Here is a 57,671-nt window from a genome sequence, read left to right as displayed (position 1 = left end):
AGGCGCCCTGCACCTCCATCACCCTGTTGCTGTTCCGGTTGATCAACCGGACGTAGCCGCCGGCCGAGTCGGCCAGCCGGAACTGCTGGTTGGTCCCGTTGCCGTCGGCCCACTGCACGATCGACGCGCCGTTGGCGGTCGAGAAGTTGTAGACGTCGAGCACCTTGCCCGAGTGGCGCGACCTGAGCCGGTAGTTGCCCCCACCGGAGTCCACGAACTGCCACTGCTGCCAGGCGCCGTCGTTGCGCGCCCACTGGGTGATGCGCGCGCCGTCGTTCGTCGCCTGGTTGTAGACGTCCAGCGCCTTGCCGCTGTTGCGGTTCACCAGCACGTACCAGGCACTGGTGTCCACCGTCGCGGCCGACGCGGGCGACGGGGCGACGGCCGCGGCCGCGCCGCCGACCACCACCGCCATCGCGGCGACCACGAGTCGCGACATCCACCCGCGCCGGCGTGGCGCGCCCCGGGGAACCCGACCGATGGAAAACATGATCCTCCTTCGCTGGCCTGAGGTGCCGGACGTTCCGGGCCGGCATCCGCATCGCCGGTCGACTCAATGGACCGTCAATGTGATCGCTAACAGCCTTCTCGCCAGGCCGCTGGGGCCAGCCGACCTCGACGGGAAGGCGTGGACCAGACCTGCTTGACGGAAGCATCGAACTCGATAGATGTTTAATGTTATCGATAACATGACCGTAGTCAAGCCGAAACATCCGGCAGCGCCTGGGCTGGCCACACGGGATCGGCGCGACGATCTGTGGCACCTCGGCAGCGCGGTGCGCGGCGTGTCGGGTCGCTCAGCTGCCAACGATCACGAGACACCGGCGACCGCGACAAGCGCGAAGCGCCCGCCCCCGAACCGGGGGCGGACGCTTCGCTGCAACTGGAGGCGGGGACTCACACGGGGCGACTCGGCTGTCCGGATGCCAGGGCGTCCAGGGCAGACGGACCCCCCGGGGCCAGCGCGCCGGAGTCGGTCAGGCCGGTGCGCCAGCCGCGCCCTCAGAAACCGCGGGCCAACCGGTAGTAGGCCTGGTTCCAGCGGATCTCGTCGGCGAAGCGGCGGGGCTGCGTGTCGGCGTCGATGACGACGAGTTCGGTCCGGCTCATCTCGGCCAGGTCGTGCAACTCCTCCACACCCACCGCCTGGGACAGCACGGTGTGATGCGGTGCGCCAGCGGTGATCCACGCCTCGGCCGAGCCCGGCAGGTCGGGTCGCGGCCGCCAGACGGCGCGGGCCACCGGCAGCCGGCGCAGCGGCTGGGGCGGAGCGACCACGTCGATCTCGTTGGCCACGAGCCGGAAACGCTCCCCCATGTCGGCCAGCCCCAGCACCACCGCCGGACCGGGCGCGGCGTCGAAGACGAGCCGGACCGGGTCCTCCCGCCCGCCGATGCTCAGCGGATGAATCTCCACGTTCGGCACGCCGGACGCGATGGTCGGACAGACCTCCAGCATGTGGGCACCGAGCACCAGTTCCTCGCCCGGGGTGAGGTCGTAGGTGTAGTCCTCCATGAACGACGTGCCGCCCTCTACCCCCACCGACATCGCCTTGAGGGTCCGGACCAGCACAGACGTCTTCCAGTCGCCCTCACCACCGAAGCCGTAGCCGTCGGCCATCAGCCGCTGCACGGCGATGCCCGGCAGCTGACGCAGACCACCGAGGTCCTCGAAGTTCGTGGTGAAGGCCCGGAAGCCGCCCGCGTCCAGGAAGGCGCGCATGCCGAGTTCCAGGCGCGCCGCGTAGCGCAGGGAGTCGTGCCGCTCACCCGAGGAGAGCAGCTCCGGCACGACGCGGTAGGTGTCCTCGTACTCCTTGACGAGCTCGTCCACCTGCGCGTCGGTGACCTCGCCGACCACCTCGACCAGGTCGTTGACGCCGTAGGTGTTGACCGAGACGCCGAAGCGCAGCTCCGCCTCGACCTTGTCGCCCTCGGTCACCGCCACGTCGCGCATGTTGTCGCCGAAGCGGGCCAGGCGCAACGACCGCATCGCCGACCAGCCGAGCGCGGCGCGGGCCCACGCACCGACCCGGGCGCTGACCCGCGGGTCGCTGACGTGCCCGGCCACCGTCTTGCGGGCGACACCGAGACGGGTCTGGATGTACCCGAACTCGCGGTCGCCGTGCGCGGCCTGGTTCAGGTTCATGAAGTCCATGTCGATGTCGTTCCACGGCAACAGGACATTGGCCTGGGTGTGCAGGTGCAGCAGCGGCGTCTGCAGCGCGTCCAGACCGGCGATCCACATCTTCGCCGGGGAGAAGGTGTGCATCCACGCGATGACCCCGACAGCGCCCTGGGCGGCGGCGTCCCGGCAGACCTGCAGGATCTCACCACTGTTGGTCAGGACGGGCTTCCAGACCACGCGGGCGGGTATCTGCGGCGAGTCGTCGAGCGCGGCCGCGATCTGGCGGGACTGCTCGGCGACCTGCCGGAGCGTCTCCTCGCCGTACATGCCTTGGCTGCCGGTGAGGAACCAGATCTCGGGTTCGATGTGTGGTGCCATGGGGTTGCCTTCCGCGAGAGGGGCGGTCACTTGTAACGGATTCCGATGAGGCGTTGGAGGAGGATGAACGCGAAGAGCAGGCCGCCGATCACGATCTTGGTCCACCAGGAGTTGAGACTCCCGTCGAAGGTGATGAGCGTTTGGATCACGCCCAGGACCAGGACGCCGAGCACCGTGCCGAAGACGTAACCCGAGCCGCCGGTGAGCACGGTGCCTCCGATGACGACGGCGGCGATGACGTCCAACTCCATGCCGACGGCGATCAGGGGCGCGCCGGACAGGGTGTAGAAGGACAGCAGGATCCCGCCGATCGCGGAACACAGACCGCTGATCGTGTAGACGGCGATCCGGGTACGCCCCACCGGCAGGCCCATCAGCAGGGCCGACTGGGGGTTGCCGCCGATCGCGTACACGTTGCGCCCCAGCCGGGTGTAGGCCAGCGTGTACGCGGCGACGAGGACCACGACGAAGGCGATCAGGACGCTGATCGAGACGAAGTTGCCCCGCGGGTCGCCGATCCGCTCCTGCGACATCCTGGTCCAGAACCCGTCGGTGATCGGGATGGACGAGCCGGAGATGAACGTGCACATCCCGCGGGCGAAGAACATCCCGGCGAGCGTCACGATGAACGGCTGGATCTCGAAGAAATGGATGGCGCAGCCCATCAGCAGGCCGAGCGTCGGACCGATGAGCAGGGCGATGACGAGCACCAGTGCCGCCGGCAGACCCTCCTGGAGCAGCCAGGCCGACACCATCGCCGTCATGGCGACGACCGACCCGACCGACAGGTCGATGCCGCCGGTCAGGATCACGAAGGTCATCCCGATCGCGACCACGAGCAGGAACCCGTTGTCGATGAAGACGTTGAAGATGACCTGCACGTTGGAGAACGCCGTGTACTGCGACACACCGATGCCGTACATGACCAGCAGCAGGGCGAGCGTGGCCAGGACCGGTATCTGCCGTCTCGGCAGCCGGAACCGGGCACGACCAGCGGTGAGCGATCCAGTGGTCATGCCGGCACCTGCTCCTTCGGCTTGTCGGCGATGGCGTTGGGCGTCGCGACGTTGCGCCGACGGCGGACGAACCGGGCCCGGAAGGCCGGCGCCTGGATGAGGCAGACGGCGATGACGACGACCGCTTTGAACAGCAGCGAGGTCTGCGGTGAGATGTCCATGGCGTACACCGTGGTGGTCAGGGTCTGGATGATCAGCGCGCCGATGATCGTGCCGCTGAGGAAGAACCGGCCGCCCGCGAGGGACGTGCCGCCGATGACGACCGCGAGGATGGCGTCCAGCTCCACCCAGAGGCCGACGGCGTTCCCGTCGGCACTGGACACGTTGGCCGTCATCATGAAGCCCGCGATCGCGGCGCACGCGGCGCTGAGCACGTACGCCAGGAAGATGACCCGGCCGGAGCGGATGCCGGCCAGCCGGCTCGCCTCGGCGTTACCGCCCACCGATTCGACGATCATCCCGAGCGCGGTACGGCGGGTGAACGCGGCGACCAGCAGGGCCGCGGCGAGGGCGATGAAGATGGCCAGTGGCAGGGTCAACAGGTGACCCAGCCCGATCGCCCGAAACGGCTCCGAGTTGATGGTGATGATCTGGCCCTGGGTGATCAGCTGGGCGAGGCCCCGGCCGGCCACCATCAGGATCAGGGTGGCGATGATCGGTTGGATCCCGATCACGGCCACCAGCACCCCGTTCCACGCGCCGAGCACCAGCGCGACCCCCAACGCCATCGCGAGGGCGGTCAGCACCACGGCGAGGCTGTTCTGGTCGGACTGCTTGCTGATGTACATGCAGGCGATCGCACCACTGATCGCGCACACCGAGCCGACCGACAGGTCGATGCCGCCGGTCGAGATGACCAGGGTCATGCCCAGCGCGACGAGGATCAGCGGCGCGCTCAGCCGCAGGATGTCGATCGGCGAGCCGTACAGGTGCCCGTCCTTGAGTTCGATCGACAGGAATCCGGGCCGGTAGATCGTGTTCGCGGCGAGCATGACAACCAGCACGGCCGCGGGCCAGAACAGCCGGTGACCGGTCACCGCCCGGTAGCGGCCCATGGTGGCGTTCATCGGTCTGCCTCCTCCCGGTGGGACCCACTGGCGATGGTCTGCATGATGCGGTCGGCGTCGAGGCTGTCGTCGTTGGCGAGCTGCGCGACCATCTGCCGGTCCCGCATGACGGCCACCTTGTGGCTGAGCCGCAGCACCTCCTCCAGCTCGGCGGAGATGAACAGCACCGCCATGCCGCCGTCGGACAACTGGGTCACGAGCTTCTGGATCTCGGTCTTCGCGCCGATGTCGATGCCCCGGGTCGGTTCGTCGAGGATCAACAGTCGCGGCTCGGTGATCAGCCAGCGGGCCAGGAGCACCTTCTGCTGGTTGCCGCCGGAGAGGTTGCGTACCGGCACCTCCGGGTCCGCGGGCCGGATGTTGAGTGCCTTGACGTACTTGTCGACCAGCTCGTCCTGGCGGCGGCGCGGGATGGGCCGCAGCCAGCCGCGGGCCGCCTGCATGGCGAGGATCATGTTCTCCCGGACCGACAGGTCGGCGACGATGCCCTCCGCGCGGCGGTTCTCCGAACAGAAGCCGACGCCGTGGTCGATGGCCTGGGCGGGGGTACGCAGACTGCTCGCCGTACCGTCCACCGCGACCTGACCGCCGTCGGTCCGGTCCGCGCCGAACAGCAGCCGCGCGACCTCGGTACGCCCCGAGCCCAGCAGGCCGGCCAGGCCCACCACCTCGCCGGCGTGGATGGTGAGGCTGAACGGCTCGACCGCACCGGCCCGACCGACGTTCGACACCGCCACCAGGGGGGTGCCCTCCTCCAGCGCGGCCAGATCCCGGCGGGAGTGCTCCTCGATGCCCTCCAGGACGTCGAGTTCCTTGCCGATCATCTTCTCGACCAGGGAGAGTTGGGGCAGCTCGGTGGTCAGGTACTCGCCGACGAGGCCGCCGTTGCGCAACACGGTGATCCGGTCGGCGATCTCGTAGACCTGGTCGAGGAAGTGGGTCACGAACAGGATGGCGATACCCTCGTCGCGCAGCTGCCGCATGATGCGGAAGAGCTGCGCCACCTCGCCGGCGTCGAGGCTGGACGTCGGCTCGTCGAGGATCAGCACCCGGGCCTGGATGTCGATCGCGCGGGCGATCGCGACCATCTGCTGGATCGCCAGAGAGTAGGAGCCGAGCGGCGCGCTGACGTCGAGGTCGAGGTCGAGGCGGGCCAGCAGGGCGCGGGCCCGACGGCGAACCTCACCCCAGCGGACGGCGCCGAAGACCCGGGGTTCGCGGCCGATGAAGATGTTCTCCGCCACCGAGAGGTTGGTGCAGAGGTTGACCTCCTGGAAGACCGTGCTCACCCCGGCGGCGGTCGCCCGCATCGGCCCGCTGAACGACACCGGCTCGCCGTCGAGGGTGATCGTGCCCTCGTCGGTGTCGTAGACGCCGGTCAGCACCTTGATGAGGGTCGACTTGCCGGCGCCGTTCTCGCCCATCAGGGCGTGCACCTCGCCGGGGAAGAGCCGGAAGTTGACGTCGTGGAGTGCACGCACCCCGGGGAAGGACTTGCTGATCCCGGTCATCGTCAGGACCGGACGGCTATCCGTCATCCCATCAGACCTCTTCTGGGTTGTCGACACGGAAGGGCCGCTGCGCTCCCGTGCGCCCGCCCGGTCGTCCCAGCGGATCGTCCGGGCGGGCGGGTACGGGGATGGTCGCGGCCATGCCCGGTCCGTTGTGGGCAAGGGCGACGACGCGGCGGGGCCGCCACGCGTGCGCGGCGACCCCGGCGTCGATCAGTACTTACGGGTGGGCAGCGCTTCCTTGGCCTGCTCCTGGGTGAAGGTGGTCTCCTCGGTCTCGATCCGAGCAGGCACCTCCTCGCCGGCCTTGACCTTCTTGGCGAGGTCCATCAGCTGCGGGCCGAGCAGCGGGCTGCACTCCGCGATGAAGTTGAACTTGCCGTCGGCGAGGGCCTGCATACCGTCCTTGACCGCGTCGACCGTGATGATGGTGATGTCCTTGCCCGGCACCTTGCCGGCGGCGGTGATCGCCTCGAGCGCGCCGAGACCCATGTCGTCGTTGTGCGCGAACAGCACGTCGATCTTCGGGTTCGCCTTGAGGAACTGCTCCATGACCTGCTTGCCACCCGCCCGGGTGAAGTCACCCGGTTGGGAAGCGATGATCTTCAGGTTCGGGTTGACGGCGATCGCCTCGCCGAAGCCCTTCTTGCGGTCGTTCGCCGGCGCCGCGCCGGTGTTGCCCTGCAGCTCCACGATGTTCACCGGGCCCGAGGCGGTCTTCTTCTGCTCGACCAGCCACTCACCGGCGAGCCGGCCCTCCTTGACGAAGTCCGAGCCGAGGAACGTCTTGTAGAGGGTCTTGTCGGCCGAGTCGACCGAGCGGTCGGTCAGGATGACCGGGATGCCGGCGTCCTTGGCCTCCTTGAGCACGGTGTCCCAGCCGGACTCCACGACCGGCGAGAAGGCGATCACGTCGACCTTCTGCTGGATGTAGTTGCGGATCGCCTTGATCTGGTTTTCCTGCTTCTGCTGCGCGTCGTCGAACTTCAGCTCGATCCCCGCGGCGGCGGCCGACTCCTTGATCGAGGTGGTGTTCGCGGTACGCCACCCGCTCTCCGCACCGACCTGGGAGAAGCCCATCGTGATCTTGCCGTCGTCCTTGGACCCGCCGCCGGTGTCGCTGTTGCCGCAGGCCGCCACGCCGCCGACGAGCAACACGCTGGCGAGGATCGCGACAGCGCGCTGCGTTCGCATCTTTCTCATCAGTTCTCCTTGGCTGGGTGTGGTGGGTGACCGCGCCAACCGCCGAGGTGCGCATGCGGCGTACGCGGGTGGTGCGTGCTGGTGCGTCGGTGGTGCAGACCGACCGGTTCCGGGTGTCCGATGGACGTCAGGAACCCGCCGGTGCGACTGGTTGTTGGCCGTAGACGTTCTGGTAGCGGTGGTAGAGGGCGTCGATGTCGGCCTGCGCCATCTCGACGGGCTGCCCGAGGGCACGGGCCAGGTGCGCGGTACGGGCCACGTCCTCGCACATGACCGCGGCCTTGACCGCGGCGCGGGCGTCCCGGCCGATGGTGAAGACACCGTGGTTACGCATCAGCACCGCGGGCGAGCGGTGCCCGGCGAGCGTGGCGACGATGCCCTTGCCGATGTCGTCGCCGCCGATCAGGGCGAACGGGCCGATCGGGATCTCCCCACCGAACTCGTCGGCCTGTGCCGTGAGGTGGCAGGGAATCGACTCCCCGCACGCCGCCCAGGCGGTGGCGTACGAGCTGTGCGTGTGGACGACGCCGCCGACCTCCGGCATGGCCCGGTAGACGTAGGCGTGGGCCGCGGTGTCGCTGGACGGGGCGAAGTCCCCCTCGACGAGGACGCCGTCGAGGTCGCACACCACCATGGTGGCCGCCGTGAGGTCGTCATAGCTGACACCGCTCGGCTTGATCACCATGAGGTCCTGGCCGGGAACCCGCGCGGAGACGTTGCCGGACGTCCAGGCGACCAGGCTGTAGCGGGTCAGCTCGGCGTGCAGGCGTGCCACGGTCTCGCGCAGCTCGCGGATCTGTCGGGTCACCTCGGTGTTCACGCGACGACCTCCAGCGCGGTCTCGTGCCTGGTGGCGGCGGTCTCGACCGCCGCGTTACGGATCGCCCGGAGACGGAGCATGACGTCGTTGCCGCCGCGTCCGAAGTGGTCGTGCAGCGTCCGGTACTCCGCGTACAGGGCGTCGTAGGCACGCGCCCGGTCGGGATCCGGCCGGTAGACGGCCTCGTGCACCCGACCCATCGCCTGCGACGCCTCGTGGATCGAGGGGTACTCGCCGGCGGCGACGGCCGCGTGGATCGCCGAGCCCAGCGCCGGCCCCTGCGCGGAGCCGATGATGTTCAGCGGCCGCCTGGTCACGTCGGCGTAGATCTGCATCAGCAGCGCGTTGTTGGTGAGGCCGCCGGCGATCACCAGGTCGTTCACGGGGACGCCGGCGTCGACGAACGCCTCGATGATCATCCGAGTGCCGTACGCGGTGGACTCCAGCAGCGCCCGGTAGATGTCCTGCGGCCGGGTGGCCAGGGTCATTCCGACGATCATTCCGCTGAGGTCGTGGTTGACCAGCAGGGAACGGTTGCCGTTCCACCAGTCCAGCGCGATCAGGCCGTGCGCGCCGACCGGTTGGTCGGCGGCCAGCTCGGTGAGGCGTTCGTGCGAGGCGACACCGGCCGGGGCCGCCTGCTCGACGAACCAGCCGAAGATGTCGCCGACGCCGCTCTGCCCGGCCTCGTAACCCCACGCGCCCGGGCTGATGCCGCCGTCGACAACCCCGCACATCCCGGCCACCTCGGCGAGATCGGTGCCGTTGACCACGTGACAGGTCGAGGTGCCCATGATGGCGACGAGTCGGCCGGGTTGAACGGCCTGCGCGGACGCGGCGGTGACGTGCGCGTCGACGTTGCCGACGGCCACCGCGATCCCCTCCGGCAGGCCGGTCCACGCGGCCGCCTGGGCGGTGAGCGCGCCGGCTCGGGCACCGAGAGGTAGCAACGGGCCGTCCAGCTTGGACACGAAGTCGCCGAAGTCCGGGTTGAGCGCCGTGAGGAAGCCCTCGGAGGGATAGTGGCCGTCCTGCAGGATGCCCTTGTAGCCGGCCGTGCAGACGTTACGGGTCTCGGCGCCGCAGAGCTGCCACACGATCCAGTCGGCCGCCTCGACGAAGCGCTCGGCCCGGTGGTAGACCTCCGGATCCTCCTCCAGCATCTGCAGGCCCTTGGCGTACTGCCACTCGGCGGAGATCTTGCCGCCGTACCGGCCGATCCACGGCTCGGCCCGCTCGTGGGCGAGCGCGTTGATCCGGTCGGCGTGCGGCTGCGCGGCGTGGTGCTTCCACAGCTTCACCCAGGCGTGCGGCCGGTCGCGCAGCTCGGCGGTCTCGCACAGCGGGGTGCCGTCGGCGAGTGTCGGCAGCACCGTGCAGGCGGTGAAGTCGATGCCGATGCCGACCACCGCGGCGGGGTCCACCCCCGCGGCGGACACCGCCGCCGGGACGGCGTACCGCAGCACGTCGCGGTAGTCCTCCGGGTTCTGCAGGGCCCAGTCCGGGGGTAGTTGTCGACCTCCCGGGAGCGCCGTGCTGATGACTGCGTCGCCGTACTCGTGCACCGCGGTCCCCAACTCGGCACCATCACCGACACGGACCACCAGAGCTCGTCCGGACAGGGTGCCGTAGTCGACACCGACGACGTAGCGGTCGCCAGCTCCGTCCACACGGTTCATGTTCACCTCCACCGTTAACGGGGATAGTGTTAACGCTCACATCCAGACTCGTCAAGACATCTGCCCGCAACAGCTACGTAACGGAACGCCAAAGCAGGACCGACTCGGGCGCGTTGATATCGGACCGGTGCAAAAGCCGCAATCCTCGGAGCCGAGCGCCGATCCGCCGACCGACAAGATCCCCACACGGCCGACGGCCGGCCCGAGACCTCCCGGCAGGCAGGGCGACAGATCCGGGCCTCCGGACGGCTGCGAGCCGACGCTCCACTCACGATCGATCGACGTCCAGCGGCGATGTCAGCGATAACATCGCCGGGCGGCACGGCCCCCTGATCAGATCGACGTCATGGCCCTCGGTCGCCGCCGGCCCCACGGTCGAGCGCCCCGGGCGACGATGCGCGCGGCACGCCGCTCGACGCGCACAGTGTGTTATCGATAACATTCGACGTTTCGAGTATCTCGGCGCCGTCTTCCGGGGGTGCGGCGACTCCACGTCGACGGACAGGGCGACAGCCCGGCCCACCGGGGCCGGGCTGTCGTCGGGTGGGATCGCCCGCGAGGGCGTGGCGCGGATCAGGCCCGGGAGCGGTTGTACTGGGCCTTGGCCCAGAGGAAGCAGGCCACGGTGATGACGGCGCACCAGGCGACCGCGAGGATCGCGTTGGAGCCGATCCCGGTGCCGAACAACAGGCCGCGAAGGGTCTCCATGACGGGTGTGAACGGCTGGTAGTCGGCGAACCACCGCACCGGCGTCGGCATGGAGTCGGTGGGGACGAACCCGCTGCCGAGGAACGGCAGGAGCACCAGCGGCATCGGCAGGTTGCTCGCCGTCTCGACACTGTCGCTCACCAGGCCGAGGGCGACGGCCAACCAGGTGACCGCGAGAGTGATCATGGCGAGGACGCCGAACACGGCGAGCCACTCGACCGGGTTGGCGGTGGGGCGGAACCCGACCAGCAGTGCCACGCCGGTGACGGCCGCGAGACTGAGCACCGTCTGGATCACACTGCCCAGCACGTGGGCGGTGAGGACCGAGGGCCGGAAGATCGCCATGGTACGGAAACGAGCGATGATCCCCTCGGTCATGTCCATGGCGACCGAGATGGCGGTGCCCTGCGCCGCGCTGACCACCGTGATGAGCAGGATACCGGGGGTGACGTAGTTGGCGTAGTCGGCGCGGTCACCGGTCGGCCCGAGGCCCGCGCCGAGCGTTCCACCGAAGACGTAGACGAACAGCAGCAGCAGGATGACCGGGAGACCGACGAGCATGAGCGTCAACGACGGGTACCGCCGCATGTGCAGGAGGTTGCGCCGCAGCATCGTGCTCGAGTCGCGGACGGCGAGGGTGAGGGTGCTCATCGCGCCATGGCCCTTTCGTGGTCGGGTTGGCCGGTCAGGGTGAGGAAGACGTCGTCGAGGTCGGGGGTGTGCACGGCGAGGCCGGCGACGCTGATCGAGGCACGGTCGAGCTGGTCGAGCAGGGATCGCAGCGACCCGACCCCACCGTCGCTCGGCACCTGGAGGGTGAGCGCCGCGTCGTCGCGGGTGGACGCGGTGAGGGCGCGCGCCGCGGCGTCGAGCCCCGCCTGGTCGGCGAACTGGAGCACGACGTGGCCGCCGGGGATGAGCCGCTTGAGCTCACGCGGGGTGCCCTCGGCGATGAGCCGGCCGTGGTCGAGGAACGCGACCCGATCGGCGAGCTGGTCGGCCTCCTCCAGGTACTGGGTCGTGAGCAGGATGGTGACACCGCCGGCGACGAGGTCGCGGATGATCTGCCACATGGCGCGGCGGCTGCGCGGGTCGAGGCCGGTGGTCGGCTCGTCGAGGAAGATGACGCGGGGTTCGCCGACCAGCGTCATCGCGAGGTCGAGCCGTCGACGCATGCCACCGGAGTACGTCGACACCGGCTTGCCCGCCACCTCCACGAGGTCGAACTGGGTGAGCAGGTCGTCGGTGCGCCGCCGTCCGGCCGCCCGGTCCAGGTGACACAGGTCGGCCATGAGGCGCAGATTCTCCCGCCCGGTGAGCAGGTTGTCGACGGCGGAGAACTGGCCGGTGACGCCGATCAGGGCGCGTACCGCGTCGGCCTCCCGGCTCAGGTCGTGAGCGGCGATGCGGGCCTCGCCGCCGTCGGCGTTGATCAGGGTGGACAGGATCCGCACGATGGTGGTCTTGCCGGCGCCGTTGGGGCCGAGCAGCGCGAATATCGTTCCCTCGGCGATCTCCAGGTCGATGCCGTCGAGCACCACCTTGTCGCCGTAGGACTTTCGCAGCCCGCTCGCGGTGATCGCGGGTCGTAGGGGTCGGGCCATGATTCCTCGATTCGTGGACGAGCGGAGGGACTGCGGATCAGGCGCGGCGGATCATGATGTCGCCGTAGGAGGTGTTCGCCCGGACCTCGACCGTCTCGTCGGTCTGCGCCGGGCTGTCGGTGGTCTCGAGCGCGTTGTGCACCCGGCCGTGCCGGGAGCTGACGTCGAGCCAGGCCGCGGTGCCGCGCCGGACGCCGACCTCGATCGCGCCGTACGAGGTCTGCAACTCGATCGACCCCCGCACGACCTGACCCAGCCGGACGTTGCCGTAGGCGGTGCGGGCGTTCACCGAGGTCATCGGTGCGTCGACGGTGATGTCGCCGTAGGCGGTGTTGATCCGCACGTCCCCGCCGCTCTGGCCGATCCAGCAGTCACCCGAGGAGTTCTTGATCTCGGCGGTGCCGTCGACGGCACCGATGCGCACCTTGCCGGAGGACGCCTTCACCCGGGCGGAACCGGCGACGCGTTCCACCGCGATCTCGCCGTGGCTGCTGTCGATGTCGAGCGGCCCGGTCTCGTCGAGCCGGATCCCACTGCCGGTCTTGATGCGGCACTCGCCGAGCCGGCCCTCGCAGCGGAACGCGGCCCACGACGCCTCGGCGTGCAGCCGTGACCCGCTGGGCACCTCGATCAGGACGTCGACCGACGGCCCGGCGCCGAAGCCGTAGCGACGCCAACTCTTCGGCACCCTGATCAGCAGTTTGCCGGCGGCGTACTCGACGGTCGTCTGCTCGGCAGCGCCGACGTCGGCCTTGCTCGACGGATCCCGGGGGCGCACCCGCACCACCGTGTCGGTGCGGTCGGTCGCGGCGATCCACGCGTCCCCGACGGGCATCTCGATCTGGACGGAAATCGGCTCTGGCGTGTCGAAAACAGGCATGGTGGTCTCCCGAAAGGTGGTCGGTGGACGTCGCCGCTGGTGGGCGGCGGGTGAAGGGAAAGGGGTACGGGTCAGCGCGCCCAGCCGGTGAAGTGCTGGCCGGACCGTGGCGGCTCCACCCGGCGGGGTGGTTGACGGTCCGGGCCGCCCGCTCCGACGGCGCCGGCGACGGCTCGCACCAGCCAGGCGTTGACGGACAGCCCGGCCCGGCTGGCCGCCTCGTCGACGCTGGCCTTCAGATGGTCGGGCAGGCGCAGGTTGATCCGGGACGTGCCGCCGTCGTCACCCTCGGGTGGGAGCAGCGGCGCCGGCATCGGGGCCGGCTCGCTGGCCTCCCCCGGCCCCTCCGTCGGCGGGTTGGCCGGCGTCACCACGAAGTCCGGCTCGCGTCCGCGCAGCCGGACGTGCACGGCGCCCGGAGCAAGCTCACGGGTGATCTCGTCGGCCGCGTCGGAGAGCGCCTCGAGCAGCGTGAGGCGGGTCGCCGCCTCCAACTGGGTGAAGAGCCTCTCGGCCAACTCCCGTGCCTCCGGGTCGACGCCCTCCGCCGCCACGGCGAACTCGTCACGCAGGTTCTCGACATACGACCTCAGCTCCATGGCACCATCATGGCACCACTTTGGCTCAGGGCGCAACAGGCTGGCTCAACCTGGTGCCACCGAGTGCCACCACCTGTCACCGAAGCCGGGCGGCGCCAGGAGGTCGCAGCTCGCCGAACGCGCGCCGGACCAGGCGGTTCGCGGTCTCCTGGGTCAACCCCGTGCCCACCATCAGGTCGCTGGCGGTCGTCCGGACCTGCGCGATCACGACGGCACCGGAGAACCCGACGCCCTCCCGGTACGCGTCACCGGCCGCGCAGACCGCCCGCAAGGCCTGCTCCCGCGCCCGGAGCGGCTCCTCCCCGGCGGCGAACTGCCGCTTGAGCAGCCGGACCGTCTCGGCCAACTCGGCGACCGCCCTCGGCATCGACTCCGGGACCTGCTCCCGGTCCTCGAGCAGCGTCACCGCCCGGCGGATCAACGTCCCGCTGTTCCGCATCGACCGGTCGATCGGCTCCGCCACGTGTGCGTACCGGCCCACCGGCCCGTGCCGGTGATGCCAGTTGACCGGTGACAGGGTGCTGGCCTCCCGAGCACCCTTCGTCGCCTCGATCAGAGCGTTCACCTCGTCGCTGTTCCGCCGCAGCTCGATCAGCGCGGCACGCGCACGGGCCACATCACCCTCGCGCAGGGCGTGCACGGTGGCGTCGAGCTGGGCGGCGAGCAGATCCAGCGCCGGCCGCGCCGCCCGGTTGAGCACCCGCAACGGGTTCAACGGCAGCAGCACGGCCGTCACCAGCAGCGCCACCGCCCCTCCGATGAGGGCGTCCACGAACCGGGGGAACTCCAGGTCACGCACCGACGGGCTGAGCGTGGCGATGAGCACCGCCGTGGCACCAGCCTGGATCACCACCGCCGCACTGCCCACGAGGAACAACGCCACCATGATGGCCAGCACGACCATCAGGCCGAGCTGCCACCATCCGGTGCCGATCACCAGGATCAGCAGGTCACCGATCAGCACCCCGACGGCGACACCGATGATCAGCTCGACGGTGCGGCGCAGCCGTTGACCGACCGACGCGGCGAGCGTCGACACCGCCGAGATCGGCGCGAACACCGGCTGCGAGATCTGCAGCAGCTGGTGCGCCACCAGCCAGGACAGCGCCGCGGCCAGTCCGGCCTGCACGGCGAGCCCGCCGATGGCACGCACCCGACGCGACCGGTCCCGCAGCGCCTCGACCGAGCGGTCACGGAGGCGGACGACGGTCGCCGACGGTCCCACACGCGCACTGGTGTCGTCCCGGCTCGGCGTGCCCCCGCCCGCGGCGGGCCGATCGGCAGCGACCATGGCGGCACCTACCCGGCCGTGACCAGATCAACCCCGCCGGGACCAGATCAATCCTGTCGGCGCGCGTCCCCGCCGGAGCGGCCGGGCGGCGCGGGACGTCGTCGCGCCGCGCTCAGCGCGTAACCACCGCCTTCTCGGCGTACGTCCAGAGCCGGTCGGCGGCGGCCGGGTCCAGCGCGTGGGCGGCCACACCGCCGGTGGCGTCGGGGCCGCCGGGCACGATCTCGGCCTCCTGGTTGTCGTTGAAGTACCGTCCGCTGACACCGTCGAGCAGGGGCGAGCCGGCCAGCAGCACGGTCGTCGACGCGCCCTGGGCCGGCGTCTTGTAGTAGTCCGCCTCGATGAGGTTGCCCGCCTCGTCCATGGCACCCATGGCCCGCATCGTGTCGTCGTCGATGTGGCGCTGGAGGTTGGTGAAGATGTAGCCGGGGTTGAGGGCGTTGGCGGCGATCCCGTCCTGCGCCCACCGACTGGTGATGCCGACCGCGAGCAGGGCCTCCGCGGTCTTCGACTGGCCGTAGGCCGACCACGGGTCGTACGCACGCCGCTCGAACTGCGGGTCGTCGAAGTCGAACGGCGCGGCCAGGTGGGCGCCGGAGCTGACCACCACGACCCGTCCGGCCCGCGCCTCCCGCAGGCTGTCGTGCAGCCCCAGGGCGAGCGCGAAGTGACCGAGGTAGTTGGTCGCGAGCTGGAGTTCCCAACCCTGCGCGGTGAGCTGGCGGGTGGGGATCGCCATGATCCCGGCGTTGGCGACCAGGGCGTCGAGCGGGCCCTGCCACCCGTCGACGAACGCGTCGACCGACTCCAGGTCGGAGAGGTCGAGCGCGGCCGACCGGACCACGCCACGGCCGGCGAACTCCGCGACGAGCGCCTCGGCGCGCCGGGGATCACGGGTGGCGACGGTGACCTCGGCGCCGGCACCGGCCAGGGCGCGCACCGTCTCGACGCCGATACCGGAGGCACCCCCGGTGACGATCATCCGGCGCCCACTCAGGTCAACCCCGCGCAGGATTTCGGCGGCGGTGGTGCGTGCGGTGAACGGGGTGGTGAGACGTTGGTTCGCTGTCATGTCAGCCAGGCTACGAACGAACCCGCTGGACCGCCTACAGTCTGAACTCCGTCATACTTTAGTAAGCGTCCAGGGGGTGTGGGGTGGATCCGCTTGAGGACGTGCTGGCTCTGCTCGGCGCGACGAGTCGCGTCTCCGCCGGCCTGGTCGCCGGCGGACGCTGGGCCGTCGCGTTCGAGCCGCCGGCCGGGGCCAAGTTCAACGCCGTCCGGCGCGGCCGATGCTTCCTGCGGGTCGACGGCGAACCCGACCCGATCCGCCTCGACGAGGGCGACTGTTTCCTGCTGACCCGGCCGGTGGCCTACACACTCTTCAGCGACGCCGACGTGCCGGTCGAGCCGGCGCACCCGATCTTCGCCACCGCCGTCGACGGCGTGGCGCAGGTCGGCGACGGGGACGACGTCTTCCTCGTCGGCGGCGCGTTCACCCTGGGCGACCGGGCCCGCAGCCTTCTGCTCGACAGCCTCCCGCCGGTCATCCACGTACCCGCCGACACCCCGGAGGCCGGTGCCGTCCGGTGGGCCCTCACCGAGATCGACGCCGAGTTGCAGCGGACACAGCTCGGGTCGAGGCTCGTCGCCGAGCATCTCGCGCTCGTCCTGCTCATCCGGGTCCTCCGGTTGCACCTGGCCCGCGACCCTGGGGCCACCACCGGCTGGCTGGCCGGCCTCGCCGACCCGGTGGTCGCCCCGGCGCTGCGGGCGCTGCACGCCCGGCCCGCACAACCGTGGACCGTGGACGACCTCGCCCGCGCCGCCACCGTCTCCCGGTCGACGTTGGCCGCCCGCTTCAAGCGGGTGGTCGGTGTCGGCCCACTGGAGTACCTCACGAACTGGCGGATCGAGTTGGCCGCCGACCGCATCCGGCGCGGATCCGACACGGTGGCCAGCATCGCCCAGGCCGTCGGCTACGGCTCGGAGAGCGCGCTCAGCGTCGCCTTCAAGCGCACCACCGGGGTCTCACCGCGCACCTACCGACAGTTGGTCCGCGCCGCCGCCCAGCCCGGCTAGTCGACCGTTGCGCCGGGCGGCGATTGGGGCCGCTCGGGTCGGTAGAACGCGGGGTCGGCGGGACCGGCCTCGGCGGGAGGAGCCGCCGGAGGCTGGCCGAGACGCGTCGGGGGGATGTCGGATGGATCAGCGCAGTTGAGCGGGCCGGCCGTCCCCGGTCCGGACGTGCCCGACGTCGTGGAGTTGCGGGTGCACGGGGTCTCCGGCGCGAGCCCCGACCAGGTACTCGACCTGCGGCAGATCGCGCAGGTCGCGGGCGACCGCAGCGGAGGCTTCTACCGGCAACGACCCCAGCGTACGGACACCAGCGCGGTGCACGGAGTGACGCTGGAGGCGTACCGCTGGGGCGACCTGCCGTCCGGGACCGTGGCTCGTACCGTGGCGTTGGTCTTCCTGCTGCCGTTCATGCTGGTCAACGTCGCGATCTGGATGCGTCCGGCGCACCCCGGCTCGGAGGCCATGGTCAGGTCCCTGTGCCGGGTGCTGGCGCTCACCCTCACCGCGCTGTACGTGCTCGCCATCGCCGGCGTCGCCCTGGATCTGCTCGGTTGGAAGTGCACCGGCTCGGCCCGCTGCATGACCGGACGCTCCTGGTTGTCCTGGTTGGGCGGGCAACCGGTGGGCGTGCGGCTGGCGGTGCTCGCGCTCGTCCCGGTCGCCGCCATCGGCCTGGTCTGGCGGTTCAGCAACCGACCGGGGAGGGCGTTCGACGCGTTTCGCGCCCCCGAGACGGAGGGCTCCGCGCATCCACTCGCCGCGGTCGGTCAGTGGGACGCCGAGCCGCTGGTCGGCCGGCTGCGCTCGATCCACGTCGCGGCCGCGTTCGCGACACTGGACCTCACCCTGCTCCTCGCCCGGGCCGACATCGGCGCCACAGCCACCACGATCGCGCTGACCGTGGTCACCGCCGTGGTCCTGGCCGCCTGCGTGGGCCTGCTCTGCACACCGCCGCTGATCGACCGGGGCGCCGCCGACCGCCGGCTCGACGCGATCACGTCCGCGCTGCGGAGCATCGCGGTCATCCTGACCGTCGTCGTGGTGGTCCACGTGCTGGCCAGCCCGCAACCGTGGAGCGAGCGCCGTGGCCTTCCCGGCTACGACGCGACCCTGGCCGGACTGTTCGTCGCCCAGACGACGCTGCTCGCCGCCCTCGGCGTGGTGTTGCTGTGGCGCCGCGACCGGCGGCGAGGCGTCACCCCGATGTTCGGGTTGGGCGCCCTCGTGATCGCGGCCACCGGGATCAGTCTGGCGGTGGCGTACGCCGCCGAGCTGGTCTACCGGGCGGCGGACTTCCTCGACCGGGACGCGCCGACCGGGCAGGGCATCGCCACCGGCCCGCCCCGCGCGTACACCTGGGCGATCTTCGGTTTTCTGCGCGCGGCGCTGCTCACGGTGATCGTCGCGGGCCTGATCGCCCTCATCTCCCGACGCGGCCGGCAGCACGCCGCGGCGGCCATCGTCGCGCACGACCATCCGCACCCGCCGGCGGAGGCCGGACCCCGACTTCGGCAGGTCCGCGACGCGATAGCCCGCGCCCGGTTCACCGAGAAGCTGGTGCCACTGGCCGTCGTCTACGGCTGCCTCGCCGGGCTGGGCACGGCCACCACCACCGTCGGCCTGCTCGGGCACTTTCCGAGCGACATCGTCGAGCGGTTCGCCGGTCTGCCGGCCGGCGCGGTCACCTTCGGCATCGCGTTCGGCAGTTGGGTGATCGCGGCGATCATCCTCGGCCTGGTCGTCGGCGGCGTCTTCGCCTACCGGAGCGTTCCGTTCCGCCGGCACGTCGGCGTGCTCTGGGACCTCGGCACCTTCTGGCCCCGGGCCGCCCACCCGTTCGCGCCCCCCTGCTATTCCGAACGCGCCGTGCCGGAACTGACCCGGCGCATCACGTACCTCGTCGGACGCGGCGACGCGGTGCTGCTCACCGGGCACAGCCACGGGTCGGTGCTGCTCGCCGCGACGGTGCTCCAGTTGCCACCGCACATCGGCGGCCGGGTCGCCCTGCTCACCCACGGGTCGCCGCTGCGACGGCTCTACGCGCGACTCTTCCCCGCCTACGTCAACGACGCCGCGCTGCGCGAGATCGGCCACCGCGTCGGCTGGCGCTGGGTGAACCTGTGGCGCGACACGGACCCGGTAGGCGGCTGGATCTTCTCCGGCCACCGGTCGTCGGCACCGGCCACCACGGGTGACCCGGCCACCTCGGTGGATCGCCGCCAGCGCGACCCGCGCGACGTGGTGACGCCACCCAGCGACAGCGTCCCGCCACCGATCGAGGGGCACTGGCCCGGCGAGTCCGACGAGCCGTTCACCGAGGCGGTGCGGGAGTTGGTGCGGCGCCTCGGCGGGCGGATCGACCCGCCGCCGTAACGGGCCGGGTCACCTCCCGCCGGCCGAGCGGGCACGCCAGTCGTCCAGCCGTGTACCGGCGATGCGGGCGCCGTCGCGGGGACGAGCGAGCGCTCCCCCAGCTTGGCACCGAAGTACCGGGCGTCGGCACCGGCGAGCGGATGCGCGGATGCGCGACAATCGACGAAGAACGGTGCCACCCGCCAACTCTGGAGGTCGACGTGGCCGCGGTCTCCCACCCGGTGTTCGCCCGGGTCTACGAGCGGCTCAGCGTCGCCATGGACCGCGCCGGGACGGCGGAGTTCCGACGGGACCTGGTCGCCGGGCTGTCCGGCGCCGGGTGATCGAGGTCGGTGCGGGCAACGGCCGAATGTTCTCCCACTATCCGCCGGCCGTGACCGAGGTTGTGGCGGTCGAACCGGAACCACGCCTGCGCGCCGCGGCCCTCCGGGCGGCACCGACGGCACCCGTACCGGTCACGGTCGTCGACGGCCTGGCCCAGGCCCTGCCCGCCCGGGACGCCGAGTTCGACGCGGCCGTGGTCGCGTTGGTGTTGTGCACCGTGCCCGATCAGGCGGCCGCGCTCGCCGAGGTCGGTCGGGTGCTGCGCCCCGGTGGTCAGCTGCGGTTCTTCGAGCACGTCGCCGCCGAGGAGCCCGACCGTCTGCGGCGGGTCCAGCGGCTGGTGGACGCGACGGTGTGGCCGAGCCTGTTCGCCGGCTGCCACACCAACCGTGACACCGTCGCCGCCATCAGGGCGCAGGAGTTCGTCATCGAGGATCTGCGTCGGTTCCGTTTCCCGGCCGGCAGCAACAGCCCGTCCTCACCCTGCGCACTCGGACGCGCGGTCCGACCCGTGCCGGTGCGCCCGCGCTGAAGACGACCGCCGGCGTCCACAACGGGCGGACGCGAGTGAGTTTCTCGACACCGTGCACTCCGGACACCATGAATGCCGTCGTCGGTCCTCTGTATTGTCCCGTTTTGATGGTATAAGACCCTCTGACGTGGTGTGGTGGTCAGCGCACTTACTTGCCATCTATGCCGCTCAACGCAGGATGCGGCTCCTGAGACGCCTCCTGCGAGTTGTACCCACGGAGGGTGTTCTGTGACAGCGAAAACCAGTCATCGCCTTCGGCGAAGGCTCCTACCCGCGCTCGCGGCGTCCGCGGCCGCCGCCATGGCAGCGAGCCTGTTACTGCTCAACTCGACCCCGGCCAGCGCGGCAGATGCGCCGGTGAACCTGGGGACGGCAGCCGACTTCTCCGTCCTCGCCGGGGCCGAACCGACCAACACCGGCCCGAGCTTCCTGGCGCAGAGCCTCGGGAGGTTCCCCGGAAACACCGCTTCGGGCTTCGGCACGGCGACCATCGGCGGCGAGGTTCACCTCGGTGACGCGGTCGCCCTTCAGGCTCAGAGCGACCTGACCATCGCCTTCAACGACGCCGCCGGCCGGACGCCGTTCACCAACATCCCGGCGGAACTCGGCGGCAACACCCTCAATCCGGGTGTCTACCGGATCGGGGCCGCACAGCTCACCGGGGCGTTGACACTCAACGGCCAGGGCGACCCGGCCGCCGTGTTCATCTTCCAGGTCGACTCCTCGTTGACGACGGCGTCGAACAGCAGCGTGGTCCTCATCAACGGCGCGTCGGCCTGCAATGTGTTCTGGAAGATCGGCAGCTCGGCGACGATCGGCACGGGCACGACCTTCGTCGGCACGATCATGGCTCAGGCCGCGATCACCATGGCCACCGGCGCGACGCTTCAGGGACGCGCGCTGGCGCGAACGGCCGCCGTCACCCTCGACACCAACGTCATCTCCGCGCCGACCTGCGCCGGACCGACCGGTCCCCCCGGGCCCACCGGTCCACCCGGACCGTCCGGTCCACCCGGCAGCCCCGGAGCACCCGGCAGCCCCGGAGCACCCGGCAGCCCCGGAGCACCCGGCAGCCCTGGAGCACCCGGAGCGCCCGGCAGCCCTGGAGCACCCGGCAGCCCTGGAGCACCCGGAGCGCCCGGCAGCCCCGGAGCACCCGGCAGCCCCGGAGCGCCTGGAGCGCCCGGAGCACCCGGAGCACCCGGAGCGCCCGGGAGCCCTGGAGCGCCCGGAGCACCCGGCAGCCCCGGAGCGCCCGGAGCACCCGGCAGCCCTGGAGCACCCGGCAGCCCCGGAGCGCTTGGAGCACCCGGCAGCCCCGGCGGGGAAGCTCCCATCCTGCCGGTGACCGGTGACGGCCGCCTGAAGGCCTTGACCGGCGCGGGAACGACCATGGTCGCCCTCGGCGGGCTCGCGTTCCTCCTCGCCCGGCGCCGACGCCAGGAGTCCTGACCACCGGCGGCCCGGCCGGTAACCCACCGGCCGGGCCGCCCAGGACCGTGTTCGCGTCCCGGCGTGTGCCCAGCCATAGATCGCGCCGATCTTGCACTTTCGGTTGTCAACATGGGTGGAATGCCCCTTGCGTCGGGACAGAAAGTGGACAATCGCGGTATGGGGAGGTCCGGGCGCGGGGGTCTTATGGGGGGTTACGTCGGGGCAGTGTGGTCATCCAGTCGTTGAGGGCTGCTGGTTTGCTGAACAGCAGCACCGGCGGCCCGGACGGGTCAGCCTGCCAGGCGCGCATCCGTCGTCGGGCCCGGCCGAACGCGGTGACGTGCCAGACCAGGATCGAGTCGGGGGACAGCACGCTGCCCAGCGACTCGCGGTTGCCGTTGCAGATCACCTCGCGCGTACGCAGACGGCGCATGGTGCGGCGCAGCAACTGCCAGAACGAGCGCCACCGCGGATAGTCGAGGCCGATCACCAGGTCGGCGTGGGCCAGGGGCACGTCCCGCCACCCGTGGTACGCCCCGTCGATGATCCAGCGGTCCCGTCGGCAGACCTCCTCGATCCGGCTGCGCTGCTGCGCGACCGGCACCTCGATCCAGCCCGGCTGCCACAGCAGGTCGTCCACCGGATACCAGGGCACCGCGAGGTGTTCGGCCAGGCGTGCCGCGAGGGTGGACTTGCCGGTGCCGTACACCCCGTAGACCAGGATGCGTCGGGGTGCGCTCACCGCGGCAGCGTACGTGGCGAGGGAAACCCGGTTGCCGCGCGCGGCGGGCTCCGCGAGAGTGCCAGCCATGACGTACTGACGGACCACCCCTCGCTCCACGCCCCGGTGACGTTTCCCCGGGGCCGTGCCGTCGTCCGTCCGTTCTCGCCCCGAAAAGTGAGCATCCTTGTCTCAGGACCACTCCTCCACGCCCGCCACCGTCACCGTGTTCGCCTCGCCGGAGAGCTGGATCGAGTCCGCAGCGCTCGCGCGGTGTCAGCAGGTGGCCGCCCTCGACGGCATGCTCCACGTTGCCGCGATGCCGGATCTGCACCCCGGCAAGGGCGCTCCCATCGGCGCGGCCATGACGTCGAGCGTGCTGTACCCACACCTGGTGGGCTCCGACATCGGCTGCGGCATCGCCGTGTTCCCCATCGGACTCAAGCGTGCCGTACCCGAACGGCTCGCCACGCGATTCCCCGACCTCGACCGTGCGCTGGACCCGCAGCGGGACGCCGACGACCCGGCCTGGGCGGTCGTGCAGGGCAGTGTTCCGGCGGGTCACCTGGATGGGCTGGGTACGGTCGGCCGGGGCAACCACTTCGTCGAGCTGGCGCGTGTCGACACGGTGCTCGACTCGGCTCACGCGAGCCGGCTCGGGCTGGAGGCCGGGGCGCTCCTGCTCATCGTCCACAGCGGTTCGCGTGGGCTGGGCGAGCGGATCCTGCGGACGCACACCGAGGTCCACGGCGCGGGCCCGGCGGTCGACACCGACGCCTACCTGGCGCTGCACGACGCCGCGGTGCGCTGGGGATCGCTCAACCGCCGGGTGCTCGCGGCCCGGGTTGCGCACGCGTTGGGAGCCGAGCCGACCGAGCCGATCGTCGACCAGTGCCACAACCTCGTCGAGGTCCGCGACGGGATCTACCTGCACCGTAAGGGAGCGGCGCCGGGCGACGGCCGGGACGTGCTGATCGCCGGCACCCGGGGCACCGCCTCCTATCTCGTGGCCGCCCACGCCGGGGCGGAGGCCAACCATTCGGTGGCGCACGGCGCGGGCCGCAAGATGTCGCGCGCCGACGCGCTGCGCCGGGGCCGGGCCAAGCACACGGTCGAGGAGCTGCGTCGTACGCCGGTGGGCTCGCTGGTGGTGTGCGGCGACCGGCAGTTGCTCTTCGAGGAGGCGCCGACGGCGTACAAGCGCATCGAGCGGGTGATCGCCGATCTCGTCGCGCACGACCTGGCCACTCCGGTGCTCAGCACGACGCCCCTGGTGACCTACAAGACGCCCGACCTGGGGTCCGTGCCCCGGCCCGAGCGGCGGGACCGGCGGCGCGGGCGGGGCCGGTCGTGAGCACGTACCTGTTGCTGTCCGCCGGTCGTGGGCCGCAGGAGTGCGCGTGGGCGGTGGCCCGGCTGCTGCACCGTCTGCGTACCGACGCCGACCGTCAGGGGTTGACGGTTCAGCAGGTCGAGGCCGTGCCGGGTGAGCGGCCCGGCACCTACCGGTCGGTGCTGATCCGGATCTCCGGCGCGCACGCCGAGGCGTTCGCCGCCTCGTGGACCGGCACCCTGTGCTGGCAGGCGCCCAGCCCGTACCGGGCGAGCACCGGCCGGAAGAACTGGTACGTCACCGCCCGGGCACCCGAGAGCGACGCCCCGCCCACGCCGTTCGCGGAGGCGGACGTCGACATCGTGGCCTGCCGTACCGGTGGGCCCGGCGGTCAGCACCGGAACAAGGCCAGCACCGCGGTACGGGCGACCCACCGACCGTCGGGCATCGTCGTGGTGGTGGACGAGGAGCGGCAGTTCAGCCTCAACCGTCGCATCGCGTTGCGCCTTCTGCGCCAGCGCGTCGAGGACGGCGACGAGGCGGCCCGGCGCGCTGTCGTCACCGCCCGCTGGCGCGTCCACGACGAACTGGTCCGGGGCGACCCCGTGCGCGTCGAACGGCCGACGGCTCCGCGCTGAGGTCAGACGTCGAGCACCGCCTCGGCGAACGCCTGGGGCGCCTCCTGCGGAAGGTTGTGCCCGACCCCGCCGCCGACGGTCCGGTGCTCGTACTGCCCGGCGAACTGTTTGCCGTAGACGCCGGGGTCCAGGTGCGGCGCGCCGTTGGCGTCGCCTTCCAGGGAGATGCTGGGCACCGTGATCTTCGGCTTGGCCGCCAGACGCTTCTCCCATTCGTCGTACTGCGGCTCGCCGTCGGCGAGGGCCGGCCGCCACCGGTAGTTGTGGATCACGATGTCGACGTGGTCGGGATTGTCGAAGGCCGCCGCGCTGCGTTCGAACGTCGCGTCGTCGAAGGTCCACTTCGGTGAGGCGGTGTGCCAGATCAGTCTGGCGAAGTCGCGCCGGTTCGTGTCGTAGCCCTTCCGGCCGCGCTCGGTGGCGAAGTAGTACTGGTACCACCAGGAGAGTTCGGCCTTCGGCGGCAGCGGCACCGTGCCCGACTTCTGCCCGTCGATCAGGTAGCCGCTCACCGAGACCAGACCCCGGCAGCGCTCGGGCCACAGCGCGGCCACCACGTCGGCCGTGCGCGCACCCCAGTCGAAGCCGGCGAGTTTCGCGGTATCGATGCTCAGGGCGTCCATGAGGGCGATCAGGTCGAGGCCCATGGCCGCCGGCTCGCCGTTTCGCATCGTGTCGGCGGAGCGGAACCGTGTCGTGCCGTAGCCGCGCAGGTACGGCACGACCACCCGGTGGCCGGCATCCACCAGCAGGGGTACGACATCGACGAAGCTGTGGATGTCGTACGGCCAGCCGTGCAGGAGGATCACGGCGGGGCCGTCGGACGGCCCGGCCTCCACGTATCCGACGGTCAGGACGCCGGCGTCGACCTGCTTCACCTCGTCGAACAGTGCCATCCCCGCAGTCCCCTTCCGGCGCTCTTCCCGGTGTCTGCCTGCGATTTCGCGGCCCTCGACAAGCCCAGATCGTAGGGGCGTCCGGACGAGCGTGTCGGGCGATCCGACAAGGAGAGGCCGTGTGGGGGCATCTCCGCCGATTCCCCGTTCTGGGCCGGCCTGCCCGATCAGCAACGCAGCCCGCTCGCGTCCTGTCTGTTCTGGTTCCTCGGCACGCCGCTGCTGTTCGCCGCCATCGGCGTCTGGTATCACCGGCGGTCGCTCACACTGGGCCTGCGGGTGGCCTGGCGGCCATTCGTCGGCACCGGCCTCGGCGTTCTCCTCCTCCTGGCCGTGCTCGCGGCCGTGCCCCGACAGGAACAGCGGCTGGCCGACACCCTGGTCACGAATCCCGACTACTTCTGGCTGGCAGGCCTGCTGACGCCGCTGCTGCCGATCGCGGCGGCGGTGGTGGCCCTCGGCTGGGTCGAGCGCAGCACAGGTCTGCTGGTCGCCGGTGGATGGATAGCGGCCCTCACGGTCTGGCTCTGCGGGTGGTTCCCGATGGGCCGCCTGCCCGGCTGGGCCATCGACGTCCTCGCGGGTGACCTCGCCGCAGCGCTGGACGGGTCGTACTCGTTCGGCGGCCAGCTCGACTGGCGGCCGGGCTTCTGGCTCATCCTGATGGCCCTGCCACTGATCGCCTTCGCGGCGGTGCGTGGTTGGCAGAGCTGGCGGACCGCCCACCATGGCTGACGCCCCGTCACCACCGCCTCATCCGGCGCTCGCGCTGAACGACACCGTGCACCAGCGCGTACGGCTGGCAATCCTGACCATGCTCAGCGAGGCGCGGGAGTGCCGGTTCTCCACCCTGCGCGACGAGCTGAGCCTGACCGACGGCAACCTCAACAGGCATCTGCGGATCCTGGAGCAGGCGAACCTGCTCCAGGTGATCAAGGGGTACGAGGGCCGCCGGCCCGCCACCTGGTTGCGACTGACGCGGGAGGGCCGGGTGGCGCTGCACGCCGAGATCACGGCCCTGGAGCAGCTGGTCGACCGGTTGCGCGGCGCTAACGGGCCGCACCTCGACAGCGACCCGGACGACACCTGACCGCCCCGGTGGTGCTGGCGGCCACCGACCCCCGACCGATCCTCGTAGGCTGACGGCATGGCTGAACAATCCCTGACCCTGATGGCGGTGCACGCCCACCCCGACGACGAGGCGACGAGCACCGGCGGCGTCCTGGCCCGCTACGCGGCGGAGGGGGTCACGACGGTGCTCGTGACCTGCACCGACGGGCGGTGTGGTGACGGCCCGGGCGGTGTGAAGCCCGGCGATCCGGGCCACGATCCGGCCGCCGTCGTGACGATGCGCCAGGCCGAGCTGGAGGCCAGCTGCGCGGCGTTGAAGGTCACGCACCTGGAGACGCTCGGGTACGCCGATTCCGGGATGATGGGTTGGCCGACCAACGACCTGCCCGGCTCGTTCTGGACCACACCGGTGGACGAGGCGGCGGACCGGTTGGCGGAGCTGATCCGGCAGTACCGTCCGGACGTCGTCGTCACCTACGACGAGAACGGCTTCTACGGCCACCCGGACCACATTCAGGCCCACCGGATCACGATGGCCGCCGTCGCGAAGACCGACGTCCCCGCCAAGGTGTACTGGACCACCGTGCCGCGTACGGCGTTCGCGGAGTTCGGCAAGATCATGCAGGAGCTGGGCGTCGAGTGGGCCGAGCCGGACGAGCCGCAGCCGCAGCTCGGTCTGCCCGACGACGAGATCAGCACCTGGGTGGACACACGTGCGTACGGCGCGCAGAAGTTCGAGGCGTTGGCGACGCATGCCAGCCAGACCGAGAACATCTTCTTCCTCCAGCTGGGCCAGGAGCGGTTCACCGAGCTGATGGGCATGGAGACGTTCGTACGGGTCCGGGACACCACCGGCGCACCGGTGCCCGAGGACGATCTCTTCGCCGGCCTCCGCTGACGTCGCGCGGGAGTCGTGGCGGGGGCGTAAGCCCTGTCGTCACGCCCGATCGGGTGACATGATCCTGCCGTGCGTATCCATCGTCGTTCGATGCTCGGCCTCGGGCTGTCCGCCGCCGCCGCAGCGCTCACCGGCTGCCAGGCGAAGTCCCCGGCGGGGCAGGCCGGGTCGTGGCAGGCCCCGTCGACGGACACGGCCGGCCAGGGTGGAGCCGTGCGCGCCGTCCCGCTGGGTCGCACGGTGGGAACGGTCAGCCAGCGACTGACCGGCCTCCTCACCGTCCACCTGCAACCCACCAGCCAGAATCCCTCGCACCCGGCGTACGCGGGCGCGGTGGCGCTGGAGCTCACCGGCGGGCAGACGAGCGCGCAGGCGACCGTCGGTGAGGCACTGCGCTTCGATGCGGGGCCGGTGCTCCTGCCGGCCGCGCAGCGGGTCCCGATGCGCCCCGACTCGATCTTCGACCTGGCGTCGATCACGAAGGTCTACACGTCGATCCTCGTGCTGCAGCAGGTGGAGAAGGGTCGCCTCGACCTGAACGCGCCGGTGGTGAGCTATCTGCCCGAGTTCACCGGCACCGGCAAGTCGGCCGTCACCGTGGCGATGCTCCTGACGCACACGAGCGGTCTGCCGGTGGGCGCCAGCGGCACCAGCTCCGGCAGTCTCGCCGCGAGGTGGAAGGCGGTGCTGGCCACCCCGCTGGTCAGTGGCGCCGTGCCCGGCCGGGTGTACCGCTACTCCAGCGTCGGCCTGATGGTCGCCGGCAAGCTTGTCGAGAAGGTCACCGGCCAGACCCTCGACCAGGCGCTGAAGTCCAACCTGGCCGACCCGCTCGGCCTGCGGTGGACCGGCTTCACGCCGAACACCTGGATCAGCAGCGCCGAACGAGCCGCCCGGATGGTGGCCACCGACGCCCGCTCGTCGCGCGGGCTGCTGCGCGGGATCGTGCACGACGACGTCGCCAACCACCTCGGTGGCGTCGCCGGGCACGCCGGCGTCTTCAGCACCGCCCAGGAGGTCGCCGTCATCGGTCAGCTCCTGCTCGACGGCGGCGTCTACGGCGGGCAGCGGATCCTCGCCGAGAGCACCGTGCGGCGGATGCTGACCAACGCCAACGTCGGCCTGCCCGCCGTCGACCCCGAGCGACCGGGTCGCAGCAGCGACCACGGTCTCGGCGTGGTGCTCAACCAGCCCTGGTTCATGGGCCGGCTCAGTCGTCCGACCACCTTCGGGCACACCGGCTTCACCGGCACCTCGCTGCTCGTCGACCCGGCCCGCAGACGCGTGCTCGTCCTGCTCACCAACCGGGCGCACCCCAACTGGAGCTGGGCGAACCCGGACCCGGTCCGTGTCGCCGTGGCCAATGAGCTGGCCCGCTGGGATGACCTGACCGGTCCGCGCACGCGGCCACCGGCCCGACCCGGGGCGGCTACGCCTCCGCCGCCGCCCCGCCGTTAGCCGCCCGGCGGCAAATCGCGACATCAGCACGCAACCGGCCGGACACATTGACGGGGATCTCGGCGTTCGATTACCGTGCCCGATGAGAGAGCGCTCTCTCGATAGACCTTCTCCTCAATTCAGACGCAGGCGTCGATCCCGGCCCCCGCCGGCACCGGCGCGCGATGGAGGCACCATGAAACCTCCCGTCCCCCACCGCCGATGGGCACTGGCCGTCACCACCGCCCTGGCCCTGGTCGTCGGCGGCCTCACCATCCCCGTCAGCGGCCCCGCCGAGGCGGCCCCCGTCGGGGCCGGCAGCTACACCACCACGCCGGTCGGCCCGCTCCCCTCCGGCTGCGGGCCGATGTCCACCAATCCCCGGCAGTTCGCCACCGCCAACGCCCCCGCTGGCGCGGTGCCCACCAACGACTGGTGGTCCTCACTGCTCTGGAAGCGCACCGACTGTGCCTTCAGCGAGCCCCTGCACGCCCACCCCGTCTCGTACGACACCTTCACCGACGGCCTCGGCTTCTCCGCCAACTCCACACCCGCCATCAGCGGCACCGCCACCGGCGTCGGCGAATACCACTACCCGTACGTCCAGGACATCCGGGTCGGCGTGGCCGGGCTCGCCGCGCCACTGGTCAAGGTCGATGGTTGGACCGACTGGACGGTCAGCCCCTACTGGAGCGACGGCACCCGCACCATGCGCGCCACCATCGGCCACGGGCTGCCCTTCGCGTACTTCCAGACCACCGGTGGGAACGCGCAGATCAGCACCGCCGGCACCCCGGAGGTCTGGTCCACCAGCGGTGCCACCATCGGCTTCCGGGTCAACGGCCACGACTACGTCGGGTACGCGCCCAGCGGCGCCACCTGGACCGTGGCGTCCGGCCGGATCACGTCCACCCTGGCCGGTCGGGGCTACTTCTCCGTCGCCCTCCTGCCCCCGACGTCGAGCGCCACGGAACGCGCCGACCTGGCCACCACCTACGGCCGGTACGCGCACGCCCACGTCACCGGCACCCAGGTGTCCTCCGCCTACAACCCGGCGACCAGCGGGCTGACCACCACGTACGCGTTCACCACCACCGCCCGGGAGGGGACCGCCACGCAGACGGTGGTCAGCCTCTACCCGCACCAGTGGAAGTCGCTGAGCGGGTCCACCCCGATCACACCGACCTACCCGTCGGCACGCGGCCGGATGAAGGTGCTCACCGGCATCAACCAGTTCCGTACCGCCATGAAGTTCCAGGGTGTCCTGCCGGAACTGCCGGCCGTCGGTGACGGCAGCGGCGCCGACCTGGCGACCCTCACCGGCCACCTGGCCGCCGCCCGCTCGAACCCGATGGACCAGCGGGGCGGCGACACGTACTGGACGGGCAAGGGCCTGGGCCGGGCCGCCCGCCTCGCCGAGGTGGCCGACCTGGTCAACGACACCACGACCCGCGACAGCGCGCTGAACGCCATCCGCAGCACGCTCACCGACTGGTTCACCGCGTCCAGCGGCAAGACCAGCAAGGTCTTCTACTACGACAACAACTGGGGCACCCTGATCGGCTACCCGGCGTCGTACGGCTCCGACCAGGAGCTCAACGACCACCACTTCCACTACGGCTACTACATCGCCGCCGCGGCGACGCTCGCCAAGTTCGATCCGGCGTGGGCCGCCACCAGCCGCTACGGCGGCATGGTCGACCTGCTGATCCGCGACGCCAACAACTACCGGCGCGACGACACCCGCTTCCCCTACCTGCGTGACTTCGACATCTACGCCGGGCACGACTGGGCGTCCGGGCACGGGTCGTTCGGCTCCGGCAACAACCAGGAGTCCTCGTCGGAGGGGATGAACTTCGCCAACGCCCTCATCCAGTGGGGGCAGGTCACCGGCAACACCGCCGTGCGCGACGCCGGCGTCTTCCTCTACACCACGCAGGCCGCCGCCATCCAGGAGTACTGGTTCGACGTCAGCGACCAGAACTTCCCCGCCGCCTTCGGGCACTCGACGGTCGGCATGGTCTGGGGCGACGGCGGCGCGTACGCCACCTGGTTCAGCGGCGAGCCGGAGATGATCCAGGGCATCAACCTGCTGCCCGTCACCGGCGGACACCTGTACCTGGGCAACAACCCGGCGTACGTGCGGACCAACTACGCCGAACTCGTCCGCAACAACGGTGGGCAACCGACGGTGTGGCAGGACATCCTCTGGCAGTTCCAGGCCCTCGGCGACGGCGACGCGGCGCTGGCGAACCTGCGGGCGAACCCCGGCTACACACCCGAGGAGGGGGAGAGCCGGGCACACACCTTCCACTGGATCCGCAACCTCGCGGCGCTGGGCACCGTCGACACGACGGTCACCGGCAACCACCCCCTGTCGGCGGTCTTCGCGCGCAACGGCGCGCGCACCTACGTGGCGTCCAACCCGACCGCGTCGCCGGTCACGGTGACGTTCTCCAACGGCACCACGCTCACCGTGGGTGCCGGAAAGACGGCCACCACCGGGGCGTACACCTGGAGTGGCGGTAACGCGGCCGGCGGCGTCCCTCCGACGACGCCGACGGACCCGCCGCCGACGACCGACCCGCCGCCGTCCTCCGGCGGCCCGACGCGGTACCTGCTGCCCGGCGGTGGTCTGGGCACCGCCGGTGGCGCGGCCACGACCACGGTCGCGGCCGCCAACGGAAACCACGACGGTACGCCCACCAACCCGCAGGTCTTCACCGCGACCGGGCTCAACCTCGCCTACTCCGGCGCGCAGACCACGTTCGACCTGTTCGTGGACGCCGGGTCGGCGGTCGGTAACGGCGTGCAGGTGCGGGTCTCCTACGACCTGACCGGCAACGGCAGCTGGGAACGGACCGAGACGTGGCGCTACTTCGCCACCGACCCGGTCCCCGGCTACGAGAACTACACCCAGAACGCCGGCCTCGCCTCGGCCACCGGCTCGTTGGGCACGCTGAGCAACGGCACGGTCCGGGTGGAGGTCTGGTCGGCGATCGGCAACAACCCCAGCACGCTGGGCGTCGGCAACCAGTCGGTGCTCCGGCTCCCGTACTCCTGATCGGTCCCGCCCGCGCCGCCGCCGGTCGAGGTACGGCCGGCGGCGGCGCTCGCTCGCGGCCACCGACACAACCGGGGTGGTGCGTCGCGTCGGACGCGTACGACCCCGGTGGTACGCCCTTCGGCAACTCCGGCCGGACGACCGGTGACCCCGCGGCTCCATACGCTGCACCGGCACCGTCCGTGAGCGAAGGGAAACCCCCATGTACGACTCGCACCTGCTCGCCGCCGCCAGCGTCACGACCATGAGCGCCGGACGTCTCGGCGCCTCCGTGGCCGCCGTGCTGGGCCTGGCCGGCGTGATCATCGGCGGGCTCGCGTTGGCCCGCACCGGCACCGGCAACGCGCGGCTCCGAGCCGTCGTGGCCCTGACGGCGGGGCTGGTCGGCGTCGCCCTCGGTGGCCTCGTCGTGGCGACCTCCGACAGTGGCATCGGCACCGGCAACGGTCGAGGCGGCGCCTTCGTGGCCCTGGGGGTCGGGTCGGTCGGCATCGTGCTCGGCGGGCTGGCGTTGGCCCGCGCCCGCCGCGCCGGCTGACCGCCCCCGCGGCGAGGTCGCGGTCAGTCCCGGGTGAGCCAACCGGGAACGGTCAGCCCCGACTCGTACGCGAGGATCACCAACTGGGCCCGGTCGCGGACCTGTGCCTTGGTCATGATCCGGCTGACGTGCGTCTTCGCGGTGGCCGGGCTCAGCACCAGCCGTGCCGCGATCTCGTCGTTGGACAGACCGGCCGCGACCAGCGCCATGACCTCGCGTTCCCGGTCGGTGAGCGCGCTCAACCGCGGGCCCGGGTCCGGATGCCGGACCCGGGCGGCGAACTCGGAGATCAGCCGGCGGGTGATCGACGGTGCGATCAGCGCGTCGCCCCGGGCCACCACCCGCACCCCGTGGATCAACTCCGCCGGCTCGGTGTCCTTCACCAGAAACCCACTCGCGCCGGCGCGCAGCGCGCCGTAGACGTAGTCGTCCAGGTCGAACGTCGTCAAGATGATCACGCGAATGTCGGAACTCGCGACGATCTCGCGGGTCGCCGCCAGGCCGTCCAGCCCGGGCATCCGGATGTCCATGAGGACGACGTCCGGGCGCACCCACCGGGCCTGCCGCACCGCCTCGGCGCCGTCGGCGGCCTCACCGACCACCTCGATGCCGTCCTCACCCTCCAGGATCGACCGGAACCCGGCGCGCACCAGGGTCTGGTCGTCGGCGAGCAGGACCCGGATCACGCCGGCACCCCCGCCGGTACGGTGCCGCGGCGCAGCGGAAGGCGGGCGCGCACCCGGAAGCCGCCGTCCGGGTCCGGGCACGCGGTCAGCGATCCGCCCAACGACCGGGCCCGCTCACCCATGCCGAGGATCCCGTTGCCGGGCGGCCCGGCTGAGCCGCTGCCGTCGTCGTCGACCTCGACCAGCACGTCGTCCCCATCGGGTCGGACCCGGACCAGCGCGGCGGACGCGTCCGCGTGCCGGGCCACGTTGGTGAGCGCCTCCTGGACGATCCGGTACACCGCCAGGTCGACCTCCGGCGGCAACGGCCGGGTCTCGGTCACCTCGACCTGGATCGTCAACCCGGACCCTGCGGCCACGCTCACCAACTCGTCGAGACGGTTCAGGCCGGGCACCGCGGCGGGTGTCTCGCTCTCCTGCCGCAGGACGTCCAGTGTCGCGCGCAACTCGCGCAGGGTCTCCTTGCTCGTCTGCTTGATCGCGGTGAGCGCCTGCACGGACCGGGCGGGATCCGGACGGTGCAGCGCGGCGCTCGCCTGCACGTTGATCAGCGAGAGGTGGTGGCCGAGCGCGTCGTGCACCTCACGCGCGATGCGCAGCCGCTCCTCGGTGGCCCGGCGACGGGCCTCCTCCCGCATGCCCTGTTCCGCCTCGAACACCCGGGCCCGCGCCTCCGCGACGTACGCCCGGCGGTTGCGGGTGACACCGACGATGACCGCGACGAGCCACCCGGCGTGCAGCAGCGTCGCCCCGTTGGAGGTCGGCCCGGCCCGCCCGGCGCCGTCCGCGACGGCGAAGGCGACCACCGAGGCGGACCCGAGCCCGATCGCCACCGCGAGATGACCCTCGTCGACCACGGTGTAGAGCGCCACGACGAAGACCAGCATGATCGGTCCCGGCCGGTGCAGCAACGCACCGTACGCGCCGACGGCCGCCAGCGCCGCCACACCCACCCACACCGGATGGCGGCGGCGCAGGTACAGCGCACCGGACGAGACCAGCACGACCAGCAACGCCAACCGGTCGGCGGTGGTGTCGACGCCCTCCGACTGCACCAGCAGGCCGACGAGCGCGACCAGGCCGACCACGAACACCACGGCCACGTTCGCAGCCCGGCCCTGCCATCGCGAGCTGGACATACGCCGAAGCCTAGCCGTCGACGGCCGGACCCGATAAGGGCCGAACCGAGGTCTCGCCGTCAGGGTGTGATCGCCGGCGGGGCCGACCGGTCCGGGTCGGCGTCCGGGTCGTCCGGCGAGGTGCCCACCGCCGGGTCCGTCGCGCCGAGCAACCGCTGGACGGCCTCGTGTACGGTCCGCTCCGCGACGTTGTCGCCACTGATCTCGATCCGCAACGGGTCCGCACCGGCCCGCCACGCGGTGAGCGTGAGCGACCGGCGCCGGTCACGGCCGAGCCACAGCCGGAAGACCGTCACCGCACCCGCCACCACACTCGGTCCGCCGAGCGCGATCACCAGGTCCGTCCACTGTCCCTTCTGCCCCACCGCCGGGGTGTCCTCCTCGGTCACCCGCAGACCGTCGACCTCGCGCAGGTCGGCGACCAGCTCGGCGGTCGCCGCCTGCAGCGGCTCGTCCGCGGGCGTGAGCGTGGAGAGTGCGGGGAGCAGCATGATCCGGTTAGCTGGCACGAGAGGAGCCTCCAGACTGACGGCGGTGCTCTGCCGGTAGCCGTAGGGTAAGACCTCGTCGGAAAACCGCGAGCCGGGAGCCGCCGATGTACCGGGCACTTCTCGTCTGCAACTCCGTGTACGAGGCCGACCCGAGGCTGCACTCCCTGCACGGCCCACGTACCGATGGCCGACTGCTGGGTGCCGCGTTGACCGACGACGAGATGGGCATGTTCGCCACCGCACAGGTGACGATCCTCTTCGACGCGTCCCGCAGCGAGATCGCGGAGGCCGCCAACCGGTTCTTCAGCGACGCCGAGCCGGACGACGTGGTTCTCTTCTACTTCAGCGGGCACGGCCGCAGCCGCAACCAGAAGCTGTACCTCTGCGCCCGGGACACCGTGGCCGGTCTACTGCCCGGCACCGCGGTCTCCAACGACACGCTCAACGACATCATCGGCGACTCGGTGGCCCGCGCCAAGGTGATCGTCCTGGACTGCTGTCACAGCGGCGCGTTCAAGGGACCGGTCGCGGTTGAGCGGCTGTTGGCAGGCAAGGGCCGGTTTGTCCTCACCGCCACCGCCGCGTTCGAGTCGGCCGCCGACGCCGATGGTGACGACCTGCCGAGCCCGTTCACGAGCGCGTTGGTGAACGGGCTGCTGCACGGCGCCGACGACAAGGACGGCGACGGCGCCGTCGACCTCGCGGACCTGTACGCGTACCTGCAGGGCGCATTGCACGGCTCGTCGGAGCCTCGGCACCGGTTCGACGGGTTCGGCAACGTGCCGATCGCCCGCAGACCCGTGCCGGCGGCCGACGAGATTCCGGAACAGCGACTGTCGTCCGGCAGCCTCTCGGCGTCTGCCGACGAGGCGGATCACCCGTTCCTGGACGGCACGACCTCCGCCACCGTCCTCAGCCCGCGGCGGGTCAGCCGCTTCCGGTCGGCCATGCGTAGGGACGTGGGCCGACCGGTGCCGCGTCGAGGGTCCGCGGCCGACTTCATGCGGGCCGCCCTGTTGATGCGCGAGGGCCGCCTGACCAGGGCCGGCGCGCTGTTGTTCGGCGAGGACCCGACCGCCGTGGTGCCCACCGCCACCGTCCAGTGCACCCATTTCCACGGTCCGGGTAAGGACGCGCCGATGGACAAGCGCACCCTGGGTGGGACGATCCCCGAGCAGATCACGCAGGCACGCGACTTCGTTGCCGACCTCGCCCAACTCGGTGAGGCGCCGACCGCGGACGGGGCGGTCACCGAGCGGGTGTACCGCTACCCGATGATCGCCGTCCGGGAGATCATCGCCAACGCGCTCGTGCACCGCGACTATCAGCATCGTGAGATGTGCGTGCACGTCCGGGTCTTCTCCGACCGCATCGAGGTGACCAGTCCGGGCGTCTGGAGCGGCGCCGACCTGGCCGACGGCGAGCGACAGCCGCTCAGTGAGCTGCGCGGCGAGTCGCGCCAACGCAACTTCTGGCTGGCTCACGTGCTGAGCTGGAACAAGCTGGTGGAGAGCGAGGGCGCCGGAATTCCGCGAGCCGTCCGTGACTGCCACCAGCACGGCTCCGCCGAACCGGTCGTGGTGCGCTCCGGGGAGGCCGTCACCGTCACGATCTTTCCCCGCGCGCCGCTGACACACGACTCCCCGCAGGCGTTGGTGGACAATCTGCCACTCGGCTCGGCCGTGTTCGAGGGCCGCAACGTCGGAGTGCTCGCCGAGGCGTTGCTCCGGGCCGGAGGCAACTCGGTTGTCGGCCGAGCGGCGGTGTACGGACTCGCCGGCATCGGCAAGACCGAACTCGCTCTGCGGTACGCGCACACGTTTCGCGACCGGTACCGGGTGGTCTGGTGGATTACCGCCGACACACCGCAGAACATCGACCTGGGCCTCGCGGCGATGAGCACCCGGCTGCATCCGGTCGGGACACTCGCCGACGCGCAGGTGTGGGCCGTGGACTGGTTGCAGAACAACCGCGACTGGCTGCTGATCCTCGACGACGTCCAGGACGTCACCGATGTGGAGCCGCTGCTCGGCCAGCTCACCGGCCGGGGCGAGGTGGTGATCACCACCCGCCGCAGTCTCGGTGTGGCCCGGTGGGCACGACTCGGCCTGACCTCGGTGCGACTCGACGCGCTGGACCGTGCGGCGAGCGTACGGATGCTCACCCGACTGACCGGCCTGGACGACGAGCACGGCGCCGGACGGCTCGCCGACGAACTGGGCGGGCATCCGTTGGCGCTGGAGCAGGCGGCCGCCTACCTCGGCCAGCACGCCGGCATGAGCTTCGACGACTACCACGACCTGTTGACTCACCGGTTCGGCACGGTGACCGCGGACGCCGGCGAGGGCGGTTCGCGGGGTCGAACCGCCGCCCAGGTGTGGCGGGTCAGCATGGGCGCGGTGACGGTCCGGTCACCGTTGGCCAGCCAGGTGTGGGGCGTGCTCGCCTGGCTGGCGCCCGACGCGTTGCCCGAGGATGTCCTGCTGCCGTTGACGCGATCCGGGCCGGCGCTCGGGGACGCGTTGGCGCTGCTGGCCTCGTACAGCCTGGTGAACCGCGCCGACGGCCTGGTCAGCTCGCATCGCCTCGTGCAGGCTGTCGCCCGCTCGGAGCAGACGTCCGGCGAGGACGATGCCGGGGCGGCCGCGCTCGCCGCGACGGTCCTACGGTCCGCGATCCCGGCCGACCCGATCGCCAACGTGGCCGGATGGCCACGCTGGAACCTCCTGCTGCCGCACATCGACGCGCTGCTCGACAACTCGGGACCTCTGCGCCTCACCCCCGACCTGCTGTACGCGGTGGAGCAGGCGGCCACGTACCGGCTGTTCCAAGGGCAGGTTCCGGCCGCGATCACCCACTTCGAGCAGGTCGTCGCCGGGCGGCGCCGGATGCTCGGCGACGAGCACCCGGACACGCTGACCTCCCGGCACAACCTGGCCTCGGCCTACCAGACGGCGGGGCGGGTCGACGAGGCGATCGTCCTGCACGAGCACGTCCTCTCCGTCTACCGGCGGATGCTCGGCGACGAGCATCCGGACACGCTCGCCTCGCAGAACAACCTGGCCCGCGCGTACCAGTCGGCCGGCCGCGCCGAACAGGCGATCGAGCTGCTGCTACGGGTGTTCACCGCATCCCGCCGGGTGCTCGGCGAGGACCATCCGGACACGCTCGCGTCCCGCAACAACCTGGCCCTCGCGATCGCCGACGAGGGGCGGCTGCCTGAGGCGTTCACCCTGCTCGAGCAGGTCCTCGCCGACCGCCGCCGGGTCCTCGGCGACGACCACCCGGCGACGCTCGCCACGCGACACAACCTCACGTACATCCTGCAGCGGCTGGGGCGGCTCGACGAGGCGGCCACCGAACTTCATCGCGTGCTCGCCGACCGTCGCCGGGTCCTCGGCGACGATCACCCCGACACGCTCGGCACCCGCAGCGCTCTCGCGCTCGTCCTCGCCGCCGCCAACCGCCCGGACGAGGCGATCCGGCTGCTGGAGCAGCTCCTCACCGACCAGGAACGGGTGCTGGGCGAGGACCATCCGGGCACCCGCGGCACCGCTGCCACCCTCTACCAGCTCCGTAGCGATGACTCACCGGATCATCCCCGCGCCGGTCCGACGAAGATCTGGACGATCTGAGCACCGATCGGCCGAGGCGGACAGCGAGCACCGCACAGCCCTGCTCGGACCTCGACCGACCAGGGCTGTACGCGAGCTCAGCCCAGGCGGGTACGGACGACCAGGTCGTGCAGCGCGGCCACGGCCGCCGGGTCGGCGTGCTCGGGCAGCGTCGAGGCGTCCCGGGCCGCCTCCAGCTCGGCGCGGAGTCGGGGTACGTCGACGGCGAGTCGCTGCGCGGCGCCCGCGGGGAACGGCCCGTGCTCGGCCTCCCGTTTGGCGGCGATGAGGTCCGGCACGTATGCCAGACCGGTCCCGAGCACGTTGAGGTCCGTCTCCAGGTGGCCGGTGCGCATCAGGTTGGGGACAGCAACTGCTCCAGGACGTACCCGTTGCGGCTGTTCAGCAGGGTGGCGAACTTCAGCAGATCGTGACTGACCACGTCCAGTTCCACGCCGTCGCGCACGCCGGTGTGTTGCAGCGTCTGCGGTCCGGTGCGCAGACCGACGACCTCCGCCGGCGCCAGCAGGTGCGCGGCGCGCAGGTCCAGGTCCGAGTCGACGGACGCGAACCCGTACAGGTGCGCGCCGCTGACCGCGGCGAACAGCAGGGGGCGGGGCAGCCCGCGGGCGACCTCCGCGGCCCACGGCGGCACGTCGAGGGTCACCGCAGGTTCCTTTCTCGTACGACGGCGAGCAGCCGATCCACGGCGTCCCGGTCGGGTTGTTCGGGCAGGATGCTGTCGGCGGCGGCGTCGGACAGGTCGGCGAACAGGTCCGCGGCCCAGGCGGTCACCGCCGTCCAGGCCAGGTCGCCCCGCCGCACCGCGAGCAGCTTGTCGCGCAGGTGCCGCACGTCGACCAGGATCTTCCCGGTGCGCAGGGCGTGCGCCCCGGCGGTCAGCAGCCGGAGCATGTGCATGGCCTGCTTGTGATTGATCTCGCCGGTACGCTCGCGGCGTGCGGCCACCCGGTCGAGCTGGTCCCGGGCGTAACCGCCGTAGGTCTGGGCGAGCCGCTGGGACAGGAACGCCTGCCGCTGCGCGAGCAGCAGGTCCCCGTCCGCGGTGACCGACTCGATCAGCGGGGACCAGAGCGCCTCCAGCACTGTCGGGTTGCCCTGCAACGCCAGCGCGCAGAACCGCTCGAACTCCCAGGAGAACTGTTCCGGCGCCGGCCCGTCCAGGTGGGTGGGCGGCTTGTCGAGGTGCCAGAACGCGCGGGTCGGGGCGACGTACACGCCGCGCCGGTCGACGTCGGAGCCCGGGCCCTCCAGCCCGTACGCCCGCGAACCCACCACGACGGCGAGGACGGTGTGCCGCTCCACAAGATCCATCACGACCGGCAACACTACGCATCCACGGCCCCGCCCGGGTGCGCATTTTCGGCGGGCCGGCCGCCGACGGTCGGCCGGTGATCGATCAGGAATCAAGAAGCGACCGAGAGCCGCCGGGCCTAGCCTTTTCCCAGGTAGCCGGCATCACGCCGAGCCTTGCAGCGAGAGGGAGCCCGAGCATGGCCGCACAGACTTCGACGACCGGGTCCGACGGTTTCACCGCCGAGGAGCGCGCCGCGATGAAGGAGCGCGCCGCCGAGCTGCGCGCCGAGGGCAGGAAGGGCGCCAAGCGGGCCGACGGGCTGCAGGCGGTCCTCGACCGGATCGCGCAGATGGAGCCGGAGGATCGCGCGCTCGCCGAGCGTGTGCACGTGACGGTGACCGCCGCCGCCCCGGACCTGGCACCGAAGACCTGGTACGGGATGCCCGCCTACGCGAACGAGGACGGCAAGATCGTCGTCTTCTTCCAGGACTCCGGCAAGTTCAACTACCGGTACTCGACGCTGGGATTCCAGGACACGGCCAACCTCGACGACGGCGACCTGTGGCCGGTGGCGTACGCGCTGCAGAAGTGGAGCCCCGAGGTGGAGAAGCGGGTCGTCGCACTGGTGCGGGCCGCGATCTCCTGACCGGCGGCGCGTACACCGGCCACCACCGGCGTGCGGTGGTGACCGGCGTACGCCTTGGTCGGCCGGGGTCAGCGATAGCCGGCGCTGACCACGTTGGCCTGCACCGCGTTCTCGGTGGCGTCGGTGGGGTAGCCGGCGACCATGGCCCCCTCGTAGAACGTGCCGGCGCTCAGGTTCGCGCCGCCGTCGGGCTTGCAGCAGTCACCGCCACTGCCCAGGATGATCGCGCCCTGCTTCTTCATCGGGCTGTATCCCGGCGGGAGTGAGCCGTCCCAGAGGGTGTAGAGGCTGCCGGACTGGGCGTTGCTGCCCTTGATGGCGAAGCGGCTCGTGCCGTTGTTCTTCAGCGTCGCGGTCACGAACTTGCTGGTGAAGGCCCGCTGGTTCGGGTTCCAGGAGCTGCTTCCGCCGGGGAACAGGCCCCACTCCAGGTCCGCCTGGACCCAGGGTCCGGTGCCGGAGCAGCCACCGAACCAGCACTGCGTGCCGAAGTTGATGGCGTCCATCGCCCCGGCGGCGTCGGCCTTGCGCGTCGTCTCGCTGTTGCCGTAGTCGAAGCAGCAGCCGCTGTTGACGTGGGTGCCGCTGGTCACCATGTACATGCCCTCGGGTGCCGCGCCGGTCGGCACCCCGGTCAGGTGTCCGTCCCGCCAGTAGCTGTTGCCGGGGTTGATGTAGAGCGAGTACGCCTTGGCGCCGCCCACGGTCAGCGACTCTGAGGTGGCGATCGCCGGCCTGCTCTGCGGTGAGCCGGGCACCACGCTCGACCCCTGGTACCAGAGGTCGTTTCCGCGCCCGGACTGGTCGAAGACGACCGTGACGACGCAGGTCGTGCCGGCGCAGAACGAGTCCTGTGTCGCCGCGTTGGCGGTGCCGCCGGTACCCGTGAGCCCGATGTTGCGGGTCGTGTTGTCCGACGAGCGGCGGACCTGGTACAGGTTGCCCGCGTACGCCTCGTAGAGCGCCCGCGTCGTGCTGTGCGCCGCGATGCACGGGGTGCCGCCGGAGGCGTAGATGTCGCACGGACGCGCACCGGTCGGCGGGGTGGTCGGCGGCGCGGTGGTGGTCGGCGAGGCCCACTGCTGGTTGCTGCCGCCGTTGCAGGCCCAGAGGATGACCTTGGTGCCGTTCGCGGTGGCGGCGCCGTTGGCGTCGAGGCAGAGCCCGGACTGCACGCCGGTGATGCTGCCGTTGCTGTTGACGTTCCACTGCTGGTTGGTCTGGCCGTTGCAGTCCCAGATGATCGCCTGCGTGCCGTTGGTGGTGCCTCGGCCCGAGGCGTCCAGACACTTGTTGCCGTACACCGTGAGCTGCCTGCTCGACGTCCAGGTCCAGGTCTGGCCGGCAGCGCTGTTGCAGTCCCAGAGTTGCGTCTGGGTGCCGTTGGTGGAGCTGGAGTTGGGCACTTCGAGGCAGCGGCCGGACGCGGTACCGATGATCGGGGTGCTGCGCCCGGGCTCGATGGCGGCCGCCATCGGCGCGGCCTCGGCGGTCGGCGCCAGGGCACCGGGGGCGGCGCCGATGCCGGCGAGGACGCCGACCAGGGCACCCGCCAGAGCGGTCAGGCGTCGGGCGCGTTGGCGCCTCGGGATGGGTTCGCGGGCCTTTCCTGGCCCGCCGGGGGACGGGGTTCGCACGAGGTTGCTCCTCGGGGTCGTGGAAGCGCGGGGGCTTGTCGACGCGCCACGGGCGGTGGTGGGGGCGACGAATCGATTCGCAGCGATCGTATGTTCACGCTCACATTGAAGTCAACGAATGGCTTAGGCGGTGCCGGCGCTGGTCGTGTGCGGGCTGCCAGCGCCGGCGCCTCCCCTGCGGGGCCTATCGGCCCAGGATCCGCCACGTCTGGTTCAACGGGTTGCCCTGGCCGACCGCGTTGCAGGTCCACTGGTGGATCGGCGCGCGTGGCGCGGTGGAGATCGTGCTGACGTCGACGCACTTGCCGCTGTGCCGGGCGACGAGCTGATAGTCGTGCGAGTCGTTGCCGGAGTAGGTCACCCTGCGGAGGGTGAACTGCTGGTTGAGGCCGTTCAGGCAGGTCCACTGGTGCACGGCCGCGCCGTCAGCGGTGGACACGCCGCTGACGTCGAGGCACTTGCCGCTCTGCTGGTTGACCACCGTGTACGTGTTGGCCACGCCGGCGACCGGCCGGAAGTTCCAGAGCTGCTGGTCGCCGCCCTCGCAGTGGTACTGCTGCTGCACGGTGCCGTCGACGGTGCTCAGGCCGGGGTTGTCCAGACACTGCTGCGAGTGCTGGGCCACCGCCACCGACTGGAAGCTCCCGTCCGAGGGCGGCAGCGGGGTGACGGTGTAGGTGTCGGTCGGGTTGGCGTACGGCAGCGTCACGGTGGCGGTGTTGTTCGCGAGCGTGACGACGCTGTTCGAGACCGTGATCGGCCCCTGCACGGCGCCACCGCCATTGTGCGGGATGCGCTGGGTGAGCACCCGGACCTGGTTGTTCTGCACGATGCCGCTCGTGGTGTCCAGGCGCTGCAGGTTGACGGTCAGGTTCCCGGTGGTACGACCACCGCCGACGAGGACCTTCGCTACGCCGGTCGCCTTCGTGGCGTACGCGTCGTACGACTGGCTGGCGGTCACCGACGCGGTCTGCCCGGTCTGGGAGGCGTAGTAGCGGTAGGCCCACCACTCCCCCTTCGGCTGGTGCACGCCGGCCGAGTTGCGGACCAGCAGGTTGCCGAGGTCGTTGTGCAGGCTGCCGCCGCTGGCCCAGTTCGCCCGCAGGCCGTCCGCGCGCGCCCGCTCCAGCCGGGCGATGTACCAGGCGCCGTCGGCGGGGTTCTGTTCGTCGGGCGCGCCGTACTCGTTGATCTGGTACGGCCGGGGGTGGGCGATGCCGCGCGGGTCGAGGGTGGCGTTGGCGGCCGCGACGTTGGCGACCGGGTCACCGGGCAGCGAGTGCCAGCTGATGATGTCCGGCACCGTGTTGGTCGAGCGGACGAAGTCCAGGTACTGGTTCCAGAAGGTGTGCGTGGTCGACGGCACGCAGGCGCAGCTCGGCCCGACGATGAGCTGGTTGGGGAACTCCGCCCGGATGCGCTGGTGGGTGCGGCGCCACAGTTCGAGGTACTGCGAGATCGGCCGGTTCCAGAAGATCGTGATGTTGGGTTCGTTCCAGATGTCCCACTGCACGGACAGCCCGGACGCCCGGACGTCGGCGATGAGGCGGGTCAGGAAGTTGTCGTAGTCGGTCCAGTTGCCGTTGTCGCCGGGGAAGCGGGAGATCCCGGCGCCGTCCGCGCCCCACAGGTCGTGCGGCAGGATGATGAACTGGCCGCCCAGGGCGACGGTCCGGCGAGCCTGGGCGAGCGTGGAGTTCCACCGACGGTCGTAGCTCCCGCCGACCCAGCCGCTGCCGGGCAGTTGCGCCCCGCCGGCGCGCATGTACTGGAACTTGACGTCCCGGTAGAAGTGGTCGGCCGGACCGCTGGCGTTCTCGGTCATGCCGTAGATCCAGCCGGACGCGCGATAGGTCGGCGTACCGCTGGTCGTGGAGAAGTTGACGCTGATGGATTCGTCGGCGGCCCGGGCGGCGGGCGCGGCGACGGTTACGGCGCTGGCGGCGGCGAGCAGGCCGACCACGAGTCGGGCGACGAGCGAACGGGCTCGTCCTGACCTGCCGCGGGACGGGGTTTTCACGGGCGGCTCCTTGGTGGGGCGTGGGGGACGCTCTCCGGAGGCTGCGCTTGCGAATCGATTCGCAGGGATCGTAGGGCCGGACACTGAACCATGTCAATGAAGTGACGCCGCGGTAAAGCTGGTGTTTCCCGGCGTTACGTCTCCGCAGCTGATCACCCCTTGACCGCCAACCATAGACGGTCCTATCTTCGGGCGAACCGATTCGTCGAATCGATTCGCCCCATGGCCATACCTCGTCCGGCCCGCGGTCACCACCCACACACCCACCTGACGATCGACTTGAAGTGAGGCAGCAGATGACCGGAATCAGCCGTCGACGGCGCCTGGCCGCCGTCGCCGTGATAGCTCTCTCCGCGGTGGCCGGGGCCGCCTGCTCGTCGTCCGGCGGCGGGTCCTCCGACGGTGGCGGCGCCTACGTCGTCTGGGATCCGTACCCGCAGTTCGCCGACGACTCCGAATGGGTCGCGCTGCTCAAGAGGTGCGGCACCTCGGCGGGAGTGACGGTCGAGCGGACCGGCTACGACACCACCGACCTGACCAACAAGGCGCTGCTCGCCGCCCAGCAGGGAAACTCGCCGGACGTGCTGATCGTGGACAACCCGGTGATCTCGACACTGGCCGAGGCCGGCGCGCTCACCACCACCGATGAGAACAAACTGGACGTGTCGAGCATGGCGACGAACCTGCTCGGCGCCGGCCAGCGCGAGGGTAAGACGTACGGCGTGCCGATCGGAGCGAACACCCTCGCCCTCTACTACAACAAGGACCTGCTGACCGCCGCGGGCGTCGACCCGACGGCGATCACGGACTGGGCAGCGTTGAACGCGGCGCTGACCACGGTCAAGGCCAGGGGCAGGAAGGGCATCACCTTCTCCGCGATCGGCACCGAGGAGGGCAGCTTCCAGTTCCTGCCCTGGTTCTGGGGATCCGGAGCACAGCTCACCGGTCTGGACTCACCGCAGGCGGTGGCCGCCCTGACACTCTGGACCGACTGGCTCAAGCAGGGTCACGCCCCCAACTCGGTCATCAACAACACCCAGACCACGAGTTGGCAGGAGTTCGCCACCGGCGACTACGCGTTCGCCGAGAACGGCACCTGGCAGCTGGCCAACGCGGAGAAGCTCGGCTTCGCGTACGGCACCATCGCGATCCCGGCCAGCGCGGGCGGCCCCGCGCCGGCACCGACCGGCGGCGAGTTCGTCTCCATCCCGGTGCAGGACAAGACCGACCGGTACGCCACGTCGCAGAAGCTGGTCGCCTGCCTGACCAGCGCCGACAACCTGCTCACCACCGACACCACACTCTCCTACGTCGCGCCCGTGGCCGCCGTCCAGGATCGCCAGGCCGCCACCGACCCCAAGCTCAAGGTCTGGGTGGAGGCGGTCCGGGCAGCCAAGGGCCGTACCGGTGACAACCTCGGCACGAAGTATCCGAAGATCTCCGAGGCTCTCTGGACCGCGGTCCAGTCGGCCCTCAGCGGTGGGACGTCACCGCAGGAGGCGCTGAAGGCCGCGCAGGCCGCGGCCGCCACCCGGTAAGCGCGCCGAACCCACACCATGCCCGCCACCACACGGACCTCCACCACCGCACGGGACACCGGTGCGGCGGCCAGCGCCGCCCCCGCCGGGCCTCCCCGGTCCCGCGCCCGCCGACCCCGCCGATGGGCGGCGTGGGGCTTCCTGACCCCGGTGACCGTCTACCTGCTGGCCTTCTACGCCTACCCGCTCTATCGCAACGTCGAGCTGAGCCTGCGCGAGTACACCGTCCGATCGTTCGTTCAGGGCGGCGCACCCTTCGCCGGCCTGGACAACTACCGCACGGTCCTGGCCGACCCGACCTTCTGGCCGACGGTGACGCACACCGTGGTCTTCACCGCCGCCTCGCTCGCCGCCCAGTTCACCATCGGCATGGCACTGGCGCTCTTCTTCCACCAGCACTTCCCGCTGTCGGGCACCCTGCGCGCGCTGATCCTCGTACCGTGGCTGCTGCCGCTGATCGTCTCGGCGTCGACCTGGTCGTGGCTACTCAACAGCGACTCGGGGCTGGTCAACGCCGCGCTGGGCGTCGTCGGGATCGACCCGGTCAACTGGCTCACCTCGCCGGGCTGGTCGCTCACCTCGGTCATCATCGCCAACATCTGGATCGGTATCCCGTTCAACCTGGTGGTGCTCTACAGCGGCCTCCAGGCGATCCCGACCGAGGTGTACGAGGCGTCCGCGCTCGACGGAGCGACCGGCTGGCAGCGATTCCGGTCCATCACCTTCCCGTTGCTGCGCCCCGTCTCCGCGATCACGCTGCTGCTGGGGTTGATCTACACGCTGAAGGTCTTCGACATCATCTGGATCATGACCAGGGGCGGCCCGACCGGATCCTCCGCCACGCTCGCCACCTGGTCGTACCGACTCGGCTTCGGCAACCTGCTGCCCGAATTCGGTCCGGGTGCGGCCATCGGCAACCTGCTCATCGTGCTGGCCCTGATCGCCGGGCTCATCTACATCCGGATCGAGCGGAGGCAGCACCTGCGATGACCACCTCCACACCCCGGGTCTGGTGGAAGACCGCCGTCGGCCTGGTGCTGACCGGGCTGATGCTCTTCCCCGTCTACTGGATGATCAACGTGTCGTTCACCCGGGACCAGGACATGCGGGCCAGCCCTCCGCACCTGGTCCCGACCAACGGCACGCTGGACGGCTACCGGGCCGTGCTCGACCAGCAGCTGCCGTACCTCGGCACCAGCTTCCTGGTCGGCCTCGGCACGGTGGCGTTGACCGTGGCGCTGGCCGCCCCCGCCGGATACGCGCTGGCGAAACTGCGGCCACCCGGCGGCCCGGCGCTGAGCTTCGTCCTGCTGATCGCTCAGATGATCCCGGGAATCATCATGGCGATGGGCTTCTACGCCATCTATCTCACCCTCGGCGTCCTCAACACGCTGCCGGGCCTGATCCTGGCCGACACGACACTGGCGGCGCCGTTCGCCGTCCTGATCTTCACGGCCTTCATGTCCGGAATCCCCGACGAACTGCTCCAGGCGGCGGTGGTCGACGGCGCCGGCCGGCTGCGCACCTTCTGGTCGGTCGTGCTGCCGGTCAGCCGCAACTCGATCGTCACGGTGGCCCTGTTCGCGTTCCTGTGGTCCTGGTCGGACTTCATCTTCGCCTCGACCCTGGCCGGTGGTGGTGACCACCAGCCGATCACCCTCGGCATCTACCACTACATCGGCAACAACAACCAGCAGTGGAACGCCATCATGGCCACCGCCGTCGTCGCCTCCATCCCCGCCGCCGTGCTGCTGGTCCTGGCCCAGCGGTACGTCTCGATGGGCGTCACCGCCGGCGCCGTCAAGGACTGACCAACCGCACCAGAAAGGCAACCGCCACCCATGACCGTCGCCCCGTCCGGTCCGGAGTTCTCCATCCAGGACATCCCGTTCAGCTACCGCGGCTCCTGGCTCAACATCTCCCCGGTGGTAGCCGAGAAGACGTACGCCGACGACCTGCACCTGGTCTCCCACCAGACCGGGTTGCACCCCGTCCTGCGCCTCTCCCCCGAGGTCGCCGGCACCACCGTCGTCGCCACACCCGCGCTGCTGACCTGGCGGACCGGTCCCGGCCGGATCGAGGCCGTCTACGACGGACCGGACACCCTGCGGATCCGGGGCCGGCGGCTCGGCCTGCGGGTGGCCGCGGCGGCGAGCACCCTCACCCCGTTCAGCGGCACCTACCTCTATCTCGACCCGGTCGACGGCACGCACGTGTTCACCTCGTACGAGACCGGGCGCCGCTACCGGGTCACGGTGCTCGCCGGCGCTCTGGGTCGAAGCGGGGGCGTGGAGGCGCTCGGCGCCGCGGACCGGTTCCTGGACCTGCCGGGCGACCAGCCCTGGGAGATCGCGATCGAGGAGTACGCCACCGCCCGCCGGCCGTACACCGCATCCGTCCCCTTCGACCAGCTGTGCCACGACCGGAGCAGCGAGTTCACCGCGTTCGTCGACGCGGTCGCGCCGTGGCGCGGCACGGACACCCCGTCGGCCGAACTGGCCGCGTACGTGCTGTGGTCGGCCACCGTCGCCCCGGCGGGCTTCGTCACCCGACCGGCGGTCCTGATGTCGAAGCACTGGATGGACAAGGTGTGGAGCTGGGACCACTGCTTCAACGCGATCGCCCTGGCGGCCGCCGATCCGGAACTGGCCTGGCACCAGTTCCAGCTGCCCTTCGACCACCAGGACGCCTCCGGTGCCCTGCCCGACTCGGTCACCCACTCGGAGGTTCTGCACAACTACGTCAAGCCGCCCATCCACGGCTGGGCGCTACGTCACCTGCGCCGACGCCTCCCCCAGCCGCCGGACCGGGCGGCGCTGGCGCAGACGTACGACCGGCTGGCGCGCTGGACCGGGTTCTGGCTCGACGCGCGCCGAGCCCCCGGCCACGACCTGCCGCACTATCAGCACGGCAACGACAGCGGCTGGGACAACGCGACCACCTTCGACGACGAGCGGGTCCTCGAGACGGCCGACCTCGCCGCGTTCCTGGTCTCGCAGCTCGGCTGCCTGGCCGATCTCGCCACCGAGTTGGGCGAGCCGGCCGACCGGTGGTCCCGGGAGGCGGAGCGGATCCGCACGGCCATGCTCCGGGACCTGTGGGACGGTGAACGCTTCACCGCCCGCAGCCCGCACACCGGCCGGCGGCGAGCGAGCCGCAGCCTGCTCGACCTGATGCCGGTCGCACTCGGGGCGGACCTGCCCGCCCCGGTCGCCGACGCACTGGCCCGGGGCATCGACGCGCACCTGACCACGCACGGGTTGGCCACCGAACCGACGGACTCGGCACATTACGTCGCCGACGGCTACTGGCGGGGCCCGATCTGGGCGCCCTCGACGGTGCTGGTCGAGGACGGCCTGCGCCGGGCCGGGTACACCGGTATCGCCGACGACATCAGCCAACGGTTCCTCGCGCTGTGCGAGAAGTCCGGCTTCGCGGAGAACTTCGACGCGGAGACCGGTGCCGGGCTCCGTGACCGCGCGTACACCTGGACCGCCAGCAGCTACCTCATCCTCGCCGCTGCTCAGGAGGAGCGGCGGGTCAGGGGTGGGTGACCGGACCGGACCGGCGGGCCCGGACCGGACCGGTGCTGGAGCGCAGGGAGACGGGCGGGCTGTAGAGGCGGTGGCGTGGCACCGCCCCGGGAGCGGCGATGATCTCCAGCAGCAGCGCCACCGCCTCGGCGCCCATCTCGCGCATCGGCACGTCCGCGGCGGTCAACGGCGGGCGGAAGTCCTCCGCCCAGTGCTGCGCGGCCACCCCGGTGACGGAGAAGTCCGCAGGTACGGCCAGCCCGGCGCCGGTCAGCGCACGTTGCATGCCGGGCAACGCGGCCTCGTTGATGGTGGCCACCGCCGTGACGTCCGGGTGCGTCGCGAGCAACTGCTCCACACACGTCTCGCCGGATGTCGTGTCGTCACCGCAGCAGACGTCGACGCCGGTCAGGCCGCGTTCCAGTACGGCCGCCCGGAAACCGGCCAGCGCGCGATGGCTGGGGCCGTAGCCCGCGGCCACCAGTTCGGCGGAGCGGTTGACCAGGGCCACGTGCCGGTGCCCGAGATCGGCCAGGTGGTGCACGCACCGGGCGATCAGACCGGCGTAGTCGATGTCGATCCAACTCATTGCGTGCGGGTCGGCGATCCGACCGATCGTGACGAACGGCAGACCCGCCCTGGCCAGCCGGGTCACCCGGTCGTCCTCCAACCGGATCTCCATCAGGACGACACCGTCCACGCGACGGCCGGTGACGATCCGCTCGAACGACCGGTCGTGGTCGCCACCGGACGGGGACAGCAGCACGTCGAGATCATGGCGAGCGGCCGCCTCGACGACGCTGGCGACGAAGCCCAACTGCATGTCGGTCAACCGCTGGCTGGCCGGAGGGATCACCAGCCCGAGGGTGCGGGTGCGCCCCTCCTTCAGAGCGCGGGCGCTCGCGTTCGGCCGGTAGTCCAGCTCGTCGATGACCGCCTGGATCCGTTGCCGGGTCGCCTCCGACACCGTCCGTTTGCCGCTCAGCACGTAGGAGACGGTGCTGCGGGACACTCCCGCCCGGCGGGCGATCTCCCCGATGTTCATCCGTCGCCCTCGAATCGATTCTTGCCCCGAGACGGGGACGCGCCACGCTTCCTCCCGAGCATAACCGTCCTGAATTCGGTCCTCGGACGAGCAATTGACCCGGCCGGATTTCGGCGATCTCGCCACTCGGCCAGGTCCGCACCCAGGACGGCTAGCCAGCTCCATTGATGGGCATTAATCTTATAGGTATGACGTGTTACGTCGTCGTGACGTCATCACCACCACCGAAAGGATTCGATGACCGTGAAGAGGAGAGTGAGCCGCCTCCTGGCCACCGCGGGGACCATGCTGGGCCTGGTCGTCGGCGCCGGGGCGTACGTGACCTCGGGCGCGCCGGGAGCCCTGGCCGCCGGCACGGGACCGTGTGACATCTACGCCTCCGGCGGCACCCCGTGCGTGGCCGCGCACAGCACCACCCGCGCGCTCTACGGCGCGTACAACGGCCCGCTCTACCAGGTCCGCCGCTCGTCGGACAACACCACCCGCGACGTCGGCGTGCTCAGCGCGGGCGGCTACGCCAACGCCGCCACCCAGGACTCGTTCTGCGCCAGCACCACCTGCGTCATCACGATCATCTACGACCAGTCCGGCCGCAACAACCGGCTCACCCAGGCACCGCCCGGTCACTTCCCCGGTCCCGCCGCCGGCGGATACGACAACCTCGCCGATGCCAAGGCGGCCCCGATCACCGTCGGTGGCCAGAAGGCGTACGGCGTCTACATCGCCCCCGGCACCGGCTACCGCAACAACACCACCAACGGTGTCGCGACCGGCGACCAGCCCGAGGGCATCTACGCCGTCGTCGACGGCACGCACTACAACCAGTGGTGCTGCTTCGACTACGGCAACGCCCAGACCGACGGCCAGGCCGACTCGCCCGCGATCATGGAGACCGTCTACTTCGGCGCCAACAAGCAGTGGGGCTACGGCGCCGGCGCCGGCCCGTGGATCATGGCCGATCTGGAATGGGGCCTCTTCTCCGGCGTGAACGCGGGATACAACAACATCGCGCCCGTCAATCACCGTTTCGTGACGGCGATGGTCAAGGGCGAGCCGAACCACTGGGCGATCCGGGGCGGAAACGCACAGTCCGGCGGCCTCACGACCTACTTCGACGGGCCACGTCCCAATGGCTACCACCCGATGAAGAAGGAGGGGGCGATCCTGCTCGGCATCGGCGGCGACAACAGCATCACGGGCCGCGGCACCTTCTACGAGGGGGTGCTGACCTCGGGCTACCCGACGGCCGCCACCGAGAACGCCGTACAGGCCAACATCGCCGCCGCCGGATACGCGCCGGCCGGCGGGAGCACGCCGCAACAGAACGTGCAGATCGTCGGCGCGCAGTCCAACCGCTGCATCGACGTTCCCAACGGCACCACCACCAACGGCACCCAGGTCCAACTCTGGGACTGCATCACCAGCACCGCCCAACGCTGGACCTACACCGCCGCCAAGCAACTCCAGGTCTACGGCAACAAGTGCCTCGACGCCAGCGGACAGGGCACCACCAACGGCACCCAGGCCATCATCTGGGACTGTCACGGCGGCACCAACCAGCAGTGGAACCTCAACTCCAACGGCACCATCTCCGGCGTCCAATCCGGACTCTGTCTCGACGCCAACGGCGCCGCCACCGCCAACGGCACCAAACTCATCCTCTGGTCGTGCAACGGGCAACAGAACCAGCAGTGGGCTCTGCGGAGCTGAGCACGGCGACACCTGGCGCTCGGGCCGCCTTCCGCGCACCTGAACGACGGCGGCCCGAGCGGCGGGAGGCGCGATAGGTTGCGTAATCATGGCCACCACCGCCGACGTCCGCCGGGAGCTCGCCCGCCTCGCCGACCCACTTCGCGCCGAGGCGTCGAGCCGGTTCCTGCAGATGACCCCGGGCGGCTACGGCGAGGGCGACCGGACCATCGGTGTCCGGGTGCCGGACCAACGCAGGGTCGCCGCCCGGTACTGGCGCGACCTCTCCCTGGTCGACACGGCCGACCTGCTCCGCGGCGGCGTACACGAGGAGAGGCTGACGTCGCTGCTCATCCTGGTGCGCAAGTACGCCAAGGGCGACGAGGAGGAGCGAGACCGGATCTTCCGCCTCGTGCTGGCCAACACCGCCCACATCAACAACTGGGATCTGGTGGACTCGTCCGCGCCGTACATCGTCGGCCCCTGGCTGCTCGACAAGGACCGGAGTGTCCTGGACCGGCTGGCCGGGTCCGCCCTGGTGTGGGATCGACGCATCGCCATCATGGCGACGTTCGCGTTCATCAGGGCCGGTGACTTCCGGTGGACGTTCCGGCTCGCTGACCAGCTCCTTCACGACCCGCACGACCTCGTTCAGAAGGCGGTGGGCTGGATGCTGCGCGAGGTCGGCAACCGGGACCGGACGGCGGAGGAGGAATTCCTGGCCGGACGGCACCGGGTCATGCCCCGGGTCATGCTGCGCTACGCCATCGAAAAGTTCGAGCCGGAGCGGCGGCGGCATTACCTGTCCGGAAAGAGTTCCTCCACAACTCGGCACTAGCCTCACTCTCGTCACGATCTCCGGCGTGGCCCCTTCTCTCCTCCAGCGGCGGGGGCCACGCCGGTCCCCCGTCCCGGGGCCGAGCGACCGGGACTGGACGGTTCCGCCGCCCGGAGCGAGCGGCCAGGGTTACGGTGAGTCGCGCAGCACTCGCACTCCGCTCGTTCTCGCTCATCGGAAGGTGTGCCGTGGCGAACGATGCTCGCCGGCCTACCCCGGCCGATCCGATGCCGCACCTGACGCGTCGGAGTGACATACCGAGCGAGACGGTGCGCAACCTGCCACCGGAGTTGGGGCCGGACGCCGTCGGCGTTCTGGACCGCCGGACGTTTCTGTTCTCCAACGCGACCGGGGACGTGCCCGTCGGGTCGATCGGCGGCCTCGTCCCGCTGAGCCAGCTGCGCAGCGCGTTCCCCGTCCTGTCGCGCAGAAAGAACCGGACCGGCCCGGTCAGCCTGATCCAGCGACAGTTCCGGTACGGGTTCGGCAACGCCATCTCCCGGGAGGAATCCGACGAACTCCACCGTCGGTGGACGATCCCCGGCCCGGGTCGGCCGTTGTTCGAGGTGGCGTCGGCGAAGAAGGACCCGTCGTCGCCCGCGCAGGTGGACACCGCACGCGGCGACCGGGACCGCTGCTCATCGGGGCGGACAAGGATCACACCGTCCCGGGTTCCGTCGCCCGCAAGGCGTACCGCCTCTACTCCGACTCGCCGGCGGTGACCGACTTCCACCTGTACGACGACCGTGGGCACAGCCTGGTCCTCGACGAGGGTTGGCGGCAGGTCGCCGAGCGTACCCTTGTCTGGCTGCGGGAAGCGAGGCTTCTAGACTTGCCCGCCGGACGGGCGAGCGCGGCACCACGCGGCAGGGCGCACGAATACCGGAAAAGGACCACGCAATTGCCCAGACCGACCAGCACGCCCCGCACCGACCGGGTGAGCGGGCAGGCCACGAGCGACAATCTGCGCTTCCAGATCCTCGGTCCGCTCCGGTTCTGGCGAGACGGCATCGAGGTGAACCCCGGCCCGCAGCAGCAGCGCCTGCTGCTGGCACTCCTGCTCGCCAGGGCGGGGCGACCGATCAGCACGGACAGCCTGATCGAACTCATCTGGGGCAACGGGGCTCCGGCCGCCGCCCGCAACGTCATCCACAAGTACGTGGGTGCCCTGCGGCGGCTGATGGAGCCCACGCTCTCCGTCCGGCAGACCGGCTCGTACCTGCGGCGTCACGGCAACGGCTACCTGTTGACCGCAGGCACCGGCATGGTGGATCTGTTGACGTTCCGGGAGTTGGCCGGGGCCGCCAGGGCGAGTCTCGCCGAGGAGCGCCGCGAGGAGGCCCTGGACCTCTACGTCGACGCGCTCTGCCTGTGGCGTGGCTCCTCGAGTGACGCGCTGGCGTACGGGCCGGCCGCGACGTCGATCTTCGCTGCCCTCGACGAGGAGCTCCTCGACGTGTGCGGAGTGGCGGCCGATCTCGCGGTGACGCTCGGTCAGCCGGCCCGGGTGCTGCCACCCCTGCGGCTGGCCGCGTCCATCGCGCCGTTGAACGAGCAGGTGCAGGCGAGCCGGATCTACACGCTGGCCGCCGCCGGGCAGCAGGCGGAGGCCCTGTCGGTGTTCGAGACGGTCCGTGCCCGCCTCGCCGAGGACCTGGGCCTCGACCCCGGCGAATGCCTGCAGAGGGTGCAACGGCAGGTGCTGGGTCAGACGGTGACGCCGGCCGTCACGGCCGGCGTCACCGGCGTCGCACCCGCGGACACCGCGGCCGGCACCCCCGCACCGCTGACACGGCCGGCGCAGCTGCCACCCGACCTCCCGATCTTCGTCGGCCGCACCGAGGAACTCGCGACGCTCAACGAGTGGCTCACGACGTGTGACAGTGCTCGGACCGGCCCACTGGTCGTGGCCCTGGACGGCATGGGCGGCGTCGGCAAGTCGACGCTGGCCACGCACTTCGCCCACCGGGTCGCCCCCGAGTTCGTCGACGGCCAGTTCTGCCTGGATCTCCGCGGTCACGACGCCGAGGACGCCGCGATGTCGGCCGGGGAGGCCCTGCGCTCGCTGCTGTCGTCCCAGGGTGTCCGGGTGTCGAGCATGCCGGAGACGCTTGAGGCACTCGTCGGGACGTGGCGCAGTCTGACCGCGGGGCAGCGCATCCTGATCCTCCTGGACAACGTTCAGGACTTCACCCAGGTGCGCCCCCTGCTGCCGAACTCGGCGGAGAGTCTGGTGCTGGTGACCAGCCGCAAGCCCCTCGTCGGGCTCGCCGCTCTCGACGGGGCCTACCTGCTGCACCTCGACCCGCCGGACATGCCGACCGCCCGTGCGCTGCTCAGGCGCCGGATCGAGCGCATGCCGGGCCGATCCGCCGCGGACGTCGCCGCGCCCGGCGACGCCCTGGACGAGATCATCGAGCTGTGTGGGCGTCTGCCGCTGGCTCTGGCGATTCTGGGCGGCCGGTTGAGTGCCCGCCCCCGCCTGTCCCTCGCGGCCCTGGCCAGCGAGCTGCGCGACGGCACACAGCGGCTCGCGTCCTTCCCCGGCGGCCGTGGAGTCCGCGATCCCCGGGCCGCCTTCGGCTGGTCGTACCGCCAGCTCAGCCCGGACGCGGCCCGGCTCTTCCGCCTGTTCTCCGCCGCCCTCTCCCCCGGCATCACCGCCGAGGCATGTGCCAGCCTGGCCGGCACTCCGCCGCTGGTCGTTCGTGCCCTGCTCGCGGAACTCGCCGACGCGGCACTGCTCGACGAGGACGACCGGGGGCGCTTCACCTCGCACGTCCTCGTCAAGGCGTACGCGCAGGAGCTGTTCCTGGCCGAGGAGTCCGAGGCGGACCGGCGCGCCGCCGTCACCCGGCTGCTCCAGCACTACCTGCACAGCAGCCTGCACGCCATGGCGGTGCTCAGGCCGAAGGGCTCCCTGGCCGCGCCGCCCCCGGCCGGCGTCGGTGTCGTTCCGGAACGGCCCGGCACGTTCGACGAGGCCGTCCGGTGGTTCGACGACAACCACGAGATGCTCCACGAAGCGGTACGCGTCGCGGGAGACCTCGACTCGGCCATCGTCCCCTGGCAGCTGGCCCTCAGCATGCAGTCGTGGCTTCAGCGCAGCGGGCGGTTCCATGACTGGCAGGACGTCATGCGCCTGTCCCTGCGCTCGGCCCGCAGGACCGGGGACCGGGTCGGCGAGGCACACGCTTTGCGGAGCCTGGGCTGCGCCCGGCACTTCTTCGGGGCCCACCAGGAAGCCCGTGAGCTGCTGTCGGACGCCCTGAAGATCTTCGTGGACAACGACATGCCCCTGGAGCAGGCCGTCGTGCACCTGAACCTGCACCGCACCTACGGCGAACTCGGCCAGCACGAATCCGCGATCGAGCACAGCGAACGGGCCCGGGCGCTGTACCGGACCGTCGGCGTCGAGGACGCGGAGATCTGGACGGCGGAGGCTCGGGGACGGTCACTGGTGCTGCTCGGCGACACCGACCAGGCTCGGGAGTGCCTGGAGAAGGCGCTCGTGCTCGCCGAGAAGACCGGGCGGACGACCGACGAACCCGAGATCCGGATGTCTCTCGCGCGGTATTTCGTCGAGATCGGCCGCCCGGACGACGCCGTGGGGCAGCTCGACCAGGCCGTCCGCGTCGCAGCCGAGACCCGGAACCGGATCGACGTCTTCCAGGCCGAGATCCTGCTGCACGACACCCGGCTGTCCCTCGATGACGAGGCGGGCGCCCGTCGCGCGTGGCGCAACGCCCACGACACCATGGACGCCATGCAGAACGGCGGGACCCCGAGCATGCGGGAGACGATCACCGGCCGGGCGGGACACTGAACCAGGTCCGATCTCCACCCGCGATCCCGCCACCCCTTCAGCGCGAGCGCGGTCCGACGCACTAGCATTGCCGCGGTCCGGGACGGCGATGCTGAAACGAGGCGCAATGGGTTGGCTCCAGCGGTTGCTGGGTGGCGGGCGGGTCCAGCTCGATCCGGAACGGCAGCAGGCGTTGCTACGGGACGTCCACCACGGGTACGGCGCTCATGCGCGGGTCCGGTTTCCCGAGCAGGTGGAGGCGGTCACCGCGCTCCTGAACAGCGATGACGGCCTGGTGGTGGCGACCCGGATCGTGAGCCAGGTCGCCGATGAGGCGCACGCCGACCTCCAGGCCCAGGCCCAGGACATTCACCGGCGGACGGGCCGGCGGCTGCTGGTGAACCGCCGCAACTACCGGCCGCTGTGGAAAGAGGTGGGCCCGGCGCTGCGGTGGCCGCTGTTCGCTCTGCCCTGCGGCTTCCACCCGTACGCGCAACTGGCCGCCGCCGTCACCGTGATCGGCGGCCAGGCGGGCCGTCTCGATCGGGTGACCGACCCGAGCCCGCTCGTGACCCGCGTGTTCGAGGTGCTGGACCTCACCACCGCCGGCTGGGAGTACGGCCGGGTACGGGTGGACGCCGACGCCGCGGCCCTGGCCGATCGACTGATCTCGAGCGCGGCGCAGATCCTCGCCGCCATGGACGACCCGCCCCGGCTGCCTCCCGCGGTCCGGGAGCTGATGCGCCGCAACAACACCCTGGGTGTGCACGATCCGGCCGGACCCCGGGCGGTGGGTGGCTTCAACCTGGGCGCACGGCTGCGGGAACAGCTACTGGCCTGAGGCGGCGCCACGCCCGACGGGGTCAGACGTCGGCTTCGAGGGCGAAGGTGTTGCCGTCCGGGTCCTGGAACCACGCGATGCGTCCGCCTCCGGCCCGCGCGGTGATGCCCCGGGCGTCGTGTTCGAGTTGGTCGTAGCGGACGAACTCGACACCGGACGAGGTCAGCTCGTCGACGATCTGGTCGATGTCGTCGACGTACCACGTCGCCAGCGTCGCCGGGGTCTTCCCGGCGGTGATCGACTGGTACACGTTCAGCGCCGGCCCGCCACCGGAGGCGTAGATGCGGCTGCCGTCGGCGATGGTGGCGCTGGGACCGGACCGCAGTGCCTCCAGGCCCAGCCTGCCCTCGTAGAAGGCGACCGCCACCTGTATGTCGGACACGGCGACCGAGGCTCTGAGGTGATACGCGCTCAAGGGCATGGACCACTCTGGCACACGTGGGCGTCGATCCGGTTGCGCCGCCCGGAGCCCTGATCGACTCCCCGCACGCGACGACAGGGCGGGCCCGGTGGTGTGCCGGGCCCGCCCTGTCGTGGTGGTGTCAGCGTTGCAGGGTGAGGAGGCCGGGTCGGTAGGGCAGGAGGCCGTAGTCTCCGCCGGAGTTGGGGG

The 57,671-nt window shown here is 71.0% G+C and carries 47 protein-coding genes and 1 pseudogene (1 of these 48 running past the window's edge); 23 read left to right on the top strand and 25 right to left on the bottom strand.

The window, feature by feature from the left end:
* The 14 genes from F8271_RS02365 to F8271_RS02300 form a co-directional block, all read right to left on the bottom strand.
* Nucleotides 1–490 carry the start of a family 43 glycosylhydrolase gene (locus F8271_RS02365; protein ID WP_151487939.1) on the bottom strand. The gene continues 1,607 nt to the left of window position 1, outside the view, so the window shows 490 of its 2,097 coding nt (coding positions 1–490); the start codon lies at nucleotides 488–490; its stop codon lies beyond the left edge, outside the window.
* Between the two features lie 512 nt (nucleotides 491–1,002).
* Nucleotides 1,003–2,505, bottom strand: a complete 1,503-nt coding sequence (gene araA / locus F8271_RS02360) for an L-arabinose isomerase (protein ID WP_151487938.1) — start codon at nucleotides 2,503–2,505, stop codon at nucleotides 1,003–1,005.
* Nucleotides 2,506–2,531: 26 nt separating this feature from the next.
* On the bottom strand, nucleotides 2,532–3,521 hold the full coding sequence (gene yjfF / locus F8271_RS02355) for a galactofuranose ABC transporter, permease protein YjfF (RefSeq protein ID WP_151487937.1): 990 nt from the start codon (nucleotides 3,519–3,521) through the stop codon (nucleotides 2,532–2,534).
* Complete coding sequence (locus F8271_RS02350; RefSeq protein ID WP_151487936.1) at nucleotides 3,518–4,588, bottom strand: ABC transporter permease; 1,071 nt, start codon at nucleotides 4,586–4,588, stop codon at nucleotides 3,518–3,520. Before F8271_RS02350 ends, yjfF begins: the two co-directional genes overlap by 4 nt.
* Nucleotides 4,585–6,126: a sugar ABC transporter ATP-binding protein gene (locus F8271_RS02345; RefSeq protein WP_151487935.1), complete on the bottom strand. Its 1,542-nt coding sequence runs from the start codon at nucleotides 6,124–6,126 to the stop codon at nucleotides 4,585–4,587. Before F8271_RS02345 ends, F8271_RS02350 begins: the two co-directional genes overlap by 4 nt.
* Nucleotides 6,127–6,312: 186 nt before the next feature.
* Entirely contained in the window at nucleotides 6,313–7,302 is a 990-nt protein-coding gene (locus tag F8271_RS02340; protein WP_151487934.1) for an ABC transporter substrate-binding protein, read from the bottom strand.
* A gap of 127 nt (nucleotides 7,303–7,429) precedes the next feature.
* On the bottom strand, nucleotides 7,430–8,122 hold the full coding sequence (locus tag F8271_RS02335) for an L-ribulose-5-phosphate 4-epimerase (RefSeq protein ID WP_192580110.1): 693 nt from the start codon (nucleotides 8,120–8,122) through the stop codon (nucleotides 7,430–7,432).
* Entirely contained in the window at nucleotides 8,119–9,801 is a 1,683-nt protein-coding gene (gene araB, locus F8271_RS02330) for a ribulokinase (protein ID WP_151487933.1), read from the bottom strand. The genes F8271_RS02335 and araB overlap by 4 nt, the downstream gene beginning before the upstream one ends.
* Before the next feature lie 573 nt (nucleotides 9,802–10,374).
* Nucleotides 10,375–11,160 carry an ABC transporter permease gene (locus F8271_RS02325; protein WP_151487932.1) on the bottom strand — a complete coding sequence of 262 codons (786 nt, stop codon included), beginning with the start codon at nucleotides 11,158–11,160 and terminating at the stop codon, nucleotides 10,375–10,377.
* On the bottom strand, nucleotides 11,157–12,113 hold the full coding sequence (locus F8271_RS02320) for an ATP-binding cassette domain-containing protein (protein WP_151487931.1): 957 nt from the start codon (nucleotides 12,111–12,113) through the stop codon (nucleotides 11,157–11,159). The genes F8271_RS02325 and F8271_RS02320 overlap by 4 nt, the downstream gene beginning before the upstream one ends.
* Before the next feature lie 37 nt (nucleotides 12,114–12,150).
* Nucleotides 12,151–12,993 carry a DUF4097 family beta strand repeat-containing protein gene (locus F8271_RS02315; RefSeq protein WP_151487930.1) on the bottom strand — a complete coding sequence of 281 codons (843 nt, stop codon included), beginning with the start codon at nucleotides 12,991–12,993 and terminating at the stop codon, nucleotides 12,151–12,153.
* A 71-nt stretch (nucleotides 12,994–13,064) separates the two neighbouring features.
* Entirely contained in the window at nucleotides 13,065–13,592 is a 528-nt protein-coding gene (locus F8271_RS02310; RefSeq protein WP_151487929.1) for a hypothetical protein, read from the bottom strand.
* A gap of 76 nt (nucleotides 13,593–13,668) precedes the next feature.
* On the bottom strand, nucleotides 13,669–14,883 hold the full coding sequence (locus F8271_RS02305) for an aromatic acid exporter family protein (RefSeq protein WP_151487928.1): 1,215 nt from the start codon (nucleotides 14,881–14,883) through the stop codon (nucleotides 13,669–13,671).
* A 112-nt stretch (nucleotides 14,884–14,995) separates the two neighbouring features.
* On the bottom strand, nucleotides 14,996–15,955 hold the full coding sequence (locus F8271_RS02300; protein ID WP_151487927.1) for an SDR family NAD(P)-dependent oxidoreductase: 960 nt from the start codon (nucleotides 15,953–15,955) through the stop codon (nucleotides 14,996–14,998).
* Between the two features lie 83 nt (nucleotides 15,956–16,038).
* Between F8271_RS02300 and F8271_RS02295 the strand changes: the two genes are divergently transcribed.
* The 4 genes from F8271_RS02295 to F8271_RS32130 all read left to right on the top strand — a co-directional run bounded on the left by F8271_RS02295 (nucleotide 16,039) and on the right by F8271_RS32130 (nucleotide 21,643).
* On the top strand, nucleotides 16,039–16,965 hold the full coding sequence (locus F8271_RS02295; RefSeq protein WP_151487926.1) for an AraC family transcriptional regulator: 927 nt from the start codon (nucleotides 16,039–16,041) through the stop codon (nucleotides 16,963–16,965).
* A gap of 135 nt (nucleotides 16,966–17,100) precedes the next feature.
* Nucleotides 17,101–19,335, top strand: coding sequence for a hypothetical protein (locus F8271_RS02290; protein ID WP_225854118.1), 2,235 nt, complete (start codon nucleotides 17,101–17,103; stop codon nucleotides 19,333–19,335).
* A 61-nt stretch (nucleotides 19,336–19,396) separates the two neighbouring features.
* Nucleotides 19,397–20,191: a class I SAM-dependent methyltransferase gene (locus F8271_RS02285; protein ID WP_225854117.1), complete on the top strand. Its 795-nt coding sequence runs from the start codon at nucleotides 19,397–19,399 to the stop codon at nucleotides 20,189–20,191.
* 300 nt (nucleotides 20,192–20,491) lie between these two features.
* Nucleotides 20,492–21,643 (top strand): ice-binding family protein, encoded by a 1,152-nt coding sequence (locus tag F8271_RS32130; protein WP_192580109.1) that lies wholly within the window; start codon nucleotides 20,492–20,494, stop codon nucleotides 21,641–21,643.
* A gap of 184 nt (nucleotides 21,644–21,827) precedes the next feature.
* Here the strand turns inward: F8271_RS32130 and F8271_RS02270 are convergent, their stop codons facing one another.
* Complete coding sequence (locus F8271_RS02270) at nucleotides 21,828–22,367, bottom strand: adenylate kinase (protein WP_151487924.1); 540 nt, start codon at nucleotides 22,365–22,367, stop codon at nucleotides 21,828–21,830.
* 166 nt (nucleotides 22,368–22,533) lie between these two features.
* Between F8271_RS02270 and F8271_RS02265 the strand changes: the two genes are divergently transcribed.
* Both F8271_RS02265 and prfH read left to right on the top strand, forming a co-directional pair.
* Entirely contained in the window at nucleotides 22,534–23,700 is a 1,167-nt protein-coding gene (locus F8271_RS02265) for an RNA ligase RtcB family protein (protein ID WP_151487923.1), read from the top strand.
* Entirely contained in the window at nucleotides 23,697–24,317 is a 621-nt protein-coding gene (prfH, locus tag F8271_RS02260) for a peptide chain release factor H (RefSeq protein ID WP_151487922.1), read from the top strand. The genes F8271_RS02265 and prfH overlap by 4 nt, the downstream gene beginning before the upstream one ends.
* Nucleotides 24,318–24,319: 2 nt before the next feature.
* On the opposite strand, the gene F8271_RS02255 is transcribed toward prfH, so the two are convergent.
* Nucleotides 24,320–25,213: an alpha/beta fold hydrolase gene (locus F8271_RS02255; RefSeq protein WP_151487921.1), complete on the bottom strand. Its 894-nt coding sequence runs from the start codon at nucleotides 25,211–25,213 to the stop codon at nucleotides 24,320–24,322.
* A gap of 279 nt (nucleotides 25,214–25,492) precedes the next feature.
* On the opposite strand from F8271_RS02255, the gene F8271_RS02250 reads away from it, so the two are divergent.
* The 6 genes from F8271_RS02250 to F8271_RS02225 all read left to right on the top strand — a co-directional run bounded on the left by F8271_RS02250 (nucleotide 25,493) and on the right by F8271_RS02225 (nucleotide 32,221).
* Nucleotides 25,493–25,948, top strand: a complete 456-nt coding sequence (locus tag F8271_RS02250; RefSeq protein WP_151487920.1) for a hypothetical protein — start codon at nucleotides 25,493–25,495, stop codon at nucleotides 25,946–25,948.
* Nucleotides 25,941–26,303 carry a transcriptional regulator gene (locus F8271_RS02245; protein ID WP_151487919.1) on the top strand — a complete coding sequence of 121 codons (363 nt, stop codon included), beginning with the start codon at nucleotides 25,941–25,943 and terminating at the stop codon, nucleotides 26,301–26,303. Before F8271_RS02250 ends, F8271_RS02245 begins: the two co-directional genes overlap by 8 nt.
* Nucleotides 26,304–26,360: 57 nt before the next feature.
* Nucleotides 26,361–27,182, top strand: coding sequence for a PIG-L family deacetylase (locus F8271_RS02240; protein WP_151487918.1), 822 nt, complete (start codon nucleotides 26,361–26,363; stop codon nucleotides 27,180–27,182).
* Nucleotides 27,183–27,251: 69 nt separating this feature from the next.
* Nucleotides 27,252–28,640 (top strand): serine hydrolase, encoded by a 1,389-nt coding sequence (locus tag F8271_RS02235; RefSeq protein ID WP_225854116.1) that lies wholly within the window; start codon nucleotides 27,252–27,254, stop codon nucleotides 28,638–28,640.
* Nucleotides 28,641–28,815: 175 nt separating this feature from the next.
* Nucleotides 28,816–31,683, top strand: coding sequence for a glycosyl hydrolase (locus F8271_RS02230; protein ID WP_151487917.1), 2,868 nt, complete (start codon nucleotides 28,816–28,818; stop codon nucleotides 31,681–31,683).
* A 202-nt stretch (nucleotides 31,684–31,885) separates the two neighbouring features.
* Nucleotides 31,886–32,221: a DUF6223 family protein gene (locus F8271_RS02225; RefSeq protein WP_151487916.1), complete on the top strand. Its 336-nt coding sequence runs from the start codon at nucleotides 31,886–31,888 to the stop codon at nucleotides 32,219–32,221.
* A gap of 23 nt (nucleotides 32,222–32,244) precedes the next feature.
* Here the strand turns inward: F8271_RS02225 and F8271_RS02220 are convergent, their stop codons facing one another.
* From F8271_RS02220 to F8271_RS02210, 3 genes are read right to left on the bottom strand one after another with little or no spacing between them, the layout of a single operon-like run.
* Complete coding sequence (locus tag F8271_RS02220) at nucleotides 32,245–32,907, bottom strand: response regulator transcription factor (protein WP_151487915.1); 663 nt, start codon at nucleotides 32,905–32,907, stop codon at nucleotides 32,245–32,247.
* A complete protein-coding gene (locus tag F8271_RS02215; RefSeq protein ID WP_151487914.1) occupies nucleotides 32,904–34,046 on the bottom strand; it encodes a sensor histidine kinase in 1,143 nt (380 codons plus the stop codon). The genes F8271_RS02220 and F8271_RS02215 overlap by 4 nt, the downstream gene beginning before the upstream one ends.
* A 59-nt stretch (nucleotides 34,047–34,105) precedes the next feature.
* The gene (locus F8271_RS02210; RefSeq protein ID WP_151487913.1) at nucleotides 34,106–34,555 is read right to left on the bottom strand and encodes a hypothetical protein; all 450 of its coding nucleotides are present in this window, start codon (nucleotides 34,553–34,555) and stop codon (nucleotides 34,106–34,108) included.
* An 86-nt stretch (nucleotides 34,556–34,641) separates the two neighbouring features.
* Between F8271_RS02210 and F8271_RS02205 the strand changes: the two genes are divergently transcribed.
* Nucleotides 34,642–38,172, top strand: coding sequence for a tetratricopeptide repeat protein (locus F8271_RS02205; RefSeq protein ID WP_151487912.1), 3,531 nt, complete (start codon nucleotides 34,642–34,644; stop codon nucleotides 38,170–38,172).
* A 77-nt stretch (nucleotides 38,173–38,249) separates the two neighbouring features.
* Here the strand turns inward: F8271_RS02205 and F8271_RS02200 are convergent.
* Nucleotides 38,250–38,818: pseudogene (locus tag F8271_RS02200) on the bottom strand (DNA polymerase beta superfamily protein).
* Nucleotides 38,815–39,489 carry a DNA polymerase beta superfamily protein gene (locus F8271_RS02195; protein WP_151487911.1) on the bottom strand — a complete coding sequence of 225 codons (675 nt, stop codon included), beginning with the start codon at nucleotides 39,487–39,489 and terminating at the stop codon, nucleotides 38,815–38,817. The pseudogene F8271_RS02200 and the gene F8271_RS02195 overlap by 4 nt, the downstream one beginning before the upstream one ends.
* A 176-nt stretch (nucleotides 39,490–39,665) precedes the next feature.
* Between F8271_RS02195 and F8271_RS02190 the strand changes: the two genes are divergently transcribed.
* Entirely contained in the window at nucleotides 39,666–40,115 is a 450-nt protein-coding gene (locus F8271_RS02190; RefSeq protein WP_151487910.1) for an iron chaperone, read from the top strand.
* Nucleotides 40,116–40,183: 68 nt separating this feature from the next.
* Here F8271_RS02190 and F8271_RS02185 read toward each other — a convergent pair whose 3' ends face one another.
* Both F8271_RS02185 and F8271_RS02180 read right to left on the bottom strand, forming a co-directional pair.
* Nucleotides 40,184–41,752 carry an arabinofuranosidase catalytic domain-containing protein gene (locus F8271_RS02185; RefSeq protein ID WP_192580108.1) on the bottom strand — a complete coding sequence of 523 codons (1,569 nt, stop codon included), beginning with the start codon at nucleotides 41,750–41,752 and terminating at the stop codon, nucleotides 40,184–40,186.
* A 184-nt stretch (nucleotides 41,753–41,936) separates the two neighbouring features.
* Nucleotides 41,937–43,772, bottom strand: coding sequence for an RICIN domain-containing protein (locus F8271_RS02180; RefSeq protein ID WP_151487909.1), 1,836 nt, complete (start codon nucleotides 43,770–43,772; stop codon nucleotides 41,937–41,939).
* 296 nt (nucleotides 43,773–44,068) lie between these two features.
* Here F8271_RS02180 and F8271_RS02175 point away from each other — a divergent pair, with 296 nt between their 5' ends.
* From F8271_RS02175 to F8271_RS02160, 4 genes are read left to right on the top strand one after another with little or no spacing between them, the layout of a single operon-like run.
* Entirely contained in the window at nucleotides 44,069–45,310 is a 1,242-nt protein-coding gene (locus tag F8271_RS02175) for an extracellular solute-binding protein (RefSeq protein WP_151487908.1), read from the top strand.
* 18 nt (nucleotides 45,311–45,328) lie between these two features.
* Nucleotides 45,329–46,300 carry a carbohydrate ABC transporter permease gene (locus F8271_RS02170; RefSeq protein WP_151487907.1) on the top strand — a complete coding sequence of 324 codons (972 nt, stop codon included), beginning with the start codon at nucleotides 45,329–45,331 and terminating at the stop codon, nucleotides 46,298–46,300.
* Complete coding sequence (locus F8271_RS02165) at nucleotides 46,297–47,121, top strand: carbohydrate ABC transporter permease (RefSeq protein ID WP_151487906.1); 825 nt, start codon at nucleotides 46,297–46,299, stop codon at nucleotides 47,119–47,121. Before F8271_RS02170 ends, F8271_RS02165 begins: the two co-directional genes overlap by 4 nt.
* Nucleotides 47,122–47,151: 30 nt before the next feature.
* Entirely contained in the window at nucleotides 47,152–48,864 is a 1,713-nt protein-coding gene (locus tag F8271_RS02160; protein ID WP_151487905.1) for an amylo-alpha-1,6-glucosidase, read from the top strand.
* On the opposite strand, the gene F8271_RS02155 is transcribed toward F8271_RS02160, so the two are convergent.
* Nucleotides 48,851–49,888, bottom strand: coding sequence for a LacI family DNA-binding transcriptional regulator (locus tag F8271_RS02155; RefSeq protein ID WP_151487904.1), 1,038 nt, complete (start codon nucleotides 49,886–49,888; stop codon nucleotides 48,851–48,853). The genes F8271_RS02160 and F8271_RS02155 overlap by 14 nt on opposite strands.
* Before the next feature lie 237 nt (nucleotides 49,889–50,125).
* Between F8271_RS02155 and F8271_RS02150 the strand changes: the two genes are divergently transcribed.
* From F8271_RS02150 to F8271_RS02130, 5 genes are all read left to right on the top strand, one after another.
* A complete protein-coding gene (locus F8271_RS02150) occupies nucleotides 50,126–51,598 on the top strand; it encodes an arabinofuranosidase catalytic domain-containing protein (protein ID WP_151487903.1) in 1,473 nt (490 codons plus the stop codon).
* 88 nt (nucleotides 51,599–51,686) lie between these two features.
* Nucleotides 51,687–52,415: a DNA alkylation repair protein gene (locus F8271_RS02145; protein ID WP_151487902.1), complete on the top strand. Its 729-nt coding sequence runs from the start codon at nucleotides 51,687–51,689 to the stop codon at nucleotides 52,413–52,415.
* Nucleotides 52,416–52,684: 269 nt separating this feature from the next.
* The gene (locus F8271_RS02140; protein ID WP_151487901.1) at nucleotides 52,685–53,137 is read left to right on the top strand and encodes a hypothetical protein; all 453 of its coding nucleotides are present in this window, start codon (nucleotides 52,685–52,687) and stop codon (nucleotides 53,135–53,137) included.
* 179 nt (nucleotides 53,138–53,316) lie between these two features.
* A complete protein-coding gene (locus F8271_RS02135; RefSeq protein ID WP_151487900.1) occupies nucleotides 53,317–56,241 on the top strand; it encodes a BTAD domain-containing putative transcriptional regulator in 2,925 nt (974 codons plus the stop codon).
* Nucleotides 56,242–56,347: 106 nt separating this feature from the next.
* A complete protein-coding gene (locus F8271_RS02130; RefSeq protein ID WP_151487899.1) occupies nucleotides 56,348–57,061 on the top strand; it encodes a hypothetical protein in 714 nt (237 codons plus the stop codon).
* A 22-nt stretch (nucleotides 57,062–57,083) separates the two neighbouring features.
* On the opposite strand, the gene F8271_RS02125 is transcribed toward F8271_RS02130, so the two are convergent.
* A complete protein-coding gene (locus F8271_RS02125; RefSeq protein ID WP_255473634.1) occupies nucleotides 57,084–57,443 on the bottom strand; it encodes a VOC family protein in 360 nt (119 codons plus the stop codon).
* Nucleotides 57,444–57,671 lie beyond the last annotated feature (228 nt).

The organism is Micromonospora sp. ALFpr18c (genome assembly GCF_008868155.1).
In the GTDB taxonomy this organism is placed as follows: Bacteria; Actinomycetota; Actinomycetes; order Mycobacteriales; family Micromonosporaceae; genus Micromonospora.
This window is presented reverse-complemented; position numbering and strand designations above follow the sequence as displayed.

Bases quoted from the DNA above. Each gene is read 5' to 3' on its own strand.
- araA (WP_151487938.1), bottom strand. From the start codon at position 2,505: ATGGCACCACACATCGAACCCGAGATCTGGTTCCTCACCGGCAGCCAA.
- yjfF (WP_151487937.1), bottom strand. From the start codon at position 3,521: ATGACCACTGGATCGCTCACCGCTGGTCGTGCCCGGTTCCGGCTGCCG.
- F8271_RS02350 (WP_151487936.1), bottom strand. From the start codon at position 4,588: ATGAACGCCACCATGGGCCGCTACCGGGCGGTGACCGGTCACCGGCTG.
- F8271_RS02345 (WP_151487935.1), bottom strand. From the start codon at position 6,126: ATGACGGATAGCCGTCCGGTCCTGACGATGACCGGGATCAGCAAGTCC.
- F8271_RS02340 (WP_151487934.1), bottom strand. From the start codon at position 7,302: ATGAGAAAGATGCGAACGCAGCGCGCTGTCGCGATCCTCGCCAGCGTG.
- araB (WP_151487933.1), bottom strand. From the start codon at position 9,801: ATGAACCGTGTGGACGGAGCTGGCGACCGCTACGTCGTCGGTGTCGAC.
- F8271_RS02325 (WP_151487932.1), bottom strand. From the start codon at position 11,160: ATGAGCACCCTCACCCTCGCCGTCCGCGACTCGAGCACGATGCTGCGG.
- F8271_RS02320 (WP_151487931.1), bottom strand. From the start codon at position 12,113: ATGGCCCGACCCCTACGACCCGCGATCACCGCGAGCGGGCTGCGAAAG.
- F8271_RS02315 (WP_151487930.1), bottom strand. From the start codon at position 12,993: ATGCCTGTTTTCGACACGCCAGAGCCGATTTCCGTCCAGATCGAGATG.
- F8271_RS02310 (WP_151487929.1), bottom strand. From the start codon at position 13,592: ATGGAGCTGAGGTCGTATGTCGAGAACCTGCGTGACGAGTTCGCCGTG.
- F8271_RS02305 (WP_151487928.1), bottom strand. From the start codon at position 14,883: ATGGTCGCTGCCGATCGGCCCGCCGCGGGCGGGGGCACGCCGAGCCGG.
- F8271_RS02300 (WP_151487927.1), bottom strand. From the start codon at position 15,955: ATGACAGCGAACCAACGTCTCACCACCCCGTTCACCGCACGCACCACC.
- F8271_RS02285 (WP_225854117.1), top strand. From the start codon at position 19,397: ATGCGGGCGCCGTCGCGGGGACGAGCGAGCGCTCCCCCAGCTTGGCAC.
- F8271_RS32130 (WP_192580109.1), top strand. From the start codon at position 20,492: ATGGCAGCGAGCCTGTTACTGCTCAACTCGACCCCGGCCAGCGCGGCA.
- F8271_RS02255 (WP_151487921.1), bottom strand. From the start codon at position 25,213: ATGGCACTGTTCGACGAGGTGAAGCAGGTCGACGCCGGCGTCCTGACC.
- F8271_RS02245 (WP_151487919.1), top strand. From the start codon at position 25,941: ATGGCTGACGCCCCGTCACCACCGCCTCATCCGGCGCTCGCGCTGAAC.
- F8271_RS02240 (WP_151487918.1), top strand. From the start codon at position 26,361: ATGGCTGAACAATCCCTGACCCTGATGGCGGTGCACGCCCACCCCGAC.
- F8271_RS02230 (WP_151487917.1), top strand. From the start codon at position 28,816: ATGAAACCTCCCGTCCCCCACCGCCGATGGGCACTGGCCGTCACCACC.
- F8271_RS02225 (WP_151487916.1), top strand. From the start codon at position 31,886: ATGTACGACTCGCACCTGCTCGCCGCCGCCAGCGTCACGACCATGAGC.
- F8271_RS02215 (WP_151487914.1), bottom strand. From the start codon at position 34,046: ATGTCCAGCTCGCGATGGCAGGGCCGGGCTGCGAACGTGGCCGTGGTG.
- F8271_RS02205 (WP_151487912.1), top strand. From the start codon at position 34,642: ATGTACCGGGCACTTCTCGTCTGCAACTCCGTGTACGAGGCCGACCCG.
- F8271_RS02190 (WP_151487910.1), top strand. From the start codon at position 39,666: ATGGCCGCACAGACTTCGACGACCGGGTCCGACGGTTTCACCGCCGAG.
- F8271_RS02175 (WP_151487908.1), top strand. From the start codon at position 44,069: ATGACCGGAATCAGCCGTCGACGGCGCCTGGCCGCCGTCGCCGTGATA.
- F8271_RS02170 (WP_151487907.1), top strand. From the start codon at position 45,329: ATGCCCGCCACCACACGGACCTCCACCACCGCACGGGACACCGGTGCG.
- F8271_RS02165 (WP_151487906.1), top strand. From the start codon at position 46,297: ATGACCACCTCCACACCCCGGGTCTGGTGGAAGACCGCCGTCGGCCTG.
- F8271_RS02160 (WP_151487905.1), top strand. From the start codon at position 47,152: ATGACCGTCGCCCCGTCCGGTCCGGAGTTCTCCATCCAGGACATCCCG.
- F8271_RS02155 (WP_151487904.1), bottom strand. From the start codon at position 49,888: ATGAACATCGGGGAGATCGCCCGCCGGGCGGGAGTGTCCCGCAGCACC.
- F8271_RS02150 (WP_151487903.1), top strand. From the start codon at position 50,126: ATGACCGTGAAGAGGAGAGTGAGCCGCCTCCTGGCCACCGCGGGGACC.
- F8271_RS02145 (WP_151487902.1), top strand. From the start codon at position 51,687: ATGGCCACCACCGCCGACGTCCGCCGGGAGCTCGCCCGCCTCGCCGAC.
- F8271_RS02130 (WP_151487899.1), top strand. From the start codon at position 56,348: ATGGGTTGGCTCCAGCGGTTGCTGGGTGGCGGGCGGGTCCAGCTCGAT.